The 54,980-nt window shown below is 64.7% G+C and carries 51 protein-coding genes (1 of these 51 only partly in view); 18 read left to right on the top strand and 33 right to left on the bottom strand.

Features of this window, described 5'->3' with window-relative positions; genetic code table 11:
- The coding region (locus NCG91_RS22500) for a carbohydrate porin (protein WP_251351272.1) at positions 1-972 on the bottom strand (972 nt) is incomplete at its 3' end.
- A 346-nt stretch (positions 973-1,318) separates the two neighbouring features.
- Between NCG91_RS22500 and NCG91_RS22495 the strand changes: the two genes are divergently transcribed.
- Positions 1,319-3,232, top strand: a complete 1,914-nt coding sequence (locus tag NCG91_RS22495; protein ID WP_099380657.1) for a glucokinase — start codon at positions 1,319-1,321, stop codon at positions 3,230-3,232.
- Positions 3,216-4,310: a LacI family DNA-binding transcriptional regulator gene (locus NCG91_RS22490; RefSeq protein WP_251351271.1), complete on the top strand. Its 1,095-nt coding sequence runs from the start codon at positions 3,216-3,218 to the stop codon at positions 4,308-4,310. Before NCG91_RS22495 ends, NCG91_RS22490 begins: the two co-directional genes overlap by 17 nt.
- A gap of 29 nt (positions 4,311-4,339) precedes the next feature.
- Here NCG91_RS22490 and NCG91_RS22485 read toward each other — a convergent pair whose 3' ends face one another.
- The 4 genes from NCG91_RS22485 to NCG91_RS22470 all read right to left on the bottom strand — a co-directional run bounded on the left by NCG91_RS22485 (position 4,340) and on the right by NCG91_RS22470 (position 8,383).
- On the bottom strand, positions 4,340-5,263 hold the full coding sequence (locus tag NCG91_RS22485) for a carbohydrate kinase family protein (RefSeq protein ID WP_251351270.1): 924 nt from the start codon (positions 5,261-5,263) through the stop codon (positions 4,340-4,342).
- Positions 5,260-6,474 carry an AGE family epimerase/isomerase gene (locus NCG91_RS22480; protein ID WP_251351269.1) on the bottom strand — a complete coding sequence of 405 codons (1,215 nt, stop codon included), beginning with the start codon at positions 6,472-6,474 and terminating at the stop codon, positions 5,260-5,262. The genes NCG91_RS22485 and NCG91_RS22480 overlap by 4 nt, the downstream gene beginning before the upstream one ends.
- 68 nt (positions 6,475-6,542) lie before the next feature.
- Entirely contained in the window at positions 6,543-7,544 is a 1,002-nt protein-coding gene (locus NCG91_RS22475) for a tetratricopeptide repeat protein (RefSeq protein ID WP_251351268.1), read from the bottom strand.
- A complete protein-coding gene (locus NCG91_RS22470; RefSeq protein ID WP_251351267.1) occupies positions 7,541-8,383 on the bottom strand; it encodes a tetratricopeptide repeat protein in 843 nt (280 codons plus the stop codon). Before NCG91_RS22470 ends, NCG91_RS22475 begins: the two co-directional genes overlap by 4 nt.
- 134 nt (positions 8,384-8,517) lie before the next feature.
- Between NCG91_RS22470 and NCG91_RS22465 the strand changes: the two genes are divergently transcribed.
- Complete coding sequence (locus tag NCG91_RS22465; protein ID WP_180278561.1) at positions 8,518-8,907, top strand: DUF1090 family protein; 390 nt, start codon at positions 8,518-8,520, stop codon at positions 8,905-8,907.
- On the opposite strand, the gene mmsB is transcribed toward NCG91_RS22465, so the two are convergent.
- Genes mmsB through NCG91_RS22450 form a run of 3 tightly spaced genes read right to left on the bottom strand, consistent with a single transcriptional unit; the run spans position 8,904 to position 12,578 of the window.
- The gene (mmsB, locus tag NCG91_RS22460; RefSeq protein WP_251351266.1) at positions 8,904-9,797 is read right to left on the bottom strand and encodes a 3-hydroxyisobutyrate dehydrogenase; all 894 of its coding nucleotides are present in this window, start codon (positions 9,795-9,797) and stop codon (positions 8,904-8,906) included. The genes NCG91_RS22465 and mmsB overlap by 4 nt on opposite strands.
- Positions 9,798-9,807: 10 nt before the next feature.
- Positions 9,808-11,334 (bottom strand): CoA-acylating methylmalonate-semialdehyde dehydrogenase, encoded by a 1,527-nt coding sequence (locus NCG91_RS22455; protein ID WP_251351265.1) that lies wholly within the window; start codon positions 11,332-11,334, stop codon positions 9,808-9,810.
- A gap of 26 nt (positions 11,335-11,360) precedes the next feature.
- Positions 11,361-12,578 (bottom strand): ABC transporter substrate-binding protein, encoded by a 1,218-nt coding sequence (locus tag NCG91_RS22450; protein ID WP_251351264.1) that lies wholly within the window; start codon positions 12,576-12,578, stop codon positions 11,361-11,363.
- A gap of 124 nt (positions 12,579-12,702) precedes the next feature.
- On the opposite strand from NCG91_RS22450, the gene NCG91_RS22445 reads away from it, so the two are divergent.
- The 3 genes from NCG91_RS22445 (at position 12,703) to NCG91_RS22435 (ending at position 16,173) form a co-directional block, all read left to right on the top strand.
- On the top strand, positions 12,703-13,620 hold the full coding sequence (locus NCG91_RS22445) for a LysR family transcriptional regulator (RefSeq protein WP_251351263.1): 918 nt from the start codon (positions 12,703-12,705) through the stop codon (positions 13,618-13,620).
- 43 nt (positions 13,621-13,663) lie between these two features.
- Positions 13,664-14,194, top strand: a complete 531-nt coding sequence (locus NCG91_RS22440; RefSeq protein ID WP_251351262.1) for an isochorismatase family protein — start codon at positions 13,664-13,666, stop codon at positions 14,192-14,194.
- A gap of 107 nt (positions 14,195-14,301) precedes the next feature.
- Positions 14,302-16,173 (top strand): transthyretin-like family protein, encoded by a 1,872-nt coding sequence (locus NCG91_RS22435; RefSeq protein WP_251351261.1) that lies wholly within the window; start codon positions 14,302-14,304, stop codon positions 16,171-16,173.
- Positions 16,174-16,180: 7 nt separating this feature from the next.
- On the opposite strand, the gene NCG91_RS22430 is transcribed toward NCG91_RS22435, so the two are convergent.
- Both NCG91_RS22430 and NCG91_RS22425 read right to left on the bottom strand, forming a co-directional pair.
- On the bottom strand, positions 16,181-17,338 hold the full coding sequence (locus NCG91_RS22430; RefSeq protein WP_251351260.1) for an acetyltransferase domain-containing protein: 1,158 nt from the start codon (positions 17,336-17,338) through the stop codon (positions 16,181-16,183).
- 9 nt (positions 17,339-17,347) lie between these two features.
- On the bottom strand, positions 17,348-19,450 hold the full coding sequence (locus NCG91_RS22425; RefSeq protein WP_251351259.1) for a TonB-dependent siderophore receptor: 2,103 nt from the start codon (positions 19,448-19,450) through the stop codon (positions 17,348-17,350).
- Between the two features lie 271 nt (positions 19,451-19,721).
- Here NCG91_RS22425 and NCG91_RS22420 point away from each other — a divergent pair, with 271 nt between their 5' ends.
- On the top strand, positions 19,722-20,042 hold the full coding sequence (locus NCG91_RS22420; RefSeq protein WP_251351258.1) for a tetratricopeptide repeat protein: 321 nt from the start codon (positions 19,722-19,724) through the stop codon (positions 20,040-20,042).
- A gap of 6 nt (positions 20,043-20,048) precedes the next feature.
- Here the strand turns inward: NCG91_RS22420 and bla are convergent, their stop codons facing one another.
- The 12 genes from bla to NCG91_RS22360 all read right to left on the bottom strand — a co-directional run bounded on the left by bla (position 20,049) and on the right by NCG91_RS22360 (position 31,269).
- On the bottom strand, positions 20,049-21,011 hold the full coding sequence (gene bla / locus NCG91_RS22415; protein WP_251351257.1) for a subclass B3 metallo-beta-lactamase: 963 nt from the start codon (positions 21,009-21,011) through the stop codon (positions 20,049-20,051).
- A gap of 58 nt (positions 21,012-21,069) precedes the next feature.
- Entirely contained in the window at positions 21,070-22,833 is a 1,764-nt protein-coding gene (locus NCG91_RS22410) for a M56 family metallopeptidase (protein WP_251351256.1), read from the bottom strand.
- Entirely contained in the window at positions 22,830-23,222 is a 393-nt protein-coding gene (locus NCG91_RS22405) for a BlaI/MecI/CopY family transcriptional regulator (protein WP_099664459.1), read from the bottom strand. Before NCG91_RS22405 ends, NCG91_RS22410 begins: the two co-directional genes overlap by 4 nt.
- A 63-nt stretch (positions 23,223-23,285) precedes the next feature.
- Entirely contained in the window at positions 23,286-24,785 is a 1,500-nt protein-coding gene (locus NCG91_RS22400; protein WP_251351255.1) for a hypothetical protein, read from the bottom strand.
- Positions 24,786-24,889: 104 nt separating this feature from the next.
- Positions 24,890-26,236, bottom strand: coding sequence for a DUF3422 family protein (locus NCG91_RS22395; protein ID WP_251351254.1), 1,347 nt, complete (start codon positions 26,234-26,236; stop codon positions 24,890-24,892).
- A gap of 99 nt (positions 26,237-26,335) precedes the next feature.
- Positions 26,336-27,544, bottom strand: a complete 1,209-nt coding sequence (locus NCG91_RS22390) for a multidrug effflux MFS transporter (protein WP_251351253.1) — start codon at positions 27,542-27,544, stop codon at positions 26,336-26,338.
- Positions 27,541-28,215 (bottom strand): TetR/AcrR family transcriptional regulator, encoded by a 675-nt coding sequence (locus tag NCG91_RS22385; RefSeq protein WP_251351252.1) that lies wholly within the window; start codon positions 28,213-28,215, stop codon positions 27,541-27,543. Before NCG91_RS22385 ends, NCG91_RS22390 begins: the two co-directional genes overlap by 4 nt.
- 123 nt (positions 28,216-28,338) lie before the next feature.
- A complete protein-coding gene (locus NCG91_RS22380) occupies positions 28,339-28,809 on the bottom strand; it encodes a copper chaperone PCu(A)C (protein WP_251351251.1) in 471 nt (156 codons plus the stop codon).
- Between the two features lie 20 nt (positions 28,810-28,829).
- Complete coding sequence (locus NCG91_RS22375) at positions 28,830-29,426, bottom strand: SCO family protein (RefSeq protein ID WP_251351250.1); 597 nt, start codon at positions 29,424-29,426, stop codon at positions 28,830-28,832.
- Positions 29,427-29,488: 62 nt separating this feature from the next.
- On the bottom strand, positions 29,489-29,887 hold the full coding sequence (locus tag NCG91_RS22370) for a DUF2946 domain-containing protein (protein WP_251351249.1): 399 nt from the start codon (positions 29,885-29,887) through the stop codon (positions 29,489-29,491).
- A 24-nt stretch (positions 29,888-29,911) separates the two neighbouring features.
- Positions 29,912-30,505 carry a helix-turn-helix domain-containing protein gene (locus NCG91_RS22365; protein ID WP_251351248.1) on the bottom strand — a complete coding sequence of 198 codons (594 nt, stop codon included), beginning with the start codon at positions 30,503-30,505 and terminating at the stop codon, positions 29,912-29,914.
- Between the two features lie 62 nt (positions 30,506-30,567).
- Positions 30,568-31,269 (bottom strand): Crp/Fnr family transcriptional regulator, encoded by a 702-nt coding sequence (locus NCG91_RS22360; RefSeq protein ID WP_251351247.1) that lies wholly within the window; start codon positions 31,267-31,269, stop codon positions 30,568-30,570.
- A 113-nt stretch (positions 31,270-31,382) separates the two neighbouring features.
- Between NCG91_RS22360 and NCG91_RS22355 the strand changes: the two genes are divergently transcribed.
- Complete coding sequence (locus NCG91_RS22355; protein WP_251351246.1) at positions 31,383-33,017, top strand: acyl-CoA synthetase; 1,635 nt, start codon at positions 31,383-31,385, stop codon at positions 33,015-33,017.
- Between the two features lie 2 nt (positions 33,018-33,019).
- Here NCG91_RS22355 and NCG91_RS22350 read toward each other — a convergent pair whose 3' ends face one another.
- The 8 genes from NCG91_RS22350 to NCG91_RS22315 form a co-directional block, all read right to left on the bottom strand.
- Complete coding sequence (locus NCG91_RS22350; protein ID WP_099664469.1) at positions 33,020-34,435, bottom strand: MFS transporter; 1,416 nt, start codon at positions 34,433-34,435, stop codon at positions 33,020-33,022.
- A 73-nt stretch (positions 34,436-34,508) separates the two neighbouring features.
- A complete protein-coding gene (locus NCG91_RS22345) occupies positions 34,509-35,225 on the bottom strand; it encodes a ribonuclease T2 family protein (RefSeq protein ID WP_251351245.1) in 717 nt (238 codons plus the stop codon).
- A gap of 68 nt (positions 35,226-35,293) precedes the next feature.
- Complete coding sequence (locus NCG91_RS22340; RefSeq protein ID WP_099664470.1) at positions 35,294-36,394, bottom strand: branched-chain amino acid aminotransferase; 1,101 nt, start codon at positions 36,392-36,394, stop codon at positions 35,294-35,296.
- Positions 36,395-36,511: 117 nt separating this feature from the next.
- A complete protein-coding gene (locus NCG91_RS22335; protein ID WP_180278566.1) occupies positions 36,512-37,009 on the bottom strand; it encodes a Fur family transcriptional regulator in 498 nt (165 codons plus the stop codon).
- Between the two features lie 133 nt (positions 37,010-37,142).
- Positions 37,143-39,491, bottom strand: coding sequence for a TonB-dependent receptor (locus tag NCG91_RS22330; protein WP_251351244.1), 2,349 nt, complete (start codon positions 39,489-39,491; stop codon positions 37,143-37,145).
- A gap of 93 nt (positions 39,492-39,584) precedes the next feature.
- Complete coding sequence (locus tag NCG91_RS22325; RefSeq protein WP_251351243.1) at positions 39,585-41,990, bottom strand: TonB-dependent siderophore receptor; 2,406 nt, start codon at positions 41,988-41,990, stop codon at positions 39,585-39,587.
- 91 nt (positions 41,991-42,081) lie between these two features.
- Positions 42,082-43,095 (bottom strand): FecR domain-containing protein, encoded by a 1,014-nt coding sequence (locus NCG91_RS22320; protein WP_251351242.1) that lies wholly within the window; start codon positions 43,093-43,095, stop codon positions 42,082-42,084.
- A complete protein-coding gene (locus tag NCG91_RS22315) occupies positions 43,085-43,597 on the bottom strand; it encodes a sigma-70 family RNA polymerase sigma factor (RefSeq protein ID WP_435526510.1) in 513 nt (170 codons plus the stop codon). Before NCG91_RS22315 ends, NCG91_RS22320 begins: the two co-directional genes overlap by 11 nt.
- Positions 43,598-43,859: 262 nt before the next feature.
- Between NCG91_RS22315 and NCG91_RS22310 the strand changes: the two genes are divergently transcribed.
- The 4 genes from NCG91_RS22310 to NCG91_RS22295 all read left to right on the top strand — a co-directional run bounded on the left by NCG91_RS22310 (position 43,860) and on the right by NCG91_RS22295 (position 47,730).
- The gene (locus tag NCG91_RS22310; RefSeq protein ID WP_251351240.1) at positions 43,860-46,406 is read left to right on the top strand and encodes a PepSY domain-containing protein; all 2,547 of its coding nucleotides are present in this window, start codon (positions 43,860-43,862) and stop codon (positions 46,404-46,406) included.
- A gap of 137 nt (positions 46,407-46,543) precedes the next feature.
- Positions 46,544-46,726: a hypothetical protein gene (locus tag NCG91_RS22305; protein ID WP_251351239.1), complete on the top strand. Its 183-nt coding sequence runs from the start codon at positions 46,544-46,546 to the stop codon at positions 46,724-46,726.
- 151 nt (positions 46,727-46,877) lie between these two features.
- Entirely contained in the window at positions 46,878-47,033 is a 156-nt protein-coding gene (locus NCG91_RS22300; RefSeq protein ID WP_180278567.1) for a hypothetical protein, read from the top strand.
- A gap of 298 nt (positions 47,034-47,331) precedes the next feature.
- Positions 47,332-47,730, top strand: coding sequence for a bacteriohemerythrin (locus NCG91_RS22295; protein WP_251351238.1), 399 nt, complete (start codon positions 47,332-47,334; stop codon positions 47,728-47,730).
- Between the two features lie 3 nt (positions 47,731-47,733).
- On the opposite strand, the gene NCG91_RS22290 is transcribed toward NCG91_RS22295, so the two are convergent.
- Positions 47,734-48,597, bottom strand: coding sequence for a hypothetical protein (locus tag NCG91_RS22290; RefSeq protein ID WP_251351237.1), 864 nt, complete (start codon positions 48,595-48,597; stop codon positions 47,734-47,736).
- Positions 48,598-48,933: 336 nt separating this feature from the next.
- Here NCG91_RS22290 and NCG91_RS22285 point away from each other — a divergent pair, with 336 nt between their 5' ends.
- Entirely contained in the window at positions 48,934-51,168 is a 2,235-nt protein-coding gene (locus NCG91_RS22285) for a TonB-dependent siderophore receptor (RefSeq protein ID WP_251351236.1), read from the top strand.
- 15 nt (positions 51,169-51,183) lie between these two features.
- On the opposite strand, the gene NCG91_RS22280 is transcribed toward NCG91_RS22285, so the two are convergent.
- Entirely contained in the window at positions 51,184-51,945 is a 762-nt protein-coding gene (locus NCG91_RS22280; protein ID WP_251351235.1) for a nucleotidyltransferase domain-containing protein, read from the bottom strand.
- Between the two features lie 94 nt (positions 51,946-52,039).
- Here NCG91_RS22280 and NCG91_RS22275 point away from each other — a divergent pair, with 94 nt between their 5' ends.
- From NCG91_RS22275 to NCG91_RS22265, 3 genes are all read left to right on the top strand, one after another.
- Positions 52,040-52,606 (top strand): methylated-DNA--[protein]-cysteine S-methyltransferase, encoded by a 567-nt coding sequence (locus tag NCG91_RS22275; RefSeq protein ID WP_251351234.1) that lies wholly within the window; start codon positions 52,040-52,042, stop codon positions 52,604-52,606.
- A gap of 58 nt (positions 52,607-52,664) precedes the next feature.
- The gene (locus NCG91_RS22270; protein ID WP_099664481.1) at positions 52,665-53,039 is read left to right on the top strand and encodes a DUF1294 domain-containing protein; all 375 of its coding nucleotides are present in this window, start codon (positions 52,665-52,667) and stop codon (positions 53,037-53,039) included.
- A gap of 124 nt (positions 53,040-53,163) precedes the next feature.
- Positions 53,164-53,553, top strand: coding sequence for a hypothetical protein (locus NCG91_RS22265; protein WP_251351233.1), 390 nt, complete (start codon positions 53,164-53,166; stop codon positions 53,551-53,553).
- 81 nt (positions 53,554-53,634) lie between these two features.
- Here NCG91_RS22265 and NCG91_RS22260 read toward each other — a convergent pair whose 3' ends face one another.
- Positions 53,635-54,354 (bottom strand): hypothetical protein, encoded by a 720-nt coding sequence (locus NCG91_RS22260; RefSeq protein WP_251351232.1) that lies wholly within the window; start codon positions 54,352-54,354, stop codon positions 53,635-53,637.
- 158 nt (positions 54,355-54,512) lie between these two features.
- On the opposite strand from NCG91_RS22260, the gene NCG91_RS22255 reads away from it, so the two are divergent.
- Positions 54,513-54,692 carry a hypothetical protein gene (locus tag NCG91_RS22255; RefSeq protein WP_251351231.1) on the top strand — a complete coding sequence of 60 codons (180 nt, stop codon included), beginning with the start codon at positions 54,513-54,515 and terminating at the stop codon, positions 54,690-54,692.
- Positions 54,693-54,816: 124 nt separating this feature from the next.
- Positions 54,817-54,980, top strand: partial view of a hypothetical protein gene (locus NCG91_RS22250; protein WP_099664484.1) — the 5' portion only. It continues 49 nt past the right edge of the window; 164 of the gene's 213 nt are visible here — the first part of the coding sequence; it begins with the start codon at positions 54,817-54,819; the stop codon falls past the right edge of the window.

Raw genomic sequence — 54,980 nt, 5'->3', positions numbered from 1 at the left:
GGAACCGTTGGCGTTCGACTCGTCTTTTTGCCACAGGGCAACGAATTCCATGCCGAAGTTGGCCATCGGCTGGATCGCCATGTCATTGAAGATACGCGTGCGCTTGACGTCCGAACCGAAACTGGTGTCGCCCGAAGCGCCGAACTGCGCGCCCTTGCCCGTGCCGGGACCGACGCCGTACTGCACGCCGAAGGTATTGCCACCGCCAAACACTTTACCTTGGCGGTGGAAGGCCGACAGCTGCCAGCCATTGTGTTTCTTGCCGTACAAGTCGTTGTCCTTGCCTTCACCGATGATGTAGGTCGCGGCCAGGTCCAGCGTGCCGTTTTCATTGACGGGAATCTCGCCGTAGATGAAGTTCTGGCGCACGGCCGACTTGGTGCCACGAATGGTGCCGTCGTCATTGCGTTCGTTGAAGTCGTTGTCCTTGAAGAAGGCATACGAGAATTTACCAGGACCAGCAGGAATGCGGTCCAGGCCGGCGCCCGTGCCGTTCATATTGATGTATTGCAAGTCCAGCATGTGGATGTCAGGACGGTAGTAGAAACGTTTACCGATCCAGGCCGTGCCGCCGTTCAGGAAGTCGAGTCCCTGCGCTTCGACGTAGGCCTTGACGATGCCCAGCTTGTTGTCGCCGAAATCCGAGTTTGGCGCATAAGCGTTGACCCAGATGGTGGCCAGGTAGTTCACGCCGCCGGACTTGGCGATGGACTTGGTGTAGCCGAATTCCGTGTAGGCGTCGCACTCATTGCCCAGACGGTATTTCATGGTGTTGCCACCCAGGCCGAAGCAGCCTTGCGAACCGCCGTCGCCCGACGTATTGCTGCCGGCGCCTGCGCGCAGGTAGCCGTGGAAGCCTTCGGAGTCGGATGGGTACATCGGGTCGGCGGCAGCGGAACCGCTGGCGATGGCTAAGACGATGGCAGCTGGCAGCGTTTTCAACACGGCCTTCAACATGGTGCGATGCAGCATGGTAAGTCTCCTCAGTAATTTATTTTTTATCTAGTCATTCGTGGCCGAATGTACTGGCCAGAATTCTTTCCAGCAGGGACATAGTAACTATACTACGAACAAATATCAACATATTATGTTGTAATCCTACGACTACTCTGCGACACTTTATTTGCGTACCGACAGGCGCGTTGACTGCCCTGTTTTTTCCGCTAGCGCCGCCCGTTTCCGGCACGGCGGACAAGCATTTACGCAGGCGTCCCGCATTTTTCGGCACGCGGCACGTATACGAATTAAAATCCTTGGTTTTTGCCATAACGACAGTGCGCCGCCAAGACAGCGCACGCAGACGAGACTAGGCACCGCCATGAAAATAGATGAAAAAATGGAAGTAGCAGGCAGCGATCCGGCGGAGCGTTTCAGTGAAGGGCCGCGCTTGCTGGCCGACATTGGCGGCACCAACGCCCGCTTCGTGCTCGAAACGCGCCAGGGCCACCTGGAAGCGGTCGCCGTGCTGCCCTGCGACGACTACGCTTCGCTGCTCGACGCCATCACCGCCTATATGGATAGCAGCGAGGCGCGCGCCGCCGGTTCGGCGCGCGTGCGCCATGCGGCCATCGCCATCGCCAATCCCATCGACGACGACAATATCCGCATGATGAACCATCACTGGTTCTTCTCGATCGAGGCCATGCGCGCCACGCTGGGCCTCGACACCCTGCTGGTGGTGAATGACTTCACGGCGCTGGCCATGGCCCTGCCCTATCTGCGGCCCGACCAGCGCCTGCAGATCGGCGGTGGCATGGCGCGCGCCGACAGCGTCATCGGCCTGCTCGGTTCGGGCACAGGCCTGGGCGTGTCGGGCATGATCCCCGCCGAAGACCGCTGGATCGCGCTGGGCAGCGAAGGGGGCCACGTCAGCTTCGCGCCCTGCGACCAGCGCGAGATGGACGTGCTGTCCTTCGCCTGGCGCGAGCTGTCGCACGTCTCGGCCGAACGCCTCGCTTCCGGGCGCGGCCTGGAACTGATCTACCGCGCCCTGTCCGAGCGCGCCGGCAAGCCCGATGCGCTGCCGCTGTTGGCAGCCGAAATCACCAGCCGCGCCCTGAACAATGAATGCGACGTGTGCCTCGAAGCGGTGGACTGCTTCTGCGCCATCCTCGGCTCCATCGCCGGCAACGTGGCCATGACCCTGGGCGCGCTGGGCGGCATCTATATAGGCGGGGGCATTGTGCCGCGCCTGGGCCCCCTGTTCGAACAGTCGCAGTTCCGCGCCCGCTTCGAGCAAAAAGGCCGCCTGAACGAGTACCTCGCGCAGATTCCCACCTTTCTGATCACGGCCGAACTGCCGACTTTCCTCGGCATCGCCGCCATCCTGGCGCAAAAGCTCAAGCGCGCCCATTCCGGCGCGCCCGTGCTCGAATCCGTGCGCCAGGCGCGCGGCAGGATGAGCCCCTCGGAGTGCAAGGTGGCCGACTGGGTCTTGAAGGAGCCGAACGCCATGCTGACCCTGCCGATTGCCGAAATCGCCCAGCGCGTCGGCGTGAGCCAGCCGACCGTGATGCGCTTTTGCCGCTCGATCGGCGTGCAGGGCCTGGCCGACTTCAAATTGAAGCTGGCGTCCGGCCTGACGGGCGGCGCCATCACGGTGGCCCACTGCCACGTGGAGATATCGGATTCCGACGCCGAACTGGCGCGCAAGGTGCTGGGCAATAACGCCTCGGCCGCGCTGGCCCTGCGCGACATGCTCGACGTCAAAGCGCTGACGGCCGCCATCGAACTGCTGCGCGGCGCGCAGCGCGTGGAATTGCTGGCCGTGGGCAGCGCCCGCGTGGTGGCCGACGACATGCAGCACAAATTGCTCAACCTGGGCATCGTCAGCAGCTTCTTTGCCGACCCGCAGGCGCAGGAAATGAGCGCCGCCATGCTCAAGCCAGGCGACGTGGCGCTGGTCATTTCCCGTTCCGGCGCCCTGCCCGACCTGCTGCGTACCGTCAAGGTGGCGCAGGGCTGCGGCGCGCGCGTGCTGGCGATCACGGCCAGCGGTTCGCCGCTGGCCAAGCTGGCCGACGTGCTGCTGACCTTGAACCACCCGGAAGGCAACCTCAATTTCGTGCCCATGATCGTGCGCCTGCTGCAGCTGATGATGCTCGATATCCTGTCGGTGGGACTGGCGCGGCGCGACACGGCGCAGCGCACCAGCGCCGCCGAACTGGAAGAGGGGCAATTGCATGGCATGCGCATCAGCGGCAAGCTGAAATTCGGTGGCCACCTCGAATAAGGCGGCGCACGCCGCCCCCACCTCCTCCGACGCCGCCAGCGGCGCCACCGTGCACGACGTGGCGCGCGTGGCCGGCGTGTCGGCCATGACGGTGTCGCGCGTGATCAACGGGCGCGCCAGCGTCAGCGCGGCCACGCGCGACAAGGTCGAGGCGGCGATCGCCAGCCTGCACTACCAGCCCAACCTCGCGGCCAGGGCAGCCCGCACGGGCACCCTGCGCATCGGCCTGTTGTACAGCAATCCGAGCGCGGCCTTCCTCAGCGAATTTTTAGTTGGCGCCATGGATCAATGCCGCCAGGGCGGCGGCCAGTTGCTGCTGGAATGCTGCGAAGACCTGGACAGCCAGCGCGCCGGCATCGATTGCCTGGTGGCGGCCGGCGTGGACGGCATCCTCGTGCCGCCGCCCCTGTGCGATTCGCCGGAAGTGCTGGCGCAGCTGAACCGGATGGGCATCCCGGCCATCGCCGTGGCCACGGCGCGCCCCTCGCCCGGCGTTTCGGCCGTGCGCATCGACGATTACGAGGGCGCGCTGGCCATGACGCGCCATTTGCTCGCGCTGGGCCACCGCGACATCGGCTTCATCGAGGGCGATCCGGCGCACACGCCGGCCCTGCTGCGCCGCCAGGCTTTCGAGGACGCCATGCGGGAAGCGGGTTTGCGGGTAGCGCCGCACAGGGTGGCGCAAGGTTACTTTACGTATCGTTCGGGTCTCGACGCGGCGCGCCAGCTGCTGGCGCAAGCGCCGCATCCCAGCGCCATCTTCGCCAGCAACGACGACATGGCCGCCGCCACCCTGGCCGTGGCGCACGGCATGGGCTTGCAGGTACCGACGGAATTGAGCGTGTGCGGCTTCGACGACACGCCCGTCGCCACCACGGTCTGGCCCGAGCTGACCACCATCCACCAGCCCATCGCCGACATGGCCCGCGCCGCCGTCAATCTCGTCATCGACGAAATCCGCCAGCGCCGTGCCGGAGAAACGGCGCCCGCCACGCATCATTTGATGGCGTTTACCTTGATGGCGCGGGCTTCGACGGGGGAATGTACTCCAGTGGGGCACATTCCGGGCGCGAAGTGACTGCCCCCCACCAACCCGTCGAGCGCCACTTAGCGCACCACCGTGCGCTGCACCAGCGACTCCACCAGTTCCACCGAAGGGGGCGCGCCACCGGCCGCCAGGCAGGCGCCCGCGCCCGCCGCGACGGCAAAGCGCAAATGCTGGCCGCCATCGGCCTCGGGCCGGTACATCAGGCTGTACAGCAAGCCGCCAATGCTGGCGTCGCCCGCCCCCACCGAATCGACCACCTCGATGACGGGCGGCGCCGCCTGCCATGTCTGCTCGCCCTGGTACAGCGCCGCGCCTTGCGCGCCGCGCGTATACAAATACGTGGCTTGCGGATTCCAGCTGCGCAGGGTGGCAAACGCGCCATCGATGTCGTCATGGCGGAACAGGCCCGCCAGGTCTTCGTCCGACACCTTGATCACGTCGGCCAGCTGCGTCATGCGGCGCAAGGTGGCGTCGTAGCGTTCATCCATCATGATGCGGAAATTCGGGTCGTAGCTGATCTTCACGCCAGCCGCCTTCAGTTCCTGCGCCAGCGCCACCAGCTTGCCCGCCAGCGGTTCGCGCGCCAGGCTGATGCCGCCGAAATGCACCCATTGCGCCCCCTGCATCCAGCCGGCCGGCAAGAGCGACGCGTCGAAATGCAGGTCGGCGCTGTCGTCGCCGATGAAGTAATACGTAGGCGGATGCAGTTCATGCACGATGGCCAGCAGCGGCGACTTCGCATGGCGCTGCAGGAAGCGCATGTCCAGGCCCGCCGCCTCGGTGGCTACGGCCAGCGCGTCGCCGAAAACGTCCAGGCTGACGCCGCCCGCAAAGGCGCTGGGCACGCCCAGGCGCGCCATCACGCGCGCCACGTTCCACGTCGAACCGCCCACCTGGCTGTTCCAGGAGTCCGCGCCCGTACGCAGCATGTCCGTCAGCGCTTCTCCGGCCGACACAAAGCGTGGGAAATTGGCGGCGCTCATGCGGCACCGCCGATCACGTTCAGCACTTCATAGCAGGCGCCCATGGTGTGGTAATCGGTCTTGCCGGCCGGGCTTTTCTCGTTGCTGATTTTTTGATTTTCAGGCGTCAGGATGCGGTACCAGGCGCCGTGTTCATGGTCGACGAAGTGCGTCCAGCTGTAGTCCCATATCTTGTCGTAGCTATGCCAGTAAGCCTCGTCGCCCGTGCGCACGACCAGCACGGCGGCGGCCGCGAAGCTTTCCGCCTGCACCCAGAAGTATTTGTCGCCGTCGCAGATCTCGTCCTGCGGGCCGAAACCGTAGTGGATGCCGCCATGAGCGCCATCCCAGGCCTTGGCCAGCGCCGTGTCGTACAGGGCGCGCGCGCGCGGCAGCAGCCAGTCCGACGGGCCGGCCATGAACCGGCTGTGGCGCTCCATGATCAGCAGCAGCTTGGCCCATTCCGTGAAATGGCCGGGCTGGTAGCCCCACGGACGGAAGATATTGCTCTTGTCGTGCAGGTTGTAATCCCAGTCGATCGACCAGTCGGGCTTGTAGTGCTCCCAGATCATGCCGTTCGCCAGACCCGCCTGACGGACCGTGATGTTGTGCGCCAGGGTTTCGGCGCGGTGCAGATATCTCGCTTCGCCCGTCGCCTCGAACGCGGCCAGCATGGCTTCGCAAGCGTGCATGTTGGCGTTCTGACCCCGGTAGCCGTCCAGGGTGGACCAGTCGGCGCTGGCCACGTCCGCATACAGGCCGTGTTCGGGCAGCCAGAAGCGCTGCTCCATCAATTCGAAGGTCTCGTCCAGATACGCGCGCGCTTCCGTCACGCCAGCTTGCAAGGCGTGCGCATAGGCCAGCAGCACGAAAGCCAGGCCGTAGCAGTGATTGGCGCCGTCTTCCACCGTTTTGACGCCGTCTTTCCAAGACAGTTGCCAGGCATAGCCGCCCGTGGCCAGGTCGCGGTGCACGTCGCGCAGGAAGGCCACGCCGTGGCGCAGGGCCGCCTGGTAACCGTCATCGCCGAAGTGGCGGTACGCCATGGCGTAATTGAAGATGAAGCGCGTGCTGCTGACCAGGTGACGCGTGCTGGCGTCGTACACCGTGCCGTCATCGAGGAAGAAGTGATAAAAGCCGCCGCTGGGATCAATCGCGCGCGGGTGATAAAAATGCATCGTGTGCTGGATATGCTTTTCGAGCATGTCCCTGGAGCGGAAATCGGGATTCATGGGTCTCTCATGATATTGTTATCGATAACAATGATGATAGCATGCCGTCCCCGCGCCGTCATGCCCGCTCAGGGAGTCTTGGCCAGCCTGAGTTTTTCGCGCCACAGGGCCGCTTGCGCGGGGTCGGCCGCCTGTTCCAGCTCGCCCCTATCGTACACCTTGACCAGCCGTTCGATGGCTTCCAGGGCGCCCTGCTTCGCCGCCAGCAGGTACAACGCGAAGGGCTTGGGCGCCGGCCCTTGCCGGGTCGGGCCGCCACGGCCCTGCTCCAGCAGCCGCGCAAAGCCCGTCTGGCCGGGCGGACTTTTGGCGATGGCGGCCATTTCATACCAGCCCAGGGCCGCCTCGTCGCTCTGCGGCGCGCCCTGCCCCACTTCATACGAGTACGCCACATTGTTCAAACCGGAGGGATCGAGCGCCTTGGCCGCCCGCATGTACCAGGTGAATGCCTGCTTGCGCTGCGCCTCGTCCTGCGCCGTCATCATCAGCCGGTAGCCGATTTCATTGTAGGCGGGGATGAAGCCGTTTTCCGCATAGAACTTCAGCCAGTGCAGCGCGTGCGCCTGTTCTTCCGGGCTGCTGCGGATATTTTCATAATGCATGGCCACCGTGAAGTTGGCCAGCTCCACGCCTTGCGCGGCGCCCTTGCGCGACCAGTATTCGCCCAGCTTGCGGTCGACGGCCATGCCCTGCCCCAGCGTGTAGGCCACGCCCAGGAAAGCCTGCGCCGGGCCATAGCCGCCTGCGGCCGATTTCCGCATCCACGCCAGGCCGGCGTCGACGTCGCGCGGCGTGCCTTCGCCGCCGTGCAGCATCTGCGCCAACTCCAGCTGGGCGGCCGCATCTCCCCCTTCCGCAGCCAGGCGCGCCCTCCCGAAGGCGGCGACCTTGTCCGGCGACAGGTCGGCAGGACGGTCGACCACGGCCCGCACCCTTGCGCGCATGTCATCGAGGCCGGACATATCGAATTCGACCAGCGCCGGATGCTGGCGCGGTGCGTTGGTGGACGCTGGCTGCGCCAGCACGCTCTGCGCCAGGGCCAGGCTCAATACCAACAGGATGGTCTTCATTTGTTTTCCTTCTCTGCCAGCTTGCCGCGCCATTCGGCCGCGTCTTCGGCATTCGCCTGTTCTCCCAGTTCGCCTTTGACGTACACCTCGATCATGCGCCGCATGGCGGGCACGTCGCCGCTCCATCCGGCCCGCTCGTACCAGACCAGGGCCCACTTGTCCGACTGCGCCACGCCCAGGCCCAGTTCATATGCGCGGGCCAGGTTGCGCATGCCGGCCGGCTCCTTTTCACGCGCCGATCTGTAATACCAGTGGAAAGCCTCGCCGCGATCCTGTTCATCGACGGCTGCGCGCATCAGGTGCTCGCCCAGCGCATTGTAGGCGGGCACAAAGTGCTGTTCGTTCGCCGCCGCCTTCAGCCAGGTGATGGCCAGCGCCTGCTCTTCGGCACTGCTGTCGCCATCGATGTATTCCATCGCCAGGATGGTTTGCGCCTCTGCATCGCCCTGCGCCACGCCCCGGCGCAGCCAGTATTCGCCCTGCACGCGGTCGATGGGCACCTTGCCGCCCAAGGTGTAGGCCACCCCCATGGCCGCCTGCGCCGGCGCATAGCCGCCTTCGGCCGACTTGCGTATCCAGGCCATCGACTGCGCCGTATCTTGCGGCGTGCCGACGCCCAGCTGCAGCATGCGCGCCAGGTCCAGCTGCGCCTCCACGTCGCCCGTTTCCGCCACGCGCCGTGCCTGCTCAAATTCGGCGATGCTTTCCGGGCTATGACTAGCCGCATCCGCCCTGACCTTGATGGCGAGCAGCTGCAGGTCGAGCAAGGTGGGCGGGGTCTGGGCCAGGAGCGGCAACGGCAGCAGGAAAGGAATCAGCAAGAGGAGTTTCTTGGGCATGCGAAGGTGTCGGGAAGAAGAAAACACGCATGGTAGCCGATGCCATGCCAGACAGGCGCGCACTGCACAAGAAGTTTGACAGGGCAAGCCGGCAGGCTTACATTGCACGAGCCCACCACTTACACAGGAATGCCATGAACCGCCTCGCCACAACCGCCTTGACCCTGCTGCTGGCCGCAGCCTCCGTGGGCGCCAGCGCCGCCGACACCCAGCTGGCCGGCTGCGCCGCCAAGCGCGAAAGCATCCGCAGCGAATTGCACCAGGCGCAGGAACAGGGCCTGTCCGACAAGGTCGCGGGCCTGACGCGCGCGCTCGACGAAGTCAACGCCCACTGCCGCGACAGTACCCTGATCGAGCGCCACAACAAGAAAATCGTCAAGGCGCAAGCGAAGGTGAACCAGACGGAGCGTTCGCTGCGCCTGGCCCAGGAAGCGAACAAGGAGCCGAAGAAGATCGCCAAGCTGGAAGGCAAGCTGGAAAAAGCCAGGGCCGAGTTGGCGGCCCTGCAGGCGCAACAGCCTTAAGCCTTCTCGCCCAGCAGTTGATAAATGCTGGAAAAATCCAGCGCGCCCGCCCCTGCCTTGCTGTGCAAACTATATAGGTTGCGCGACAAGGCGCCCAGCGGCACGCTCGCTCCGCTGGCCAGCGCGCTTTCCACGGCCAGCCCCAGGTCTTTCAGCATCAAATCGACGCCAAAGCCGCCCGTGTAGCCGCGCGACGCGGGCACGTTCTCGGCCACGCCAGGACATGGGTTGTACACGTCCAGGGTCCAGTTGCGGCCCGAGCTTTTCGCCATCACGTCGGACACCACCTTGGGATCGAGGCCATTGGCCACGCCCAGGCGTATGGCTTCGCTGGTGCCGATCATGAGTATCCCCAGCAGCATGTTGTTGCAGATCTTGACCGTCTGGCCGCAACCGGAGCCGCCCGCGTGGAAAATCGCCTTGCCCATGACGTCCAGGTAGGGCCGCGCCGCCGCCAGCGCGGATTCTTCGCCGCCCACCATGAAGGTCAGCGTGCCGTTGGTGGCGCCCGCCGTGCCGCCCGAGACGGGCGCGTCCAGCATCGGCATGCCCTTGTCCTGCGCCGCGCGGCCCACCTGGCGCGCCGCCTCGGTGGAAATCGTCGAACAGTCGATCAGCAGGGTGCCGGGCCGCGCCTGCGCCAAAATACCCGCGTCCCCAAGGTAGGCTCCCAGCACGTGGCGGCTGGCCGGCAGCATCGTGATGACGATGTCGGCCTGGCCTATCGCCGCCGCCTGGTCATCGGAGACCAGGCCGCCGCCGTCGGCGAATTGCCGCACGCTGGCCGGCAGCAAGTCGAAACCCGTCACCGCATGGCCGGCCCGCACGAGGTTCTGCGCCATGGGCAAGCCCATGTTGCCCAGGCCGATGAAAACGATATTGGTGCTCATCGCCGCCTCCTTACTTCATCGAAATGGTGGTATTGACGCCGCTGCCGCCGTCGTCCGGGGCGAACCAGCGCGCCGTGACGGTCTTGGTCTGCGTCCAGAAGTACAAGGCTTGCTTGCCGTTCGGGCCCAGATCGCCCAGCTTCGACGCGCGCGACCCCGTGAAGCTGAAGTAGGCGACGGGCACGGGAATGGCCACGTTGATGCCCACCTGCCCTACGTCGATTTCGCTCTGGAACTTGCGCCCCGCCCAGCCGGACGAAGTGAAGATCGAGGTGCCGTTGCCGTTCGGGTTGGCGTTGATGAAGGCGATGGCCTGGTCCAGGGTGTCCGTCTCCACCACGCACATGGCGGGGCCGAAGATTTCCTGCGTGTAGACGGAATTCGACGCTGCCACCTTCGAGAAAATCGTCGGTCCCATGAAATTGCCGCCTTCGTAGCCGGCCACCTTGTGGCCGCGGCCGTCGAGCAGCAATTGCGCGCCTTCGTCCACGCCCGCCTGGATCAGCTTTTCCGCGCGCTGCATGGCTGCTTTCGACACCATCGGCCCCAGGTCGGCATCACGGTCGCTGCCCGGCCCCACTTTCAGGGCCTGCGAGCGGGCGACGATTTCCGGCAGCCAGGAACGGGCCTCGCCCACCAGCACGACGACAGAATTGGCCATGCAGCGCTGGCCGGCCGCGCCGAAGGCGGCGCCGATCAGGTTATTGATCGCCTGTTCCTTGTTGGCGTCGGCCAGCACGACGCAATGGTTTTTCGCGCCCATCATCGATTGCGCGCGCTTGCCCGATTCGCTGGCGCGGCGGTACACATGCGTGCCCACGTGGGTGGAACCGATGAAGGAGACGGCCTTGATGTCGGGATGGTCGCACAGCATGTTGACGACGTCGGCGCCGCCATGCACGACGTTCAGCACACCGGCCGGCAAGCCCGCCTGGTACATCAGTTCGACCAGGTACATGGTCGAAGACGGGTCCTGTTCCGACGGTTTCAAGACAAACGTATTGCCGCAGGCGATGGCAATCGGGAACATGAAGCACGGCAGCATGACGGGGAAGTTGAAGGCCGTGATGCCGGCGCCCACGCCCAGCGGCTGGTAGATATTGTAGACATCGACACCCGTGGCCGCGTTTTCCGCGATTTCGCCCAGTTGCAGGGTGGCGATCGAGCACGCGTGCTCCACCACTTCCAGGCCGCGCATGACCTCCCCTTCCGCGTCGGGCAAGGTCTTGCCATGTTCGCGCGTGATCAGTTCGGCCAGGGCGACTATGTTTTCGCGGATCAGGTGCTGGTACTTGAGCATGATGCGCATGCGCGCCGCCAGGGGGGTATTGCGCCAGGTTTTAAAGGCTTCCTTGGCCGTGGCGACGGCCAGATTGACTTCGTCGGGCGTGGAAAACGGCACCCTGGCGACGATTTCCTGCGTGGCCGGGTTGACGACGTCGCGCCATTCGCTGCTGCTCGAGGCGTGGTGCTTGCCGCCGATGTGCAGGGGGACGGCGGGGACCGGGGTGACTGCGTGAGTGAGGGCTTGGTTCATGTGAGGCTCCGTAAGGTATTCGATGGTTATTTCTTGACCAGGTTGCACGCCGCCGCATCCATCGGCTTGAAGGCCTGGTCGGCGGGGATGGTCGACAGCACCTTCAGGTAATCCCACGCGCCTTTGGATTCGGCCGGGGTTTTGACCTGCACCAGGTACATGTCGTGGATCACGCGGCCGTCGGGGCGGATCGAGGCGTTGTTCATGACGGCATCCTTGATGGGCAGCTCGCGCATCTTCTGGGCGACGATCTTCGAATCGTCGCTTTTGGCCGCCGCCACCGATTTCAGGTAGTGGTAGACGCTGGAATACACGCCCGCCTGCACCATGGTCGGCTTGGCGCCCTTGTTGAGCGCTTCAAAGCGTTTCGCAAACGCGCGGCTGCGGTCATCGTAATCCCAGTAAAAGCCGTCCGCGTAGACGAGGCCCTGGGCCGTTTCCAGCCCCAGTGCATGCACGTCGGAGAGGAACACCAGCAAGGCGGCCAGGCGCTGGTCCTTGCCGCTGCCGATGCGGAATTCGCGCGCCTGCTTGATGGCCGATACCGTGTCGGCGCCGCCATTGGCCAGGCCGATCACCTGCGCTTTCGAGCCTTGCGCCTGCACCAGGAAGGACGAAAAATCGGACGCGTTCAGCGGATGGCGCACGGCGCCCAGCACCGTGCCGCCGTTGCGCTTGACGACATCGCTGGCGTCCTTTTCCAGCGAATGGCCGAACGCGTAATCGACGGTGACGAAGTACCACGACTTTTGCCCCAGCTTGGTCAGCGCCGCCGCCGTGCCGGCTGCCTGCGAATACGTGTCGAACATCCAGTGGAAGCCGTTCGGCGAGCAGTCTTCATTGGTCAGGCGCCCCGTGGCCGGGCCGCTGAACATGGCGATGCCGCCCTTCTCTTTCATCAGCTTTTGCACGGACAGGGCCACCGAGGAATTGGTCAGGTCGGCGATGGCGTCGACCTTGTCGCGGTCTATCCATTCGCGCGCCTTGGAGGCGGCGATGTCGGCCTTGTTCAAGTGGTCGGCCGAGAGGATTTCAATCTTCATACCCTTGCATTCGGCCTTCAGGCAATCCTCGACGGCCATCTGGCTGGCGACGACGGAGCCGCGCCCGCCCATGGCCGAATACGGCCCGGACATGTCGGTCAGGATGCCCACCTTGACGACGCCATCGGAAATTTGCGCGTGCGCGCCGGTGAAAGACAGGGAAAGCGCCAGCGCGCCCATGGCCAGAACGGTTTTTTTCATGCGTGTCTCCTGAGGGGTGAGGGTTTTTCTTATATGTATAGATGCATTCTGCATGTGTAAAAATATGCACTCAAGTGAAATTAATGCATAATTCCTTTGCAAAAATGCACAGTGAGGGTTTGCCATGCTCGATTGGGACAATGTACGGGTCTTCCTGGAACTGACGCGCAGCGCCGGCCTCGTCGATGCGGCGAAAAAGCTGGGCATCGACCATTCCACCGTGTCGCGACGCATGCGCAAGTTCGAGGAGCAAGTGGGCACGCAACTGTTCGACCGCAACTACGTGGGCTACCAACTGACGCCCGAGGGCCACCGCCTGATGGAATACGCGGAAACGATGGAAAGCACGGTGTTTGCCGCCACCGAGGAACTGGGCGAACATAATCGCCTGCTGTCGGGCCAGGTGCGCCTGGGCGCTACCGAGGGCTTCGGCGCCATCGTGCTGGCGCCCCACCTGGCGCAGTTTTGCGGCAGATACCCGCACATCAGCGTGGACCTGATCGCCGTGCCCCGTTTCGTCAGCCTGTCCAAGCGCGAAGCGGACGTGGCCATCTCCATCGAGCGCCCCCTGTCCGGGCCGTATGTCGTGACCAAGCTGTCCGACTACCGCCTGAAACTGTACGCCACGCCAGGCTACCTGGCGCGCCACGCGCCGATCGCCAGCGTGGCGCAGCTGGCGCAGCACCCCATCATCGGCTACGTGGACGACCTGGTTTTCAGCGCGGAGCTGCGCTACATGGACAACGTGGCGCCCGATTCCCTGCGCGCGTTTCGCAGCACCAGCGTCATCGCCCAGTACCACGCGGCGCGCGCGGGCCAGGCGCTGGCGATCCTGCCCTGCTTCGTGGCGCAGCAATCGAACGAACTGGTGCCCGTGCTCGATGGCGAGATCGACCTGCTGCGCGCCTTCTGGATGATCTCGCCGAGCGAGCGGCGCAATATCGCCCGGGTCAGTGCCCTGTGGAACTACCTGCGCACAGCCATCGACCTCAATCACGCCTACCTGATGGGCGAAACGGCCACGCCCAGCTGGCCAAGCTGACTGCGCGCTACACTGTCGCCACAAATGAATAAGGGAGAACGCCATGCTGATGGATGCAAACCAGGCCGTTTTGGTCATTGTCGACCTGCAAGGCCGCTTGATGCCGGCCATCCACGATGCCGGCCTGGTGCTGGCACAGAACCTGCGCCTGGCGAAGATCGCCCGCCTGCTCGACGTGCCCGTGCTGGGCACGGAACAGAACCGCCAGGGGCTGGGACCGAACGTGGAAGAGATCGCCGCCCTGTGCGAACGGACCTTGCACAAGACGCATTTCGGCGCCTGTTTTGATGGCTTGCAGGACATGCTACCCGCCGGGCGCAGACAGATCGTCGTCACCGGTTGCGAAGCCCATGTGTGCATGCTGCAGACGGCCATCGGCCTGCTGGAACGCGGCTATGACGTGAGCATCGCCATCGACGCCGTCGGTTCGCGCCAGGCCGCCAGCCGCGACGCGGCGCTGGCCCGCCTGGGCAAGCTGGGCGCTCATCTGGTGACGGTCGAGATGCTGGCCTTCGAATGGTTGCGCGATTGCAAGCATCCGCGTTTCCGCGAAGTATTGGCGCTGATTAAATAATACGCGAGGTTTAAGCCAGATCAAGCCCTTCGGCGGCCCATTTGCTAGCTTGGTAACAGCGCCGCCATTGCGAGCGGCGCACCGTCCATCTCAGCAAGGGAACCATCATGGCCTATATCCTGCGAGGCAAGCTGTGCGGCTTGATCTGCGCCGAGTGTCCTGAAGCCTTATCCCACGTCATCGTGCGCCTGTACCGGCCGCGCGCGTCGCAAAACGTCACGGCCCTGGCCGTGGCCAGCGCCAAGGAAACCTTCGCCATCCTCACCGATGACGAAGTGCAGGCCAAGGCCCCCTTCCTGCTGGCCGAAACGCGCACGGACGACGATGGCAACTACAGTTTTACCCTGGCAGGCGATTACCAGGGCGAGGCCGTCGAAGTCGACATCCTGTGCCCTACCGTGCCGCATCTGAAACCGGGGCCGAAAGACCCCGTGCCGCTGCAGTTTTCCATCACCACGCTCCAGCCACGCTGGCGCCAGGCCGACAATGATTTCCTCGCCGTCTGGGACTATTGCCTGCCGCAACGCTTCTGGTGCCTGGTGCGCGCCCGCTTCGGCGCCTGGACCATCTGCGGCCGGCTGCGCACCTGCGATGCGCCGCATGCGCCGATCGCCGGCGCCACCGTGCGGGCGTTCGACGCCGACTGGCTGCAGGACGACGCGCTGGGCCAGGCGATCACCGATGCCGGCGGACGCTTCCGCATCGATTACCTGGCGTCCGACTTCACCTTGACGCCCTTCTCGCCCTTCATCAACGTGGAGTTCGCCAGCGGACCCGACGTGTATTTCACGGCGCAGCTGGGCAGCGTGACCATCCTGTCGGAAACGCAGGCCAACGGGCGCCAGCCGGGCCGGGAAAACGTGGGCCACTGTTTCTGCGTGGAATTGTGCTCGAAAGAAGTCTTGCCGCCCGACGTGGAAGGCGTGCCGCACTGGCAACAGGTGGAAATCTTCGACATCCACCCGTTTCCCTCGCTGGCGGGCTTTTCCCCGCAAGGCTATGCAGGCGGCGCGGGCGCCTCGTATGTCTTCGCCGGCGGCGTCACCCTGAAGGGTAATTGTCCGCTGCGCAACAGCGCCATCCCCGCCAACCCGCTCGAATACCGCTTCCTGACCGGCGAATGGTCCTGGCCCGGCGGCACGGACGATCCCACGGCGCTGCCCACGGTGGCGCCGGCCAGCCTGGCGCCGTTGACGCAAGTGCTGGGCACGCATGTCGGTTATGTGTTTTATACGAATGGACTGGGCCTCGCCGATTCGGCGCCCGTCATCATCAATGCGGGCGATCTGCAAGCGGGCGGCTGGATACGGGTGGATGGCAAGCCCGTCACGGTGGACATGCGCGATGGCACGACGGCCATCGTCAACGTGGCGCCCAATATCTTCCTGCGCACGTTTGATCTACTGACGGTGAACACGCCGGCCATCACCAGCCTGCATCCGGCCAAGTTGCCGGGCGGCTTGCCCATCCTCGACGCGGGCCGCAGCCTGACGGCGGCCGAAAGCGAACCGATACGCCGCTACCGCCTGGGCTTCGAGGTGCGCGACGGCATCAGCCTGGCGCAGGTGGCCACGGACGGACTCGACTCCATCGTCTTCGACAATTCGCCCGTCATCGTGGCGCTGGATCTGGAAGAGCTGCGCAGCAATGCCTGCAACCCCATCGCGGGCGGCCTCGTGCATATCCTGTACACGATCGACCATCCGCATTTGCGCTTTTTCAATATCACGATTTCCAACAACAACGGCATCCAGCATCCGCCGCCACCGCTGCCGGCCGCCAGCTTTACCCCACCGCCGCCACCGAGCAACTATCTGTTCCGCGGCGGCGCGGGCGGACCGCATTTATCGGGCAACAATGGCGGCTTCCCCGTCAACGTGGCGCTCGATCCGCCGTGCGCCTACCGCGTGGCGATTTCGTGGCAGACACGGCATTACCTGGCGTCCAGCCACAGCATCGACAGGCTGTACTGCAAGTAGGCATGCTTCAGAAATAGCGCACCCACGCCCGTTGCGAAGTGCGCTTGTAGTTGGCGAACGCGCGGCAGGGAAAGTACAGCACGGGCATCAGGGCCAGCGCGATCAGCCACACTTGCCAGACATGCTCGACGCCATACCGGGCACCGTGGTTGGCGCCCAGCACGACCGTCAAGGCGAGGCCGATGGCCAGCAGCAGGTATAAATGCAGCAGATAGTAAAACATGGGCGCGCCGCCAAAGGTGGCGCACGCCCGCGTGAACCAGTTGTCGACGCTTTCCAGCCAGGCCAGGCCCAGCAAGCCCAGGCCCAGAGTGAACAGCAGGAAATCCAGCGACGGCGGATACTTGGTGAAGTTCAGTACGCTCATGACCGTGCGCAAGGCCGTGTCGCCCGCCACCCACGGCAAGGTTTCGCCATACATATTCAAACCGCGCAGCACGGCCAGCAGCAGCAAACTGCCGCCGCCCAGCGCCAGCAACAGGCGGCGCCGTCCTTCGACAGAGCGGCCGCGCGCATACAGGGGGCCGGCCGCATAGCCGAGCACGATCACGCCTATCCATGGCAGCAGCGGATAGCTGACCTTGATCTTCATGGCGCCGTCCGCCACTAGGTAACCCCGTTGCAGCAGCACCGTCAGCGCGTAATAGGCAAAGCTGCCCTCTTCCGCGCGCAAGCCGGTCAACAGATGCTGTCCCGCGATGATCGCCACGCCCAGCAGCGCCAGCACTTTCAATGGCAGCCGGTGCAGCACGGCCAGCGCCATCATGGCCAGGCCGATGACCCAGATCACCTGCAAATACAGCACGGCCGGCGGAAACGCCCCGCTCCAGGCGAAGTTGACGAAGACCAGTTCCAGCAGCACCAGCAGCAAGCCCCGCTTGAACAGAAAACCGCTGGCGCTGCGGGGCCCGGCCGCCGGATGCGCGTACAGCCAGGCGGACAGACCCGTCAGGAAGACGAACATGGGTGCGCACACGTGGGCCGCCAGGCGGGTAAAGAACAGGGCCGGATCGACGCTGGCCGCATCCATCGGGTCGCTCACCTGGTGGTGCAGGAAGACCGTTTCGCGCACATGGTCGAACAGCATGATCAGCATGACGAGGCCGCGCAATACGTCGATGACGGCGATGCGGGCGCGCAAGGTAGCAGTAGAAGTCAAGGTCATGGCGATAGCTTAAAAACGGTAATACGCGTTCAGGGTCAGCGTGCGTTCGGCCCCCGGCGCCACCCACAGCTGACTATAGGAACTCGCATAGTAGCTGCGGTTGAACAGGTTTTCCACGTTCAAGGCCAGGCGCAGTTTGGCGTTCGGCGAATACGAGGCCAGCAATTTGGCCGTCGTGTAGGCCGGCAGGGTAAAACTGCTGCTGACGGCGACGTCGCCCAGGCGCTCGCCCACGTACTGCACGCCGCCGCCCACGCTGGCCGTGCCCGTACCCAGCGCGAACTGCTGCGTGGCAAGGACATTGGCGCTGTGGCGCGGCACGTTGGCGAAGCGGCTGCCCGTCACGATCGTATTGTCGCCGCGCGTGACGGTGGCGTCCGTATAAGCATAGGCGCCCGAGACGCGCAAGCCGCGCGCCACTTCGCCCGACACGTCGAGCTCCAGGCCACGGCTGCGCACCTCGCCCGCCGCGATGGCGAAGTCCGTGTTGGCGGGATTCGTCGTCAGTACATTGCGCTTGCGGATGTCGTACACGGCCACGGTGCCCGTCAGCTTGCCCGTTTCCAGCTTCGCGCCCAGCTCATACGAGCGGCTGCGCTCGGCCGGGAAAGCCTGGTTGGCGATGCTGATGCCGCTGTTGGGCCGGAAGCCCTTCGCCGCGCTCGCATACAGCGACCATGCCTTCGATGGCTGGTAGACGAGGCCCGCGCGGGGGCTGGTGGCCGACAGCGACTGGCGGTTGCTCACGTTCAAGCGATTATTCCTCACATCCTGCGTGTAGCTATCGTGGCGCACGCCGACCAGCGCCTTCCATTGGGCACCCAGGTCCAGTTGATCCTGCGCATACAGGCCGCGCGCCCGTTGCCCTTCCTGCGTATCGATGGACAGAGCCAGCGGATCGGCCTTGCCGCCATACGCGGGATGGAAGATATCGATGGCATAGGCATTTGCTGCCGAGGGATTGCGCCGCAGCTGCACCCGGTGGTCGTCGAAATGATAGGCGTCGACACCGGCCAGCACTTCGTGCGCCAGGCCCCCCGTCCTGAACTTGCCCAGCAACTCGACGCGGGCCGACGCGTCGGTGGCCGAAAAATCGCGGTGGCGGCGCTGGCGGTTCAGGGTGCGGCCATCGGCCAGCAGCTTGTTCGCCTCGGTCGAATAGCCGGTCAGTTCGCTGTCGCGGTAAGAAACGCCCGCCTGCACCGTCCAGTCGTCGGACAGCGCGTGGTGGAGGAACAGCTGCTGCCCCAGCGACTTGACGGTCATGGGACCGTCGCCCGGTTCGCCCAGGAAGCGCGAGACGGGGACAAGTCCCAGCTGGCCATGCACGGCCACCACGCCCCGGTCGAACGGCGCGCGCTGCCGCACCGCTTCGATTTCATACGACACGGTCGTGTGTTCGCCCAGCAGCCAGAGGAAGGAAGGCGAAAACAGGCTGCGTTCGACCTTCAAGGTATCGCGGAAGCTGTGCCCCTCTTCATGCGCCGCGTTGAGGCGGTAGGCGATAGTGCCGCTCAACGGCCCCGTCAAGTCGGCGGCGGCGCGGCGCGTCTGGAAACTGCCCAGTGAAAAATCCACGCCATATTCGGGCGTGAACTTCGGCTTTTTCGTCGTGATGTTCACCGTGCCGCCCGGCTCGCCCCGGCCGTACAGGGCCGAAGCGGGGCCTTTCAACACTTCCACCGCCTGCGTATTACCGCCGTCGCGCATGCCGTTGTAGCCGCGGCTGGAACTGAAACCGTTGACCATGTAGTCGGAACCGAAATTCGGGTCGCCCGTGAAGCCGCGCATGGCATAACTGTCCCACAGGCCGCCCAGCGGGCTTTGCTTCGCAATGCCGCTGGCCAGGTCCAGCGCGCCAGCCAGGGTCGTCACGCCCGCGTCGCGCAGCAAGTCGCCGGTCAGCACGCGCACGCTTTGCGGCAAGTCCATCAGCAAGGCATCCGTCTTGGTGGCGCCCGTGGCCGACAGGCTGCGGTAGTGCTGGCGCTCGGCCTTGACGGTGACGACATCCTGCCCAGCGGGCTTGTCGGCGGCAGGGTCAGCCGCCAGCACCAGGGGAGAGGCGGCGGCAAGCAAAAGCGCCACGGGGCGGCGGTAAAACACGGACATGGGATTCCTGACAATGGGCAATTCAATGCAATAGGCTTGCATTATAATTGATAATCAATTCTCATTAAAGATTTCATGGAAAATCTGCGCCAAGAACTCCACGGACACTGGCACCTTGGCCGTGGGCGTGACGACCGTTCACGTCGGCGTAACGGTGTCTGGCAGCGCGCGGCAAGCTGGTGGTGGATATGGCCGGCTGAACGCCGGCTTGTTACTGGCAGGTGGAAGCGTTAATATGCAAGGATAAACTTGCATATTAATGAGGCCGGGCATGCGTGAAAAACTGGAAAAACTGCTGGCGCAGGGGCGCGACAACGCGCTGCTGCGCTTTGGCCTGGGAGATGCTTACCTGAAAGAGCATGACGCGCAGCAAGCGGCCCTGCATTTGGCGCAAGCCACCGCGCAGCAACCGGGCTATTCCGCCGCCTGGAAGCTGCTGGGCAAGGCCTTGCACCAGCTGGGCCGGCTGGATGACGCGCAAGCCGCCTGGACCACCGGTATGACGGTGGCCCAACAGCAAGGCGACTTGCAAGCCGTCAAGGAAATGACGGTGTTCCTGAAACGCCTGCAAAAACAGCAGGCGGCACAGTAAAACGGCTTAGTGCGCGTGCGCCGCACCCTTCGCGTCAAGAGGCAGCACCTCGCCCCGTTCCTTCGCCAGGCGCTTGGCCAGCAAGCCGCCCGCTTCGGCCGCATAGGCGCGGCAGGCGCTGGCGTCGATCAGGGGATTGTCCGTACCGCTGCGTCTGGCGGCCTTGCCCAGCACGTCCGTCGTGCCCGGATGCACGGGGATGATGATGTCGCATGGCAAGGCCGCCACCTTGGCGATGCTCGCTTCGAACGAGGCTGAGATGTCAGGCGTGCCACCCTTGCCCGCGCCCTTGCCCGTATAGCGGAAATCGCCGCTCGCATACGGGTTCAGGCTATCCGCATACACGACGTCCAGGCAGCGGTCGCCTTCGCACGAGGTCCACGTCCACGTCGTGCCGCCTGGCGTATGGCCCGGCGTCATGTGGGCCGTCAAGGTCAACGGTCCGACCTTGACGGTATCACCCTCGCCCACCAGGCTGACCTTGCGCACCTTGGCGACGTGCACGACGGGATTGGCCTGGTACTGCGGATCGTCCTTGCCGTTCGTGCCGCTTTGCAGGCCAAGGGCGCCCGAGGCGCTGGCCATCACGGTGGCGCCGCTGGCCCTTTGCAACGCGGCAATGCCGCCCGCATGGTCCCAATGGGCATGCGAATTGAGGATGACTTTCACATCCTCGATGCGAAAGCCCAGCGCCTGGATATTCGCGATGATCAGGGGCGCCGATTGCGGCAGCGCGCCGTCGAGCAGGATATGGCCCTGCGGACTCGTCACCAGCACGGCGGACAGGCCGGCCGTGCCCACGTACCAGGTATTGCCAAAGACATTGAACGGCTTGACGGGCGCGTTCCATTCCTTGCAACTATCACAATTAACAGGTTTATCCTGCACCGGTGCGGGCGTCTTCGCCTGCACCGCGCCAGCCGCCATGGTCGCAACCGTAGCCAGCATCAACTTCGCCAATAGTGTCATCTTCATCTCCAGAGTGTCAAAAAGAAGGGCGCCCGCACTGGCGCGCCCGGGGGGGGTATCAATGCATGCGGCCGGTCCTGTCGGCCAGGGTGTCGCGGATGTGTCCGGCGTCGAGCGAGCGCCGCTGCGCGCCGGCGGCGTCCAGCAGCACCACGGTGACGTGCTTGCCGCCGCTGCGCATGCGCATCGTCAGGCAGCTGCCCGCCGCATTGCTGCTGCCCGTCTTGGACAGCAAAATGTCCCAGCCCTTGCCGCCCACCAGCGGATTCGTGTTGTGCAAGGTGCGCGTCCTGCCATTGACGGCCACGCTCGCCTGCGGGTGGCTGGTGATGCGCGCGATGTCCGGATAGCGCGCGGCCGCCGCGACGATCTTCGCCACTTCGCTGGCCGTGGACGTATTCGCGGGCGAACTGCCGACCGGATCCGTCAGGGTGGTGCGCGTCAAACCCAGCTGGCGGATCTTCGCTTGCAAGGCTTGATGAAACGCCGCGCTGCCACCGGGATAAGTGCGCGCCAGCGCGGCGGCGGCGCGGTTTTCGGATGGCAGCAGCGCCAGTTGCAACAGCGCGCCGCGCGACACGGCCACGCCCTCGGCCAGCAGGCTGTGGCGCTGCATCGAGGTATCGCCATCGGCGCGCACGATGCGCAGCTGTTCCTCCGGGTCGAGGCCCGCATCGAGCACCACCATGGCCGTCATCAGCTTGGTGATCGAGGCGATGGGCACGACGGTGTCCGCATCTTTCGCCATCAGCACCTTGCCGCTGGCGTCATCGAACACCAGCATGTGTTTCGCGCTGACGGGCAAGGCCAGCATGCCGGAGGCGGCCTCGGCCAGGGTCGCCCCGTTGACGGCGGGCTTGCCCTGCACCTGCAGCAGCAAGGTGGCGCAAGCCAGCAACAAGGCGGGCACGGCCAGTTTCCAGCCGGCCGTGTCGGGACCGGGCGCCATCAGGCGTTCTATGCGCGTCAGCAAGGCCCCGCCACGTGCCGACATCAGCAAGCCGGAATGTTGCGGCACGGCAGCGTGCAGGGACAGCGCATGCAGCGCCGTGGCCAGCTGCTGCGGGTCTTGCAGCGCTTGCGCCGCCAGGGCGTCTGCCACCTGCTCCCGTTCGGCCCGCATGCGCGCCGACAGCCACCAGACGACGGGGTGAAAAAACAGCAGTGCCTCGGCCACGCTTTGCAACAGATTGACCAGGTAATCCCAGCGCCGCACGTGGGCCAGTTCATGCGCCAGCAGCGCTTCCAGCAAGGCGACGGGCATGCCGCTCAGCAAGGCGGCCGGCAGCAGGATGACGGGGCGCCAGAAGCCCACGGTGACGGGACTGGCCAGGCCCGCATGCAGCTTCAGCGGCACCTGGCAGCTGCGGCGCAAGCCCATGCGCTGCGCCAGCGCATCGAGGCGGGCCTGCCAGATGGCTGGCGCGGCCACTGCCTGGCGGCGCAACTTGCCGACCCAGGCCAGGCCCAGGCACAGGCGCAAGCTCATCAGGCCAACGCCCGCGCTCCAGGCCAGCACCAGGGCCGGCATCCAGGCTTGCAGCGCGGCGCGCCAGGCGGGCGGCGCATCCACCGGCAGCCGGGCCGGCGAGACGCCCGACAGCAGAGACAGCAGGTGCACAAAGGGAATGCACAGGCACAACAGCAACGCCAGCGCGCAGACGGCATAGCGCCAGCGCGCGCTGGCGTGGCGCAGCAGCCGGAGCACTACGGCAGATACGGCGCCGACGATCAAGCCCTGCCAGACGAAATACAGCAAGACCCAGCCCAGCGCGGGGACAAGGTTGCCCACATCGATGCCGAGGTGCATGTCCACGTTCATGGCGCCTTGCCATCCTTGCTGCTCAGAATTTTTTCAATTTCCAGGCGTTCCGCGTCGCTCACGTGCTCGCGCAGCGCCGTCAGTACGAGCGCCTTGCCGGAACCGGAAAACACCTTGCCGATCAAGTCCTTGAGCAGGCTGGTCTGCAGCTTTTCCTGCGCTTCGACGGCGGCATACAGCTGCGGCCGCTGGCTTTCGTCGCGGCTCAGCAAGCCCTTGCCATGCATCAATTGCAACTGGCGCAGCACGGTGGCGTAACTGGCGTCGGCACGCTCCGCGGCCAGGGCGTCATACACGGCGCGGGCGTCGGACGGACCGCGCTGCCACAGGATGCGCAGCAGGTCCAGTTCGGCGGCCGTGGGATGGGGAGTGGAGGTATTTTTTAGCATGACGCTAGAATACCCAATCTAGAACGCTCTGTCTAGAACTTTTTTTCTAGATTGCCAGCAAGCCTAGAATTCGCGCAAGCGGTCGAACAGCTCCAGCAAGGCCGCCTCGTCGACGAGTGCAGCCCCCTGCCCGCCCGCTTGCTGCAATTGCTGCCGCAGCTGGGCCAGCAGCTCCGCCAGCACCGTGTAGATTTCCTCGCGCTCGACCGTCTCGATGATGCTTGCGCGCCGGTCGATCTTGTTGAATGCCTCCACATAGGCGGCGACCATCGCTTCCAGCGCGGCGGCGGCCGCCGTCGCCGCCATGGCCGCATCGATGCTGCGCGTCACGGCCAGCATGTTCTTGTAGGCCAGCGCAGCCTTTTTCGCATACGCAGGGGGAATTTGCTCGCGGCCATCCCAGTCGCGGAACGGGTTGAGCAGGTTTTCAGCCAGCCATTCCGGCTTGCGCGCCTTGGTGACCGATAAGTCCAGTCCCTGCGCCGCCGCTTTCTTGTAGCCGGCCTTGATGGCCTTGGCGACATCGGCGGGCAAGCTGGTCAGCCACAAGGCCGACAGCTGCGGCAATTGCGCGGCCGATGGAAACTCCCCCGCCGTGAATCCGAACAAGTCATAGGCGGTGAACGTCCGCAGCTGGCTCAGCTGCGCAAGGCTGGCCATCTGCGATGCCATTCCCGGTTTGCCCCAGATGCGCAAGGAGGTCAGATGGGGAAAACGCCGCGCCACTTGCGCCAGATCAACTTCCTTCATGCCGATCAGCGACAGGCCGCCCAGCTGGCCGAGGCCGTGGAACGGCGGCAGCGCGTGCTTGCACTGCAGTGTCAGGTGGCGGCCATCGGCGCCATCTTCGATGCGCAGCGCCGGCGATGGCGCGCTGCCCAGCGCGAGAAGGTTCAAGCCTTCGTTCAAGACGAGGCTGGTGGCGCCATCGGGCTGCAGGATCAGGCGTTCCAGGCCGCTGCCGCTGAAATCGAGCGCATGCACCGTCGATGATTGCCAGTCCAGCTCATTGATGAAGGGATTGCCCTGGATAAACTCCATCAAGGCTTGCGTGCCGTTGCCAGTCTCGATCGACATCAGGCAAGGCAGTTGTTCCAGCTCGGACACGTCGCCCAGCGCCTGCAAGACGCTGTCATTGATTTTCGTCGCGTCTTGCCGGAAGACCTGGCCGCCCAAGGTCACTTCACGCTTGTCCGACGCGGCCTTGAACTGCTGGCGCCGCAGCGGATCGATGCGCTCCCAGTTGCGCTGGCGCAGCACGCTGTCGCCCACGTACCAGGCGCTGCGGTAGCTGTTCACTTCCACATCCACCAGCGGCGCGATATTGCCAACGAGCGTATAGCCAGGCGGCACGTTCGCCGTGGCATAGCAGTGATCGTGGCGTTTGTTCCAGAAGAAATAATCGCACAGCAGCGGCCGCATGGCTTGCACGGCCGCCGCATCGGGCAAGGCGTCACCGGTCCAGTCCAGCTCCAGCACGGCAGCTACCGGCCTGGACGAGGATGCATCCTTGATGCGGGTGACCTGACAAGCCACATACTGCTGCAGCTCGGACGAAAACACACTGTAAACATCTCCAACATTCGCTAGCACGCAACTTCCTTTTCAAAACACCTGACGGTCGAATGTTGAAAGATAGCAAAAATGACAGCGCGGTGTCGTCCTGTTCAGTCCACGTGCAGCTTGTGGTGCATGCGGCGCAGCCCCAGCCACACGGCGGCCGCCACGAACGGCACCAGCGCGCCGACGAGGATTTCCGGATTCACGGGCAAGCCCAGCACCTTGGCCGCCTTGCCCGTGTAGCTGAACAGGCCGATCACGTAATACGAAATGGCGGCAACGGACAAGCCTTCCACCGCTTGCTGCAGGCGCAGCTGCTGCGCGGCGCGGGCGTTCATCGATTGCAGGATTTGCCGGTTCTGCAACTCCTGCACGATGCCCACGCGCGTGCGCAGCAAGTCATTCGTGTTGGCGATGCGCTGCGCCATCGCTTCCTGGCGGCTGGCCATCGCTGCGCACGTATTCATGGCGGGCGTCAAACGGCGGTCCATGAATTCCTCGACCGTGGGGATGCCTTCGATGCGTACTTCGCGCAACTCGTCGATGCGGGCCTTGACGAGGCCCATGTAGGCTTTCGAAGCGGAAAAGCGGTAGCTATTGTCGAGCGACAGCTTTTCAATGCGGGCGGCCAGGCGCGTGATGCGGTCGAGCAAGGCTTGTTCGGCCACGCCTTCGTCGGCCTTGACCAGGCCCGGCGCATCGTCCGTGTCCACCATGGCGGCCGCCAGGGTCGCCAGTTCATTCTCGATGGCATTCAAGGATGGTGCCGCCTGCATGGCGTAAGGCAGGCCCAACAAGGCCATCATGCGGTAGGTTTCGATTTCCAGCACGCGCTGCACCAAGCGGCCCGACTGCTGCGAGCGCATGCCTGCGTCGCGGATGACGAAACGGCTGAAGCCGTCGGACTGGATGGTGAAATCCGTCCACAATTCGCCGCCCTGCAATACCTTGCTGCCGGCCAGGGTATTGCCTTCGAACACGCGCGACAAGCCTTGCATGAAGATCTCGGCCGGCTCGGTCGCTTGCTCCAGCACCACGTGCGCCGCCACCATCAGCTTGCCCTTCAAGCCCGCCAGCCATTGCTGCGGCAATTGCGCCAGCGGCATGCGCTCGAACGCCTGCTCCAGGGGCACGGCGGTACCAGGATGCTCGGCGAAGGTGAACGTGGCAAATTCCGTGTGGCATTCCCATTTCAGGCGGAAGCGGCCGAAATCGTAGTAAAAATACTTGGCTTCGGCGGCGGGCGGCGTGACGCCGAAATGCGTGCACAGGGCCGCCAGGGTGGCGTGCTGGGCCGCCATATTCGACGCACCGGGCGCCGCGCTGTCATCTTTATATACGGCCAGATGGGTGATCAGCTCGGGGGCGTCGAGCTGCAAGAATGGCCGCGAGTGGATTTCCGCGGCCAGCGGCACGCGCAAGGCGTGGTTCAAACTGGAGTTAATCAAGTGCATGATAGCCAAAGGTAAAGTTGCAAAACTGCTTAGACCCGCGTGGGTCTGATTGTCACAGTGTAACAAAGCAGAAAGCATGCCATCCTTTTCAAACTCCGCTCATGCTGTTTTGGCAACTCCCATCGCGCCCTGCGCCGCGTCCTGGCGCGTGCCCAGCCACCAGAAAAACGCGGCCAGCGCCACGGCCGAAGCCTGTCCCAGGGCCAATTCCAATGCGCTGTCGAACAGCAGCGGTGCGACAAAACCGGACACCAGCGCAAACACCAGCATTTGCACGAAGTTTTGCAACGAGGCGGCCAGGCCCCGCATCTGCGGGAAGATGTCGAGCGTCGACATGGTCATGCCCGGCAAGGCCAGCGACATGCCGAACGCGTACAGCATCACGGGCACGACGGCGAACGGGATGCTGGCCGCGAACCAGTGGTTATATGCAATATTGAGCGCGCCCGTGGCGGCCATGGCCAGCAAGCCCCAGCGCACCAGCACGGTGCTTTTCACCGCATGGGCCAGTTTGCCCGACAGCGCCGAGCCGCCCACCAGGCCCGCCACCATGGGGATGAACATCCAGCCGAACGCCGTTTCCGGCAAACGCAGCAATTCCAGGATGAAATGCGGCGCGGACGCGATGTACAGGGCGAAGCCGCCAAACGCGAAGGCCACGGCCAGCGAACGCAGCAGGAATGCCCGGTGGCGCAAGGCCAGCCAGTAATTGCGCGCGATGTTGCCTGGGTGGAAGGATTGGCGTTGCTCGACGGCTAAACTTTCCGGCAAGCCTTTCAGGCAGGCGAGCGCCAGCAGCACGGTGACGGAAAACGTGAACACGAACGTCGATTGCCAGCCGTAGGCCACGTGCAGCCAGCCGCCGATGATGGGGGCGATGGCGGGCGCGATGCCGAACACCATCATGATATTGGCCAGCATCTTTTGCGCGGCCGCGCCCGACAAACTGTCGCGCACGATGGCTTGTCCGATCACCCTGCCCGCCCCCGCCGAAGCGCCCTGCATGCCGCGGAAGAACAACAGCCAGCCAAAGCTGGGCGCGAAGGCGGCGCCGATGGAACCCACGGCAAAGATCAGCAGCGAAGCGAGGATCACGGGACGGCGGCCGAAGGAGTCGGACAAGGTGCCGTAGAACAAGGTCATGAAGGCATAGGCGGCCAGGTAGACGCTCAGGGTCTGCTGCACCAGCACGCTGCTGACGTCGAAATGCGTGCCGATCGCGGGAAACGACGGCAGGAAGGTATCCGTGGCGAACGGGCCCAGCATGGCCAGCCCCGCCAGCACCAGGGTCAGGTTGCGCGCCTTCATGCGGCCGCCTGCGCGGCATGCTGGCGGCGCAAGCCATCGAGGGCGGCCAGCGAAAACGCGGCGACATGCTGCGCAATGCTGGCGGTGCCCGCCTCGTCATAGGTGATTTCCGGCGCCACCAATTCATGCACGATGCGCGAACGGGCGTAGAACACGGCCTGGCCGATCACGCTGAACACGCATTTCTGCACCACGTCCGCCGGCATGGCTGGCCCCACCACGCCACGGATCAAGCCCGTAAACAGCGCATGGTGCGCGCGCACATCGCGGTCTGCCAGCATGTGGATGGCGGCCGTCGGCTCGATCAGTTCGCGCGCCACCAGGCGGCTGAACAGCGAAGCCGGTCCCGGACGCAGCATGTCGAATACCATCGATTGTATCGCCAGGCGCAACTGTTCCACGGGCGCCACGGCCGCCGCCGGGCTGGCTTCCGGCGCCGCAGCGGCCGAGGCACGCGCCAGCGCGCGCGCATGGTCGAAGGCGGCCAGGTACAGCTCTTCCTTGCCATGAAAGTAATAATTGACCATCGCCACGTTGACGTGGGCCGCTTCGCAAATCCGGCGCACGGACGCGAGCCGGTAACCTTCGTCGGCAAACAGCTGGACCGCCACTTGCAGGATGCGCGCGCGGGCCGGTTCCGTTTCCTGCTCGCTTCTCTTTTCTTCCGTCATGCCATTCCCATCGTTTAAACAGCTGTTTAATATTGGATGGAATTATATCAAACAGCCGTTTAACTTTCAAATGGGCGCAAAAAAGCCCGGCGGACCGGGCTTTTCAAGGGCCTGGCGGCAGGCTTAGTGTTTCATCGCCGGCATCGGTGCCGAGGCGGCGCCCAGCGGACGGGCCACGGCATTGACTTCGATCGTTTCGCGGCGCTTGTCCTCGCCTTCGACGACGAGGGTCAGCGGAATCTTGTCGCCCGCCTTCACCTGTCCCTTGAGTTCCAGCAGCATGACGTGGTAGCCGCCCGGCTTCAGTTCGACGGCTTTGCCGGCTGGCAAGGCGATTTCCTTGACCTGGCGCATGCGCATCATATTGTCCGTCATGCTCATTTCGTGGATTTCCGCCACGCCCGCCACGGGCGAGCGCACTTCCAGCAGGCGCATGGCTTTCGGCGCCGTGATCTGCATGAAGGCGCCCGTGGCTTTTTGCTGCGGCACGGTGGCGCGCACCCACGGGTCGGTGATTTGCACGGAAGTCTGGGCAATGGCGGAGAAGGACAGCACGGTCAGGGCCGCGGCCAGCAGGGTTTTGACATGGGTCATGATTATTCCTTTCGTGATAGTTACAAGGTGTATTTCGATTTCATCAAGGTCTTGATGTCCTGCACGCACTCGTCGCCCGTCAACTGGTGCTTCAAGCCCAGGCGCATGCGCCCCTCGTTATCGAGCACATAGCTGATGGCCGTGTGATCCATCGTGTACGAGCTGCCGCTGGGCACGCGGCGGTAGAAGACCTTGTAATTGAAGGCCGTCTGCGCCGTCGCCTGCGGGTCCGTGCGCAAGCCGAGGAAGCTGGGGTCAAAGGCGCGCATGTATTCGCCCAGCAACTCGGGCGTATCGCGCTCGGGGTCGATGCTGATGAAGATCACTTGCAGCTTGTCGGCATCGGCGCCCAGCTTCTGGCGGATTTCCAGCGCGCGCGACAACGCTGTCGGGCAGACGTCCGGACATTGCGTGAAGCCAAAGAAGACCATCACATACTTGCCCTTGAAGTCGGCCAGGGTGTAGACCTTGCCGTCGGGGCCGCTCAATTTGAAGTCGGGCTTGTAATCGCCTCCCGTCAAGTCGAGACCGTTGTAATGGGGTTTGGGCGCTTGTTCGCAAGCGGCAAGCGTGAGCAATCCCGCCGTGCCGGCGAGAAGGAAAAGACGACGTTTCATGGCATTCTGGCCCGATGGGCGTAGTGGATACAGTTAAGACGTGGAAAGCGTGACGGCTGCGTTCAGGCAGACGCAGGGGGGCCGCGCGGGCTGGCGGCCAGCCACGCGAACGGGGCCCGCGGCGCCTGGTAAAACAGGGGCGGATACAGGTCGTGGCCCGTGATGACGGGCAGCGTCGATGACGACGGCGGCGGCAAGCCCACGCTGCCCGCATGGCTCATGCAGAACGGGCAATGTTCGATGTGGTGCAGCACGGAATCGGTGGTGGACTTGGCGGCCGGCGCCAGGTCCGCTTGCGTGTAGACGGCGCCGCTGGCCGAGCAGATCTCGACGGCGGCATTGTTCGCGTTGGCGTGCAGCGAGGCAAACGCATACGACAGGGATGGCGACAGCGCATTGAGCAGTATCGCCAGGCAGGCGAACCACATATGCCACTGTTTGCGCTTCAATAATGATCCCATGGCCCCGATTATAACGGAGTCTGGCTATCCGGGCGCCTGGCCGCGCAGGAACAGGCTGGGACGCACGCCCGCCACGTCCACGCAGGCGTCGCAAAACGCGGGGATCGAGGCAAAGCCGGAACCGGCCGCCACTTGCGCCAGGTCGCGCCCGCCGTGCCCGTCGTCGGCATCCGCCTGCGCCGCCGTGTGCAGCGCGTGCGCCAGGCGCTGTTCGCGCACCAGACTGAGCAGTGCCTCGCCCTCGGCAAACAGGCGCGCCCTGGCCTTGTGCGGCGTCACTTGCCACAGGGCCGCCAGGCGGGCCGCCGTCCACTTGCCTTGCGGCGTATCAAAGATGTGCTGCGCCAGCGCCTGGCTCCAGCGCTTGCCGCCGCCGTGGCCGCCCTCCGCCTCGTCGCCTTCCAGCGCCAGGGTGAACACGGCCGGCTTGCCCCGCCCCGGCATCACGTCGCAGGCGAAGCGCAAGAAGGCGGGCACGACGAAACTGTCGCCGCTGGCCAGTTTCTTGGTGGCGATTTCATTGTGCAAAGTCACAAAACCCTGGCGCACGGTAACGCGCAGCCGGAGCGGAAAGCGCAAGCCCAGCAAGTGCAAGGGATGATCGGAAACGAGGGCCATGCGTCAGGTCAAGGTGGTGAACGAGCCGCCAGCATGCCACACATCGCGCGCCGGGTCTGTCATCACAGCGACGCCACGCCGTAGCGGCGCAAGCCGTCGAGGTCGACGACGCGGATGGATTGGTAGGCGATGCTGATCAGGTTCAATTCTGCCAGATGGCCCAGCGCCTGGTTCACGCGCTGGCGCGAAATGCCCGTCAGCAAGCCGATTTCTTCCTGCGACAGCTCAAGCACGCTGGACGTGCGCGGGTATAACATGGGGTGGAACAGTTGCGCGATGGCTTGCGCCACTTGCGCGTCGACGGCCAGCAGGCGCTGGTTCTGGATGGTGGCGATGAATTGGCCCATGCGCTCGTTCAACTGGCGGATGACGAAGGCATTGAAGGAGAGGCTCTCGGCCAGCAACAGGTGAAACAGGTCCACCGGCACGAGGAGGATGCTCGATGCGCGCACGGCCACCACGTCGTAGCGGCGCAGTTCGCGCTTGAGCACGCTGCCCTCGCCGCACCAGCCGCCGGCCGGCACGCCGGAAAACGTGGCGCCGCGCCCATCGGCATTGTAGACGGCCAGCTTGATCAAGCCCGTGTGCACGCCGATCCAGTGCGCCGACGGTTCGCCGCGCCGCGTGATGAAGGCGCCCGCCTCGTAATGCCGCAGCACGCTGTCGGCGCGCAACAGGGTCTGATGCCGCGCGTCGAGGGCCGTGAACCAGTCATGGCTGTCGAGTTCTGGCACGGCAAGGCCTACACTATCATTGCTATCCATTCCACCCTTCAGTTGTCACTAAGATGACAGTGATTTTCCAGCACCGGTGCTATGCTAACCGGTATCAATCCCGAAACAGGGAGCTATAGAATTTTATTTAACAGGAGACAAGCATGACACCTGATTTCAATACCGGCCTCGGCAAAAACAGCGCCAACTACGCCGCCCTCACCCCGCTCGACTATATCGCCAGGGCAGCGGCAGTATATGGCAATCGCCTGGCAATTGCACATGGCGCCGTGCGCCAGACGTGGCGTGAAACGTATGCGCGCACGCGCCGCCTGGCATCCGGTCTCATCAAACTGGGCGTGGGCACGGGCGACACGGTCGCCGTGATGTTGCCGAACACGCCTGCCATGGTGGAAGCGAGCTTCGGCGTCCCGATGGCCGGCGCCGTCCTCAACGCCCTGAACATCCGCCTCGACCTGGCCTCGCTGACCTTCATGCTGCGCCACGGTCAGGCGAAAGTCTTGCTGGCCGACACGGAATTCGCCGAGCTGGCGCGCCAGATGGCGGCGCAGATTCCCGGCTTGCGCGTGATCCAGGTCAACGACGTGCTGGGACCGGAAGTGGACGCCTTTTCCGACCTCGACTACGAAAGCTTGCTGGCCAGCGGCGACCCCGATTACGACTGGCAGCCGCCCGCCGACGAGTGGGACGCCATCGCCCTGAACTACACGTCCGGCACCACGGGCGACCCGAAAGGCGTCGTCTACCACCACCGGGGCGCGGCCCTGAACGCCCTGTCGAACATATTAGAGTGGGACATGCCCAAGCATGCCGTGTATTTATGGACGTTACCGATGTTCCACTGCAACGGCTGGTGCTTCCCGTGGACGGTGGCCGCGCGCGCCGGCGTCAACGTGTGCCTGCGCAAGTTCGAGCCGAAACTCGTGTTCGACCTGATGCGCGAATTGCGCATCACCCACTATTGCGCCGCACCCATCGTGCACGCGGCGCTGGCCAACGCGCCCGCCAACTGGCGCGACGGCATAGCCTGGACCGTGCGCGGCATGGTGGCTGGCGCGCCGCCGCCGGCGGCCATGGTGGCGAAGATCGAAGCCATGGGTTTCGACTTGATCCACTCGTATGGCTTGACGGAAGTGTACGGCCCGGCCGCCATCTGCGCCGAGCAGGACGAGTGGGCGGCCCTGTCGCAGGAAGAACGCGCCGTACTCAAATCGCGCCAGGGCGTGCGCTACCACTTGCAAAGCGCCGTGGCCGTGATCGACCCGGAAACCATGCAGCACGTGGCGGCCGACGGCGAACAGATCGGCGAGATCATGTTCCGCGGCAACATCTGCATGAAGGGGTATTTAAAGAATGAAAAGGCGACGCAGGAAGCGTTTGCGGGCGGCTGGTTCCATACGGGCGACCTGGGCGTCATGTATCCGGACGGCTACATCAAGCTGAAGGACCGCAGCAAGGACATCATCATTTCCGGCGGAGAAAACATTTCCAGCGTGGAAGTGGAAGACGCGCTGTACCACCACCCGCAAGTGCTGGCCGCCGCCGTCATCGCCCAGCCGGACGAGAAATGGGGCGAGACGCCGTGCGCCTTCGTCGAACTGCGCGAGGGCGGCACGGTGACGGAAGCGGAATTGATCGCCTTCTGCAAGAACAACCTGGCCGGTTTCAAGGTGCCGAAAGCGATCTACTTCGGCCCCCTGCCCCGCACGTCGACGGGCAAGATCCAGAAGTTCGAATTGCGCAAGCGCATGCAGTCGGACAAGGCCATCGACGTCTAGGCTTAGCCGCCCTTGCCTGTCAGCCACGCCGGCTGCGCCACCACCAGGCGCGAGAAGCTGGCGATGCTGGCCACGGCGGCGAAGCCTGCCGCCAGGCACAGCGCATACGTCGTGCCCCGGCTGGCAGAAACCGTGAAGCAATACGCGACCAATGCCGCGCCCGTCGCTTGCCCGATCAGGCGCGACGTGGCCACCACGCCGCTGGCGCCGCCGGCCCGCTCGGGCGGCGCGCTGCCCATGATGGCTTTCAGATTGGGCGCCTGGAAGAAACCGAAACCGATGCCGCACAGGGCCATGCGCCAGCCGATGTCGAACACGCTGGGGTGGGCAGGTATCCACACGAGGGTCAGCAAGCCGCCGGCCAGCGCCGCCAAGCCGATGCCGCCCAGCACGCCCGGTGAATAGCGGTCGCTGAGGCGGCCGGCGACGGGCGCCATCACGGCCACCAGCACGGCCCACGGCGTCATCAAAAAGCCCGTCTCGACGGGTGAACGGCCCAGGGTGACTTCAAAATAAAACGGCAGCGAGACGAAGGCCAGCCCCTGCGCGGCAAACGTGCAGATGGCCGTCAGCGACGACAGCAAGAACAGGGGACGGCGGAACAGGTCGATCGGCAGCATCGGCGCCGCGTGCCCCGCCTGGCGGCGCAGCAACAAAATAAAGAACACCACCACCGCCACCAGTTCCGGCAGCAAGGTCGACAGCGCCGCGTGGTGGGCCGCGTCGCCAAACAACAGGATCAGCAAGCCGAAGGCGCCCACGTTGTACAGGGCCGTGCGCGCATCGAGGGTATGCCCGGAAAGTTTGGTCGCCGGCAGCATGCGGCTGGCGAGGAAAAAGCCGGCCACGCCCAGCGGCACGTTGATGGCGAACAGCCATGGCCACGACGCCGTCGCCAGGATCAAGGAGGCGGCTGTGGGCCCGATGGCGAACGCGACGGCCACCACCAACGCGTTGTTGCCGAACGCGCGGCCCAGCAAGTGTTTAGGGTACAGGGCGCGCAGCAGCGCCGTATTGACGCTCATCATGGCGCTGGCGCCGACGCCCTGGAACAGGCGCGCCACCACCAGCGACGGCAAGGACCAGGCCAGCGCGCACGCGAGCGAGGCCAGGGTAAACAGGAACATGCCGGAGATAAACACGCGCCGGTAGCCGGCGATTTCACCCAGCGCGGAAAACGGCAGCAGGGTCGCCACCATGGCCAGCTGATACACGTTGACGATCCAGACGGAAGCGGCCGGCGTCGTGTGCAGCTCGCCGGCGATGGCCGGCAAGGCCGTGTTGGCGATCGCCGTATCGAGCGAAGCCATGCCCACGCCGATGGCCAGCGCCAGCATGGCCCATACACGGGCGCCGGGCGGCAAGCCGTCCTCGCCCACCATCACGGCTTGCGTTTGCTGCCGCATAGACTGCTGCATACACTACCTGTTCATCTTGCTGATCCGGCCAATACACTAACATGTATGTAAGAAATCTGCAGGACAGGCCAGCTTACTTCTGGCAATCGATGACCTTGAAATCTTTCGAATAGCAGATGCGCAACTCGCCAGAGTGCTTTTCATAGCCGAGCCAGCGACCCTTCAATTGCGGATTATGCTGCTTCATCCACTGGAACAACTCATTCTTGGGCATGCTGGAGTCCGGCAACTTCAATGCCTGGAACAGTTCGCGTTCCTTCTCGAAATACTGCTTGGCCGTATCGAAATCGCACGCGCCATGCTTTTCCCATTCACCCTGCAGCAAGGCTTCGCCCGGCTGCATGCACATGTAGGGCAGGATCTCGGACGGCGCCAGCTTCGGCAAATTGCCCTTGCAGTAACGCGGATGCAGTTCCGTCTTGCGCGGCGGCGTCACGGAAATGTCTTCGCAGCTGGCCGGGTTGTTCGACTGCGCCCACAGGCCATGCACGATCCAGCCGAAGTGGTTGCTATCGGCGCACTGGAAGGCAGCCTTTTTCGACACGGCGCCACGGCGGCGCTGGCTGTCGCAAAAGCCTGGCGACCACGACAGCGCCAGCATGAAGTAATCGGTGGGCACGTTGGTGCTTTGCTTGTAGCACGTGTTTTTCTCGTCCGACGGCTTGACGTCGTAATCGTAGTAGCTGACGTTGCGGGGAATGGCGCAGCTGGCGTCGGCCGCGTGGACGGCGCTGGCAGACAGGCTGATGAACACGGCGGCCAGCGCGGGCAAGACAGAGCGGATTTTCATCGAGTTTCCTTCAAGATATAAAAACGCCGGCAACTGAGTGCCGGCGCGGTATCAATCAAACAAGTTGATCAGCAAACCTTGTGCATCCAGCCATGCGTGTCCGGTGCCGTGCCATGCTGCAAGCCCAGCAGCGCTTCGCGCAGGGCCAACGTAACGGCGCCGTTTTCATTGTTGTTGATGGTCATTTCAAAGCCATTGGCCTTGGCCACGCCCACCGGGGTGATGACGGCGGCCGTGCCGCAGGCGAACACTTCGGTCATGCGGCCCGAGGCGATATCGTCGCGCCATTGCTGGACGGACAATTTACGCTCTTCCGTCGCATAGCCGAGGTCTTTCGCCATTTCCAGCAGGCTGCGGCGGGTGATGCCTGGCAGCAAGGTGCCCGTCAATTCCGGCGTCACGACGGTGACTTTCTCGCCATCCTTGTAGACAAAGAACAAGTTCATGCCGCCCATTTCTTCGATGAATTCGCGGTGCACGGCGTCCAGCCAGACGACCTGGTCGCAGCCCTTCTCTTGCGCTTGCGACTGGGCCATCAGGCTGGCCGCGTAGTTGCCCGCGCACTTGGCTTCACCCGTGCCGCCCGGCGCGGCGCGCACGAAGTCTTCGCTGATCCACACGGTGACGGGTTTCACGCCTTTCGGGAAGTAGGCGCCGGCCGGCGAGGCGAACAGCACGAACAGGTATTCTTCCGAAGGACGCACGCCCAAGTAAGGATCGGTGGCGATCATCAGCGGACGCATGTACAGGCTCTCGCCCGTGTTCTTCGGCACCCAGTTGCGGTCTTGCGCAATCAGCGCATCGCCCGCTTCCAGGAACAGCTCGACAGGGATGGCCGGCATGGCCAGGCGCGCGGCGCTGCGGTTGAAGCGTTCCGCGTTTTGTTCTGGACGGAAAGTCTTGATGCTGCCATCGGGCTGCGCGAACGCCTTATAGCCTTCGAAGATGGCCTGGCCGTAGTGCAGCGACGACGCGGACGGATCCAGCATCAATGGGCCGTAAGCCTTCAGTTCGCCCTGCTGCCATTTGCCGTCGCGGTAAGGAATCACCACCATGTGGTCGGTGAAGATGCGGCCGAAGGCGGGATTGACCATGCGCGCGGCGCGTTCGGCGTCGGACAGGGGGTGGGCGGATGGGGTGACGACGAGATTCGGTGTGGAAGTGGTCATGGCAGCAGAAGACGAGTCAGGGAGAATAAAGAGATTCCCTATTGTAGCGCCTAATGCGCGCGGCGAGGCGGCGGATGGCCTTGCAGCAATGTTGCGCCGCATCAAAAGGCGGCGCCGTCAGGCGGCCCGCAAGGGCTTGCCCCGCCCCGCTTGCGCTTCCCCGGCGCACTGGCTGCAGCGCATCTGTACGGAAATCACGTTGGCGCCGATGTCCATGCCGTGCGCCAGCGCCGCCTGGCGCAGCTGCTCCACCAGCGGCGCATCCTGCACCAGCACGCTGCGTTCGCACACGCGGCACACGAGGTAGCAACTGTCCGTTTCCACCTGGTCGGGCTTGATCAAGTAGCGCGCCTTGTTGCCGCTGGCGCTAGCTTCGCGCTCGCGCAGCAGCAAGCCGGCCAGTTCCATTTCCTTGAGCACGCGGTAAATCGTGCCCAGGCTGACGGCAATGCCGATGTGCAGCAGTTGCTGATAAATGCTTTCCGCATTCATCGCTTGCCGCTGCGTGCCGGCCAGCACTTGCAAGATGCAGATGCGCGCGCTGGTCGGGCGCAGGCGCACGGCGCGCAAGCGCTCGAACACGCGGCCATCGCCCTGGTATTGAATGTCTTGCATGGGATTCTCCGCTTGTGCGTTCTGCTCTACTGACATTGCCAAGCGAGAAGCGCAAAAGGGAACCGGGAAATGAAAAAAAGCGCCGTTCCCGACTACTGGAACGGCGCCTTGCGCTACCTCAAACCGGCAACCATCAGAACTTCATGTTGGCCGTCAGGGTTGCCGAGCGGCCCGGTGCCACGCCAGCGTAATGCGGCGAGGAAACCTTGTCGAAGTACAGCTTGTTCGTCAGGTTCTGGATGTTCAGCTGCAGGGTCACGTTGCGGTTGACCACATAGCTGGCCATGGCGTCGAAGCGCGTGTAGGCCGGGGCAAACTTGTTGTTGGCCACGTTCGCATAGACCTTGTCGACGTAGTTCACGCCGCCGCCCACCGTGATGGCGGGCGTGACCAGGTAGGACGTCCACAACGAGGCGCTGTTTTTCGGCGTCGTCGGGAACTGGTTGCCGTTGTATGGCGACGGTGCATACACGGGTACCGCCGTCGTGCCCGTATTGACGTAGCCATTGTTTTCCACGATGGCGTTCAGGTGCGTGTAGCCGCCGAACACCGACCATTCCTTGGTGATATTGCCGCTCACGCCCAGCTCGATACCCTTGACTTGCTTGTCGCCCACGTTTTGCGTGCTGCCGTCCGGTGCCGTCACGCGCGCATTGCTCATGTCGCTCTGGAAATAGGCGCCGCTCACGGACAGGCGGCCACCCGGCAGCACTTCCCATTTCGTGCCCAGCTCGAAGCTCTTGCTCTCCTGCGGCTTCAGGTTCTGGATGGCGACCGTCAAGCCGTCGATGCCGTCGCCGCCGTCATTGCCCGGTGGCGTGGACGAGGTGCCGTAGGAAACATACACGCTGCTGTTGGTCGATGGCTTGTACACCAGGCCCGCCTGGTAGCTGGCGAAGGTGGCGTGCACCTTGGCGCTGGTGGCGGCGGTGGTCTTGCCGTCGAGCGTGTATTGCGGCGTGTTCAGCGAACTCTTGTAGTCATCCCAGCGGATGCCCACGTTGAGCAGCCATTGCGGCGTGAACTCGATGGTGTCGAAACCGTACACGGAACGCGTGTTGGTGACGATATTCGTGCGTGCCGGCGACACCGTGCGCGTGTAGACCCATGGGTCGTTGGCGTTCGGGTTGAGCAACGGTGCACAGTTGTACAGGGTGGCCGCGCCATAGGTCGGGCAGTTGGAACCGACTTTTTCCAGCGGGTTGTTCGTCCCCGGGCTGAACATATAGGAGCTGCGATCCGTTTCCTCGCGGCCGATTTCCAGGCCCACCGTGTAGGTGTGCTTCACGCCGCCGGCCAGGAATTCGCCGCCCAGGCTGGTCGCATTGGCCAGCGCGTCCGTATCGGTCGTGCGCGTGTTGGCGCGGCGCCAGACGGTGCCGTACAACATGGTGTTGCCCTTGGAATCGTCGGGCTGGGTCCACACGTAGTCGTTGCTGGTCTTGCCGTAACGGGTTACGTTGCGCAAAATCAACTTGTTGCCGAAGTCGTGGCGCACGTCGATGGTGCCGATATCGCTTTGCGTGTCGCGGAAATCGCGGTTGACCAAGCCATAGAAGGTGTCGCGCGGCACGTTGACGGGGGTGCCGTTGCCGTTTTTCGATACATTCGCGCCCGACGAGAACGGGTTGTTGAACGGCAAGCCGGTGTCCGGCAATTCGCTCGACTGCATGTGGTAGTAGCTGAGCGTCGCCTGCGTGGCCGATTTCAGGCCGAAGGTGATCGATGGCGCGATGCCCCAGCGGTCGCCATTGATGTAGTCGCGGCCGGCAACGTGGGCGTCATGCGCCATCACGTTCAGGCGCACGGCCACGTCGTCGCTGATGACGCGGTTCACGTCGGCCGTGGCGCGGCGGTACTTGGCGCTGCCCAGGCCCACGGTGGCGTTGGTGAAATTGTCGACTTTCGGCGTCTTGCTGATCAGGTTGACGCCGCCGCCCGCGGACGAACGTCCACCGTAGGCCGAGTTCGGGCCCTTGACGACTTCGATTTGTTCCAGCGCAAAGATTTCACGCGATTGCGAACCCGTGTCGCGGATGCCGTCGATATACGTATCCGTTTGCGCGTTGTAGCCGCGGATGAACAGGTTGTCGCCCACAGGGTTGCCGCCTTCGCCGGCGCCGATGGTGATGCCCGGCACGGTGCGCAGCGCATCCGTCAGCGAGACGGCGCCCGTTTGCGAAATGATTTCGGCAGGAATCACGGTGACGGATTTCGGCGTGTCCAGCAGCGGCGCCGTCAGCTTGTCGTTGGCCGATTTGACGGGCGCCTGGATCAGGCGGTCAGCCGTGCCCACGACCTTGACTTCCTGCAACTGCTGCGGCTTGTCCACCGTTTGCGCGTGCAGCGCCAGCGGCATGGCCAGGGTGGCAAACGCGGCCAGGGCCGTGCCATGCATGCGTGGCGCGGAAGTGGTGTGGTGCTTGCGGCTGCGGATGAGGGCTGTCGGCTTGGCGGCGCCCGCTTGGTCTTTCAATGTCATCGCTATCTTTCACTCTATCGGATGGATTAAATTATGGCTGGCTACTGCGCCGTGGCGCCTGGCTGGCTCGTTGATTGCTTGGGTACGACAAAACTAGAACCGCCACAGCGCCGTCATGCGCAACGCCCGGGGCGAGCCGGGCGCGATGTTGTCGTTGCTGTGGGCGGAGGCAAAATATTTTCTGTTGAACAGGTTTTCCACATTCAGCTGCAGCTGAAAATTTCCTTGCGGCTTGAAGTAGACGGCGCCATCGACGCGGGCAAATCCCGGCAGCGCCACCGTATTCGACACGGACGCATACACGGCGCTGCGGGCAATGATGCCCAGCGCCGCGCCCCAGACAGGCGAAAAATCGTAGCGGTTCCACAGCGACAGGCTGTGCCGGGGCACATGGGCCACCGTGGCCCCCTCGAATGCCGTGGCCGATTGCGTGGCCGTCAGCACGGCCCGCTGCCAGGCATAGCCGCCAGCGATGCTCCACCCGGGTTGGACCTTGCCCTTGACCTCCAGTTCCAGCCCCTCGCTGCGCTGGCCATCGACCAGCATGGCCCGCGTGGCGTCATTCGGGTCGGTGACGGCGACCTTGCTGCGCGTCAAACGGTACAAGGCCGCGCTGGCCGACAGGTCCGCGGTGGCTTCCCATTTCACGCCCGCTTCCACATTGCGAAAACGTTCAGGTTCAAACACGGCGTTGCTGGGCGTCAATGACGCCAGCTGTTCGCCCGCGCGCGGCAAGAACGATTGGCTGACGCTGGCATACAGCGACAGCGCCGGCACGGGCTGATAGATCAGGGCCGCGCGCGGCGACCACGGCGCATCCGTGCGGGCGATGCGCGCGCCATTGCGGCGGTTGACGAAATCGACGGCGAAGCGCTCGTAGCGCAGGCCGGCAATCGCCTGCCATTGCGGGCTGAAGCGGACCTGGTCCTGCAGGTACAGGGCGGCCGTGTCGGCCACGCCGTGGTTGTCGGCATCCGTGGCGCTGGGACGGAAGGTCACGGGCAAGTCCGTCACGGGGTGCGAAGTGGGCAGGCTGATGTGCGTGACGCCCTCGCCCAGGGTCGTGAAATAGCCGGTGTTGCGCAGATTGTCCGTCGTCTGGCGACCCAGTTCCCCGCCCGCCGTCAGGCGGTGCCGCACGGCGCCGCTGCTGACCGTCCACTCCACGTCCGTCTGGTTGAACAGGTTGCGCCGCAAGGTGGCGCTGTTGTACGCCAGCACCGTCACGCTGGCCCCATCCGCGCTGACGGGGCCGGGAAAGGCATTCTGGTACAGCTTGTCGTAATCGGCCAGGCGCGTGCGGTTGCGCAAGACCGCACCGCCGGCGAACGCATGCTCGATGGTCACGCCCAGCGCGTCGATGTAAGCCCACGACGGGCTGCTGCCGGCGATGCCGAAAAACGTGGACGGGTCCGTGTCGAACGGCCGGCCCCGGTACGACGGCACGCCTCGGTCCGTCACGCGGTCGTCGCGAAAATGTTCATAGCTGGCTTGCACGGTGGTGCGCGGCGACAAACGCCAGGCCACGACGGGGTTGACGGCGCTGCGGCGCACCTTCACGCCCTGGCGAAACGAGCCGCTGTTTTCCGCCATGGCGTTGACGCGCACGGCCACGTCGCCTTTCACGACCTGTTGCAGATCGATGGCGGCGCGCCCGTTGCGCCAGGCGCCCAGGCTCAGCGTTGCTTCGCCGTCATCGACCCACTGCGGCTGCTTGGTGGCCCGGTTGATCACGCCACCGCCACCGCCATGGCCGAAGACCAGGGCGTTCGGCCCCTTGATGGCCTCGACCGCTTCGATATTGTAGAAATCGCGGTAGTACTGCACGTCGTCGCGCATGCCGTCCAGATAGAAATCCGAGGTCGAGCTGTTGCCGCGCAGCACGGCCGTATCGCGGTTGCCCTCGCCTGCGGCCGTGCCCACGCCCGGCATGTAGCGCATGGCGTCGGCCAGGGTGCGCATGTCCTGGTCGCGTATCAATTCACGGCTCACCACGCTGACGGCCTGCGGCGTGTCATGCAGGGCCGTGTCGTTGCGGCTGGCGGCGGAAGAACTGGTACGGCGGTAGCCATCGTCGCCGCTGCCCTGCACGGTGACGGGCGCCAGCACTTGCAAGCCGGCGCCCTCCCCGTCCAGGTCGGCGCTCAGGGGCGTGGGCGCCAGGCGCACGATGTAACTTCCGTCCGGCAACTGCACGGCCACGAGGCCCGTGCCTGCCAGCAATTGCTGCAAGCCCTGGCCCGTGGCCACGGTGGCGTTCAAGCCGGCGCTGCGTTTGCCCTGCGTCAAGCCGCCTTCGGCCGACAGCAAGATTCCCGCCTGGCCCGCGAACTGGCGCAGGGCCTGGCCCAGGGGCGCGGCGGCGATGCGGAAGCTGTGCACGGTCTCTTCCGCCGCCGCTGCCATCGCATGCATGACAGGCACGGCCAGCAACGCCGCGGCCAGGGACAGCGGCAGCAGACGGCGGGCAAACGGCAGGGAGACAGGGTACGGCGGCACGGCATTCCTTATTGATGTTGAGCAGCTTACTTCTACCTTGCCAAACAACTTTTCAAAAAGGGAACCACTTTTTGAGAAATATTCTCATTTACTATTTTGACTGCGGCAGCTGGGCTTCCACCGTCACCCACCAGTCATGCAGGCGATGTATTCTCACGGGCAAGGTCGCTTCCAGCGCCGCCAGGATGCGGTCCGTATCGGCCAGCGGGTAGCTGCCCACCAGGCGCAGGTGGGCCACTTCGGGCGCGCAGCCCAGGTGGCCGCGCCGGTAGCGCGACAGTTGCGCGAGGAAATCATCGAGCCGCATCTGTTCCGGCTGCAGGCGGTACTCGATCCAGGCGGCCCCGTTCGGGTCGGCGGCGTATGGCTCGCCGATGAGACCGTCGCCGAAGCGCACTTGCCGGCCGGCCGGCACGATGCGCGGCACGCCGCCATCGCGGGGCGCCACCTCGACGCTGCCCTCGTAGACGGCCAGCAAGGTGGCATCGCCCTGCGGCTGCACGCTGAAACGCGTGCCCAGCGCGCGCAGGCGGCCGTGCACGGTGTCGACCACGAGCGGGCGCGCCGGCTGGCGGCTGTCGCGGGACGTGGCGAGATAGATTTCGCCGCCATGCAGGGCGATGCGGCGCAGCGTGTCGCTGTAATCGATGTCGAGGGCAGTTGCCGTGTTCAGCCACAGTTGCGAACCGTCGGCCAGCGCCAGCTGGCGGATGGTGCCGACCGGCGTTTTTTCGCCCGCATGCAGGCTGGCAACCCAGCTGCGCGTATCGCGCCGCAGCAGCGCGGCGCCACCCGTGCCGGCCGTCAGGCACAGCGCCAGCAAGCCCTTGACCAGGCTGCGGCGCGCGGCGTCGCTCTGGCGCGGGCCTGCGGCGTCGAGCGCCTGGCGCGCCGGTTCCGCCGGCACCTGGCGAAATTCGGCGCTGACGGCTTCCACCCTGCGCCAGGCGGCGCGGTGGGCGGGCGAGCTGGCATGCCAGCGCTCCCAGGCTTGCTGGTCGGCAGGACCGGCATCGTCCCCGCGCAGCACGGCGAACCATTCGGCCGCTTCCTGCAGGATGGCGTAGTCGGCCGGCGGCATGGCGGCGCCTGGCTTAGGCGACATCATCCATGCACAGCATGCATTGCAGCATGGCTTGTGCCATGTATTTTTTCACCATGCGTTCGGATACGTCCAGCTGGCCGGCGATCTGCGCATACGTCAGGCCGTCGAGCTGCGCCAGCAGGAAAGCCTGGCGCGCGCGCGGCGACAGGGTATCGAGCATGGCGTCGATGCGGCACAGGGCTTCGACCACGAGGGCCCGCTCTTCCGGCGACGGCGCCGTCATTTCGGGATGGCTAGCCAGGGCCGCCAGGAACGTGCGTTCCAGGGTCAGGCGGCGCCAGTGGTTGACCAGCAAGCCATTGGCCACCGTGCTCAGGTAGGCGCGCGGCTCGCGCAGGCTGTCCGCCGATTGCGTCGCCAGCATGCGCACGAAGGTGTCCTGCGCCAGGTCGGCCGCACCGTCGCGGCAACCGAGCTTGCGCCACAGCCAGTTATACAGCCAGCCATGGTGGCTGGCGTACAGGTCGCTAAAGGTATCGAGGGAGGGAGAAATGGTGGACACGGGCAAACAAACAAAGGGGCTGCCATACTTGCCGGTCAAGTGGGTCAGCACTGCATCACGAATGAGAATGATTTTCATTTTCACACAATTTCACGACGATGTAAATTATCAAAAGCATCATCCCGGCCTGCCGCGGGCATTTTGCGCAACAGTGCCAATGCTCCATCATTTGCGAATGATTCTCGTTTGCGTTAAAATGTCAGCCTTCCTTCTTCCCCGCCATGCCTGACGCCTCTGCATGGCGGCGCCATCGAAAGCCGCCATGACGACCTCCTCCCTTCCACAACCCCAGTTGCGCGCCAGCGCCGACGAGGCGCCGGAGACCCGCCAACAGCAACGCCTGCCTGCCGCCAACCCGCCGCAACGGCGCTGGCACTGGAGCTGGAAACAGGTGTGGTTTCAATTGCACTGGTTTATCGGCATCACGGCCGGCACAGTGCTGGTGATCATCGGCCTGAGCGGCGCCACCCTGGCGTTCAAGGATGAATTGCTCGATGTCATGAATCCCGGCGTGCGCCATGTCACTGTGGAAAGCCGCGCGCCGCTGACGCCTGGCCAGTTGAGCAACATTGCCGCTGCCGAACACGGCCAGCGCGTCGCCTCCATCACCATGTATGCCGAGGCGGGCGCGGCGCCACGCGTCTTCTTCGCGCCGAAGAACGGCCAGCGGCGCGGCGAGTCGATTTATGCCCACCCCTACACGGGTGCCACCCAGCCGGCGCTGACGGGCGCGGGCTTTTTCGAGTGGACGGAATCGCTGCACCGCTGGCTGCTGCTGCCGCGCGATCCGGGCCGGCAAGTGGCGGGCGCGCTGGCCCTGTGCCTGCTGGGACTTGCCGTGTCCGGCCTGTATCTGCGCTGGCCCCGCCGTCCGCTGGACTGGCGCACCTGGCTGACCTTCGACCCTGCATTAAAAGGCCGCTCCTTCCTGTGGAACCTGCACGCCGTGGCCGGCACCTGGTGCCTGGTGGTGTACGTGGCGCTGACCCTAACGGGCATTTACTGGAGCTATGACGTGGTGCGCGACAATATCGACGCCTGGGCCGGCAAGCCGCCCCGCGTGGCGCAGGCGCCGGCGAAAAAGGGACCGGCCGGGGAAAAGAAAGAAGCACCGGCCGTCGACCTCGGCCCGGCCTGGAGCAGCTTCCAGCAGCATGCCCCCGGCTGGACCCTGGCCAGCGTGCGCCTGCCGACACGCGCCGGCGAAGCCGTGCAATTCACGTGGCTGGCCAGCGACGCGCCGCACGAGCGGGCGCGCAGCCGCATGAGCATTGCAACGGCCGACGGCGCGGTGACGGAAAACGAACCGTACAGCCAGCAAGCGCTGGGCGCGCGCCTCGTCAACATCATTTATCCGTTGCACATGGGCACGTATTTTGGTTTGCCGGGCCGCATCATCGTCACCCTGGCCAGCCTGGGCCTGCCCCTGTTCGCCATCACGGGCTGGATGCTGTACCTGGGCCGCCGCAAGGCGAAACGCGCCGTGCAGGCGCAGCGCGCCATGCTGGGCGCCGGCGCGCCAGGCCAGGCGAACACGGGCTTGCCCACCTTGGTGGCCTACGCCAGCCAGTCGGGCCAGGCCGAGCGCCTGGCGCTGGAAAGCGCGCGCGCCCTGCAGCAGGCGGGCGTGGCCGTCGACGTGCAATCGCTGGACCGGTTCGATCCCGCACAATTGCGCCAGTACGAACGAGCCCTGATCGTCGCCAGCACCTTTGGCGAAGGCGAGGCGCCGGACGGCACGCGCCGCTTCGCGCGCCTGCTGCAAGCCACCTCCGGCACGCCGCTGGCGGGCCTGGAATTCGGCATGCTGGCCCTGGGCGACCGCCATTACAGCGCCTTCTGCGGCTTCGGCCATGCGCTGGCGCAACAATTGCAGGCACTGGGCGCCACGCCCCTGTTCCCCCTGATCGAAGTGGACAAGCACGACCCCGCCGCCCTGGCCGACTGGTCCACAGCGCTGGCCCGCTGCAGCGGCAGCGCCATCGACGCCATCGGCGTGCAGGAAGAAGCGTCATATGCCGAGTGGCGCCTGGCGCGCCGCGTGCTGCTCAACCCGGGCAGCCAGGGCGGCGAACTGCATGAAATCACCTTGACGGGCCCGGCCGGCGCCAGCTGGGAAGCGGGCGCGCTGGCGGAAATCATTCCCTGCAATGCAGACGGCAGCGATGGCGATGCCAGCAATGCTCATCACGCGCCGCGCAGCTACTCGATCGCCTCGCTGCCGTCCGATGGCGAACTGCAGTTGCTGGTGCGCCAGGAACGCCATGCGGGCGAGGAAAATCAAGGCCATGGCCTCGGCTCCGGCTGGCTGACGCGCTTCGCCCCGCTGGACGCCGCCATCCGCCTGCGCCTGCAAGCCAATCCGGCCTTCGCCCCCACCCTGGTCGACGTGCCCTGCATTTATATCGGCAACGGTTCCGGCCTGGCCGGCCTGCGCTCGCACTTGCGCGCGCGCCAGCGGGCGGGACTGGCCCGCAACTGGCTGCTGTTCGGCGAGCGCCAGCAAGCTTTTGACAGCGTCTGCGGCGCAGAGTTGCAAGGCTGGCTGGACGCTGGCCACCTGGCGCGCCTGGACCGCGTCTTTTCGCGCGATGGCGCCGATGCCGGCAAGCGTGAATACGTGCAAGACCGCCTGCGCGCCAACGCCGGGACGCTGCGCGACTGGCTGGCGCAGGGGGCCATCGTCTACGTGTGCGGCAGCCTGCAAGGCATGGCGGCAGGAATCGATGCTGTACTGCAAGAAATGCTGGGCCAGGAGGGACTCGACGCCCTGCAGGCGGCCGGACGCTACCGCCGCGACGTGTATTGACCTGGCTCAAGCCATCGCCGGCGCCACCCGGCTATGTGGGCCGGCGCACGGTCGGCGCCAGCCATCGGACTACAGTGGGGGCATGGCGGCCGGGCGACAAACTCGCGCCGCCCCACCCACTGTCTGCGAGGCTTCCCATGAAAAACCCCTGGATGAGCATGTACCTGAGCGCCGCCAACCGCATCGCCAACACGGCGCGCGGCCATGCGACGGCCGCCGTCAAGCGCGAAGCGGCGAAAAATACCGGCGTGACGCAAGTGTGGTTCGATTCCTTCCTGCCCCCGACAGGCAAGCCGCGGCGCAGCCGCAAGGCGAAATAAGCTCCTGGCAATGGGCGAACTGGTGCGGTGCATCACAGCAATAAATTGAAGTTTCAATCAGATGAACTAAACTGCAAGCATGGTAGTACATAAGGAAGTGACCGGCAGGCGCCGCATCCCCGCGCCGCCGCCGGGACACCGGGAGACGACCATGTTGACGCTCAAAGTGCTGGCTTGCCTTGCCCTGTCGGCCTTGCTGCTCGTACCCCTCGTGCTGCGCGACGCGATGCAGACGTCCGCCGGGCAGCAGTTGCAGGTGCCGAATGTTGATGCGCAAGGCATGTGGGCCCACTGGCCTAAGCAATAAGACGCGCGGCTGAGAAAACGTCGCTGACTGCGTTGCCGTGCCTCGTCGTACATTCGTACTGCCTTCGGCGCGGCGCCTTGCCAGCGGCGTTTTTCAGCGGCGCTCGGTAGTGGATTGCATCGTTAAAACCGCTTTGTTTTGCGGGTGGGGATTTGTTCTCTCCTCCCATTTATTTTTGCCTTGATTTGCTCCCCCTCTTCGCCGTACTTTTGATCCAGATCATGGATTTCCACCTTTGCTGCGCCCAAACTGGAACAGTCCGCTTCGCACCGTGACGGACTTAACCTGGAGCATCAGCATGGGTAAATCGGATTGGAAGGATGAGATGGCGCTGGGCGTTCCCGTCATCGACGAGGCGCATGAGGCGCTGTTTCAGGAACTGGCGCGGCTGCAGCAGTTGGGCGACCAGCATTTCAGCATGGCGTTTCGCGAGCTGATCGCGGCCGTCGAACGCGATTTCCGCGAGGAAGAGGATTTGATGGAGCAGATCGCCTTTCCCTCGCTGGCCAACCACCGCGAACAGCATGCGCGCGTGCTCAGCGGCCTGCACCATGCCTGGGCCGCCGTCGATGAAGGCGACCTGGAACATGGGCGCCACGCGCTGTCGCTGTTGCCGCAATGGCTGATCTTTCACCAGGCCACGATGGACCTGGCCCTGGCGGCGGCGCTGGAAATGGTGCAGCGCCAGCCTAGCTAGCTTCTACAGCAGCAGCACCGTGGCTTGCTCGGGCAAGACGACGCGGTAGTGTCCCGGGTATTTGTCTTCGCCATCGAAAATCTTGCAAAACACGGGCTGGTTGATGTCGTTGACGGCGGCCTCGTTCATGGGCAGGGTGGCGATCAGCTGCTCGCCTTCGACCAGTTGCAGCGCGCTGCCCCGCTCGGCAGCGCAAAACGCCAGCGATTGCACGTCGCTGGCGAACGGCCGCTTGTACCACGGCGTGATGGCCCGCACGGCGCGCCGGGCGTCCTGCAAGACCTGCCCCACGCGCTTGACGTTCCAGGCATCGCGCGCCACGGACGGCTGGAGCACGATATTCGCCGTCAACTCGCCCCTGCTCTTATTCACCAGGAAAGTACCGTCCTGCGCGGCGATGTCTTCGTTGAGCGGCACGACGAACACGCCGCCGTCGGACACCTTGATCGGCATGGGAGCGCCATTGCCTTGCAAGGCCACGCGCACGTCGTCGATGGTGGCGCTCAGCTTGGCAGGAATCAGGCGCAGGGCCATGACCACGCTGCCGCTCGACACTTGCCACACTTTCCTGGCCGTCAGATAACTGTCGCGGTAAGCCGTGAAGCGCACGCGCGGCGCCTTGGCGTCGCTGCTGGCGGTGACCGTCACCGTTTGCGATGGCAAGGTTTCCTCCGCGCCCGCCGACGCGGTTGGCGCCACGGGCGTGGCTGGCGCAGGGAGTGCCGGCACGAGCGGCGGTGGCGCGACGGCGGCGGGCGGCACGCTGGCGCTCTGCAGCGGCGCGGGGATAGCCGGCGGCGCGTGCTCCTGGGCCTGGCCCAGCGACACGACACACAACCATCCGGCACAAGCGATCCATGTACGCATGCATTTCTTTCAATGAGGAAAATATTTTATCAGCGCCTGCATTATCGCAGAAGGCCAGCCCATGCGCCGCTCCGGGTCTCCCTCCACTCCTGCCCGCACTCTTTTGGTGCGCACGCTTGATTATTTAACAAATACCACTTATATTGATAATGATTCTTATTCACATAAGTGAAGGGAATCGCGCGCCCTTCTTTTCCACTGCCCGCACGCGCCGGGCCTTGCGGTGGAACTGCTATCCAAGCCAGACCACGGGCCAGCGTCACGCCATCCCCCAGCTACTGCGCACCTCGCCAGACGAGATAGGAAAACACACAACTACAATATGCCAGGAAAATGATGCAATCGACGACAGTCTTCCCTCCTTCGCGCCAGCCCGCCTTGCGCCCCCTCCCCCGCCTGTTACACGTCGCCCTGCTGAGCCTAGCCGCCGGCACCGTCTTGCCGGCCCAGGCCGCCGACGCCGCTGCGGCCGACGTCACCATGCCGGCCGTCACCGTGCTGGGCCAGTCGATGGCCAGTACGGAAGGCACGCAGTCGTACACGACAGGCGAAGCGCGCAGCGCCACGCGCATGGACCTGTCCCTGCGCGAAACGCCGCAATCGGTCAGCGTCATCACGCGCCAGTTGCTCGACGACCTGGGCGCCGTGCGGCTGGACCAGGCGCTGGCGCAGACGACGGGCATCCAGGTTGGCCAGAATGACACGGAGCGCACGACCTTTTATGCGCGCGGCTTCGGCATCAACAATATCCAGATCGACGGCATGGCGCGCGGCGGCAATGCGCCATTGCAAGACACGATTTTGTACGACCGCATCGAGGTCGTGCGCGGCGCCACCGGCCTGATGGGCGGCAAGGGCGACCCGTCGGCCACCATCAACATGATACGCAAGCGGCCGACGAAGGAATTCCAGGCCAGCGCCGGCCTCATCATGGGCCGCTGGGATGACCAGCGCGTCGAGGCCGACCTGTCCACGCCGCTGAACCCGCAGGGCAGCGTGCGTGCGCGCACGGCCCTGGCGTGGCAAAAACGCGATTCCTACCTGGACATGTATCACGAACGCAAGACGGTCGGCATGCTCATCGTCGAGGCGGACCTGCGTCCCGGCACCCTGCTCACGGCCGGCGTCGACTTCCAGGACAACCAGCCCACGGGCGCCACCTGGGGCGCCGTGCCCTACTGGAACGCGGACGGCAGCCTGGCCAATTTGCCGCGCAACACCAGCTGGACGGCGCCATGGAGCACCTGGGCCAAAAAACAGCACACGGTGTTTACCTCGGTGGACCAGCGCCTGCCGGGCAACTGGAATCTGCACCTCGGCTATGCGCGCACGGAAAGCACGAACCGCACCACCGTTCTGTATGCGGGCAAAGGTTATCCCGATCCCGCCACGGGCAAAGGCATGGAACTGTGGACGGGCGCCTGGGGCGCGGGCAAAAATTACAGCGACAATTTCGACGTCTACGCCAGCGGGCCGTTTACCTTGCTGGGACGCAAGCACACGGCCATCATCGGCTGGAATGGCGACAACAGCCAGGATCGCTCCATCGGCGGCAAGGAAAAAATCGATTACTCGAAATTCATCCCAGATTACCGCAGCTGGACGGGCAACGTCCCCCGCCCCGTGTTCACCCCGGATGGCTCGCACACGGAAAGCGTGACGCGCCTGGCGGGCGGCTATGTGGCCACGCGTTTGAGCCTGGCCGACCCGCTGCACGTGATCATCGGCGCGCGCAGCAGCACCTATCGCACGGACACGCGCAGCTACAACACGCAAGGCGTGTACACGGGCAGCAGCGACTTTGTGGAAACGCGCAATGAAGTCACGCCGTACGTGGGCGCCGTGTTCGATATCAACAAGCAATATTCCGCCTACGCCAGCTTCACGCAGCTGTTCAACCCGCAAACGAGCAAGGACCGCAACAACCAGTTCCTGGCGCCGGAAACGGGCGACAATGCGGAACTGGGCGTCAAGGGGGAATTCTATGAAGGCAAGCTGAACGCGTCGGCCGCCCTGTTCCACACGAAGAAAAAGAATCTGGCGGAACTCGACCGTTCCGTGCCGCCCGGCTTTTTGCTGCCCGACGGCAGCCAGGCCATGGTGGCCAACGGCGCCGGCGTGACGGCCAAGGGCCTCGAATTCGACGTTTCCGGCCAGTTAACACCCGCCTGGGAAGCGAGCGGCGGCTATACCTATCTGCACGCGGCCGAGGCCGATGGCCGCCGCGCCGCCACCACCCAGCCGCGCCATTTGCTGCGCCTGGCCACCAGCTACCGTTTCGACGGCCGCCTGGCAGGGCTGAAAGCGGGCGCCAGCCTGACGGCGCAAAGCGCCACCTACAGCGAATCGTGGTACGGCCGTCCGCCGTCAAGCGAGATGACGAACATCCCGCAAGCCGGTTATGCGCTGGTCAACGCCATGGCCAGCTATGCCATCAACCGCCATGCCAGCGTGCAGCTGAACGTGAATAACTTGCTCGACAAAAAGTACTACCGCAACGTGGGCTTCTTCGATGGCGTGTTCTGGGGCGAACCGCGCAACGTCAGCCTGGCCGTGCGCACGGCGTTTTAAGCAGGGTGCAGTGCCTCAGGCTGCCGGCGCGCTGCGCCAGTGCGCGGGCGCGGGCAAAGTGAAGCCTTCGAGCAAGGGACCGCCCACGGGCGCCAGCACGGCGGCGGCCACCTGCCCGAACGCATGCTGGCCGGCCGGCAAGTCGCTGGCGACCAGGCGCAGCGCGCCGTCCAGCTGCCCGGCGACGGCGGCGTCGAACGCCTGCAGGCGGCGGAACAGATGCTTGCCGCCGCCGCTCCATACGCCCGCCGCGCGCAAGTGCAAGTCGGCCAGCGCTTCGTACAGCTGGCAAGCCACGGCCAGCGCCTCGCCCGGGTGCGCGCTGTCGACCAGGTCTTCCAGCGCGGTGGTGATGGCGTAGCGGCGCCGCTGCAGGCTTTCCACGTCGAGCAAGGGCGGCCCGGCTGCGGCGATGGCTTGCGCCAGCGCCAGCAGCTGCGCGTGCTGCGCTCCGGGCGCAAGGATGTTCCCCCCTTCCATCACCATCATCACCAGCGGCACCTTGCCGCCCGGCGCATCAATTTCCTTGCAAAAATACGTGAACGTGGCCATGTCGTGCGCGAACAGTTCCACCGTGCGCCCTTCGGCCACGAGGGTGTCGCGCCAGGCGCAATCGACGTGGTCGAACAGCAGCAGCAAGTCGATGTCGGAAGTGGGCGTCTGCCGGCCCGTGGCGAACGAACCGCCGATGATGGCCGCCACGGCCGTGGGATAGCGTTCACGCACCAGCCGCACGGCGATCGCGCGGATAGCGTCATAGGTGGAAATGTCTGTCACAGCCAGTGCTCCTTGCCGAAAAGCACTATCCTACACGCGATACGCGGCCTGCCGCCATCCTGCTACACTGGCGCTCTCTGATCAAGGAACCAACATGGAATACGATTGCATCGTGGTGCCCTCGCCCGTGGGCGAGCTGACGCTGGTGGCGCGCGGAACGGCCCTGGCCGCCATCCTGTGGGAAAACGACAAGCCCAACCGCGTGCGCCTGGGCGCGATGCGCGTCGATGACGGTTGCGCCGTGCTGCAGGAAACAGCGCGCCAGCTGGCGGAATATTTCGCCGGCACGCGCCAGCGTTTTGACGTGCCGCTCGATTTCGCCGGCACCGCCTTCCAGCAGGAAGTGTGGCGCGCACTGCTGACGATACCGTACGGCCAGACGCGCAGCTATGGCGAGATCGCGCGCCAGATCGGCCGTCCCGCCGCCGTGCGCGCCGTGGGCGCCGCCAACGGCAAGAATCCCATTTCCATCATCGCCCCCTGCCACAGGGTCATCGGCGCCACGGGCGAGTTGACGGGCTTTGCGGGCGGCCTGCATGCCAAGGAAACCCTGCTGGCGCTGGAAGGCATCGCCCTGTCCAGCGACCGCGAAGCGCTGAAAACGGGCCACGCCCGCCGCCGCGCCGTACCCATCGATACGGCGCAAGGCTGCTTGTTTTAGGCGCGGCATCGCTCCCCTTGTGGGATACTCACGCCCTCCGTTCAAGCAAACACATCCTATGCCCTACCTTGTCATCCTGTTTTTTGTCGTCCTGTATTTGCTGGCCACGTTCTTTTTCCACATCCCCGCCCTGGTCGCCCTCGTGTATGGCGTGCTGAGCCTGAGCTGTTTCGTTGCCTATGCGATCGACAAATCGGCCGCCAAAGGGGGCCGCTGGCGCACCTCGGAACGCACCTTGCTGCTGCTGGGGCTGCTGTGCGGCTGGCCGGGCGCCGTGCTGGCCCAGCAATGGCTGCGCCACAAGTCCAGCAAGCGCTCGTTCCGCATCCTGTTCTGGATCACGGTCGCCCTCAATATCGGCGCCTTCGTGTATTTCAGCATGCATTACGCGGCGCCCGATATCGGCACCGAGGTGGCGCCCATCGAACTGTAAAACCACTGCAAGCCAAGATGTAACAATTATTGCAGCCCGTTGTTCTTGAAATGATCGCCTGTCAGAATATCAATATTCACGATATTCAAGCCAATTCATTTACACGGGAAAGCCCTTTTCGACCATGCGTACCTTGCAATTCCACAATTCCTTCCTGTTCCGCCTTGCCGCCGCGATTTGTTTCGCCATCACCTTGGCGGGCTGCACGAGCTATCGCTTTATTCCCCCGGACTCCGATGCGGGGCGTCAATGCGTGACGAGTTGCGGGACCAATCGGCAAATATGCATTGCCGGCAAGGAACAAGTTGCCGCGGCCCAGGCGCAAGCTTGCGAGATGCGCAACGTCAGTACCGTTTCCCTCTGCCTGGCCGTGGCGAAAACAGATGCGGACCGGGAACTGTGCTCGAAGAAACGCCAATATTGCGCATCAAACAACTCTGCAACGTGGCAATGCGAGGCGGATTACCGAAGCTGCTATACGCAATGCGGCGGCAGGATCGAGGAAAGCGAATAAACGCTGACAGCCTGATGCCGTCGAACAGGATGCCGCGTGGCGAGCGCAAGGCGCGATGAACGACGCGCGGCAGACAGCTGCTTACTCGCCCAGCAGGCGCAGCGATTCCAGCCAGTCCGCCTTCCATTCGCGCAGCAACGGTTGCGTGGCGAACGCCTTCTTCAGGTGCGCCATCGGCACGCGGTGCACGTCGTGCAAGCCGAACGCCAACGTCACCGGATGCCACAGATGGCTGTTCTTGCCGCCGCGCGAATTCTTGCGCACGCGCGCGCCATCGTCGCCGAAGATGCCCACGCCGCTGGCCAGCCCCTTGTCCAGGTCGACCTTGCCCACGCCGGCAAAGGCCAGCAGAATCTGCTCGCGGGCCAGGCCCTTCAAGGCGCTGGGCAAGACCACGGGGCCCTTGTCCGCCTCTGCGACATCCGGCTGCGGATGCTGCAACTCCTTGAGCAAACGCAACAGATCGCGCTCCTGGAAGTGCAAGCCGTCCAGCGGCGCGCGCAATCCCGGCGCCTTCAGTTCGATGGCGATATTGCCCGAGTCGCGCGTAAAACGCAGCCACACGTCGTCCGCGCCCGAGGCCAGGTGCTGCTTGTCCCCGATAAACACGACGGGCGCCGCATAGCGCGTCACGCCGTCATGGAACAGCTCGGCCCATGCCTCGCTGTAATCGAGCCAGACGTAGGGCAAGCCGCCCTGCTCCAGCAAGCGCGCCAGGGTCCACGGCGTGCCCGTCTGTTCAGCCAGCCAGGCACAGGCGTCAAGGGCGGTGGCGCGGTATGGCAGGGATATGGCAGTCATGGCGGTTCCATCGATAAAAGTGGAGCGCAGTGTAGCAGACCTCGTCCTCATCCCCTTCGGCAGGCGCAGCGGGACGCTGCGCGATGTGCTAGGCTGGAAGCATCAGCACGCGCCATGCCCATTCCGGCCGCCTGGCGCACCACCGCGAGGGGATCACCATGCATTCGAGCACCAACGCCGCCACCGCACCTGCCCCGCCACCGGAACGCGATTCGCCCACGCCGGCCAGCGAAAGCCATGCCGAGGAAGCGCTCGATGAAGCGCTGAAGGAAAGCTTCCCGGCCAGCGACCCGATCGCCATTGCCACGCCAAAACCAGCCGGCAAGACGCCGTCCTGACGGCACGCCTTGCCAGCCACCGTTGCGGTGGCTTTTTTTTGCCTGAACTGAATCCGGACGCCCCGCCCCCGCGTAGATGGCTATGCCACGACCGAACGAAGTTACTACGCGGAAAGGAAACGCCATGCAGCACTACAGCAAAAAGACGGATCCCCTGGACCAGCGCCTGTACCTGGCCCAGCGCATCGACCGGGCCGATGCGCGCCTGCAACGCTTGCACGATGCGGCCGAGCGCGAACGCTGCGCGCAATGGATCACGGCCTGGGCCGTGGCGGCGGGCGCCGACGC

This window comes from Janthinobacterium kumbetense (assembly GCF_023703445.1).
GTDB classification, from domain to species: domain Bacteria; phylum Pseudomonadota; class Gammaproteobacteria; order Burkholderiales; family Burkholderiaceae_D; genus Janthinobacterium; species Janthinobacterium kumbetense.
This window is presented reverse-complemented; position numbering and strand designations above follow the sequence as displayed.

What these genes read in the sequence shown, in the direction of transcription:
- NCG91_RS22495 (WP_099380657.1), top strand. Translation starts at nt 1,319, where the DNA reads ATGAAAATAGATGAAAAAATGGAAGTAGCAGGCAGCGATCCGGCGGAG.
- NCG91_RS22485 (WP_251351270.1), bottom strand. Translation starts at nt 5,263, where the DNA reads ATGAGCGCCGCCAATTTCCCACGCTTTGTGTCGGCCGGAGAAGCGCTG.
- NCG91_RS22480 (WP_251351269.1), bottom strand. Translation starts at nt 6,474, where the DNA reads ATGAATCCCGATTTCCGCTCCAGGGACATGCTCGAAAAGCATATCCAG.
- NCG91_RS22475 (WP_251351268.1), bottom strand. Translation starts at nt 7,544, where the DNA reads ATGAAGACCATCCTGTTGGTATTGAGCCTGGCCCTGGCGCAGAGCGTG.
- NCG91_RS22470 (WP_251351267.1), bottom strand. Translation starts at nt 8,383, where the DNA reads ATGCCCAAGAAACTCCTCTTGCTGATTCCTTTCCTGCTGCCGTTGCCG.
- NCG91_RS22465 (WP_180278561.1), top strand. Translation starts at nt 8,518, where the DNA reads ATGAACCGCCTCGCCACAACCGCCTTGACCCTGCTGCTGGCCGCAGCC.
- mmsB (WP_251351266.1), bottom strand. Translation starts at nt 9,797, where the DNA reads ATGAGCACCAATATCGTTTTCATCGGCCTGGGCAACATGGGCTTGCCC.
- NCG91_RS22455 (WP_251351265.1), bottom strand. Translation starts at nt 11,334, where the DNA reads ATGAACCAAGCCCTCACTCACGCAGTCACCCCGGTCCCCGCCGTCCCC.
- NCG91_RS22450 (WP_251351264.1), bottom strand. Translation starts at nt 12,578, where the DNA reads ATGAAAAAAACCGTTCTGGCCATGGGCGCGCTGGCGCTTTCCCTGTCT.
- NCG91_RS22445 (WP_251351263.1), top strand. Translation starts at nt 12,703, where the DNA reads ATGCTCGATTGGGACAATGTACGGGTCTTCCTGGAACTGACGCGCAGC.
- NCG91_RS22440 (WP_251351262.1), top strand. Translation starts at nt 13,664, where the DNA reads ATGCTGATGGATGCAAACCAGGCCGTTTTGGTCATTGTCGACCTGCAA.
- NCG91_RS22435 (WP_251351261.1), top strand. Translation starts at nt 14,302, where the DNA reads ATGGCCTATATCCTGCGAGGCAAGCTGTGCGGCTTGATCTGCGCCGAG.
- NCG91_RS22430 (WP_251351260.1), bottom strand. Translation starts at nt 17,338, where the DNA reads ATGACCTTGACTTCTACTGCTACCTTGCGCGCCCGCATCGCCGTCATC.
- NCG91_RS22425 (WP_251351259.1), bottom strand. Translation starts at nt 19,450, where the DNA reads ATGTCCGTGTTTTACCGCCGCCCCGTGGCGCTTTTGCTTGCCGCCGCC.
- NCG91_RS22420 (WP_251351258.1), top strand. Translation starts at nt 19,722, where the DNA reads ATGCGTGAAAAACTGGAAAAACTGCTGGCGCAGGGGCGCGACAACGCG.
- bla (WP_251351257.1), bottom strand. Translation starts at nt 21,011, where the DNA reads ATGACACTATTGGCGAAGTTGATGCTGGCTACGGTTGCGACCATGGCG.
- NCG91_RS22410 (WP_251351256.1), bottom strand. Translation starts at nt 22,833, where the DNA reads ATGAACGTGGACATGCACCTCGGCATCGATGTGGGCAACCTTGTCCCC.
- NCG91_RS22405 (WP_099664459.1), bottom strand. Translation starts at nt 23,222, where the DNA reads ATGCTAAAAAATACCTCCACTCCCCATCCCACGGCCGCCGAACTGGAC.
- NCG91_RS22395 (WP_251351254.1), bottom strand. Translation starts at nt 26,236, where the DNA reads ATGCACTTGATTAACTCCAGTTTGAACCACGCCTTGCGCGTGCCGCTG.
- NCG91_RS22390 (WP_251351253.1), bottom strand. Translation starts at nt 27,544, where the DNA reads ATGAAGGCGCGCAACCTGACCCTGGTGCTGGCGGGGCTGGCCATGCTG.
- NCG91_RS22385 (WP_251351252.1), bottom strand. Translation starts at nt 28,215, where the DNA reads ATGACGGAAGAAAAGAGAAGCGAGCAGGAAACGGAACCGGCCCGCGCG.
- NCG91_RS22380 (WP_251351251.1), bottom strand. Translation starts at nt 28,809, where the DNA reads ATGACCCATGTCAAAACCCTGCTGGCCGCGGCCCTGACCGTGCTGTCC.
- NCG91_RS22375 (WP_251351250.1), bottom strand. Translation starts at nt 29,426, where the DNA reads ATGAAACGTCGTCTTTTCCTTCTCGCCGGCACGGCGGGATTGCTCACG.
- NCG91_RS22370 (WP_251351249.1), bottom strand. Translation starts at nt 29,887, where the DNA reads ATGGGATCATTATTGAAGCGCAAACAGTGGCATATGTGGTTCGCCTGC.
- NCG91_RS22365 (WP_251351248.1), bottom strand. Translation starts at nt 30,505, where the DNA reads ATGGCCCTCGTTTCCGATCATCCCTTGCACTTGCTGGGCTTGCGCTTT.
- NCG91_RS22360 (WP_251351247.1), bottom strand. Translation starts at nt 31,269, where the DNA reads ATGGATAGCAATGATAGTGTAGGCCTTGCCGTGCCAGAACTCGACAGC.
- NCG91_RS22355 (WP_251351246.1), top strand. Translation starts at nt 31,383, where the DNA reads ATGACACCTGATTTCAATACCGGCCTCGGCAAAAACAGCGCCAACTAC.
- NCG91_RS22350 (WP_099664469.1), bottom strand. Translation starts at nt 34,435, where the DNA reads ATGCAGCAGTCTATGCGGCAGCAAACGCAAGCCGTGATGGTGGGCGAG.
- NCG91_RS22345 (WP_251351245.1), bottom strand. Translation starts at nt 35,225, where the DNA reads ATGAAAATCCGCTCTGTCTTGCCCGCGCTGGCCGCCGTGTTCATCAGC.
- NCG91_RS22340 (WP_099664470.1), bottom strand. Translation starts at nt 36,394, where the DNA reads ATGACCACTTCCACACCGAATCTCGTCGTCACCCCATCCGCCCACCCC.
- NCG91_RS22335 (WP_180278566.1), bottom strand. Translation starts at nt 37,009, where the DNA reads ATGCAAGACATTCAATACCAGGGCGATGGCCGCGTGTTCGAGCGCTTG.
- NCG91_RS22330 (WP_251351244.1), bottom strand. Translation starts at nt 39,491, where the DNA reads ATGACATTGAAAGACCAAGCGGGCGCCGCCAAGCCGACAGCCCTCATC.
- NCG91_RS22320 (WP_251351242.1), bottom strand. Translation starts at nt 43,095, where the DNA reads ATGTCGCCTAAGCCAGGCGCCGCCATGCCGCCGGCCGACTACGCCATC.
- NCG91_RS22310 (WP_251351240.1), top strand. Translation starts at nt 43,860, where the DNA reads ATGACGACCTCCTCCCTTCCACAACCCCAGTTGCGCGCCAGCGCCGAC.
- NCG91_RS22305 (WP_251351239.1), top strand. Translation starts at nt 46,544, where the DNA reads ATGAAAAACCCCTGGATGAGCATGTACCTGAGCGCCGCCAACCGCATC.
- NCG91_RS22300 (WP_180278567.1), top strand. Translation starts at nt 46,878, where the DNA reads ATGTTGACGCTCAAAGTGCTGGCTTGCCTTGCCCTGTCGGCCTTGCTG.
- NCG91_RS22295 (WP_251351238.1), top strand. Translation starts at nt 47,332, where the DNA reads ATGGGTAAATCGGATTGGAAGGATGAGATGGCGCTGGGCGTTCCCGTC.
- NCG91_RS22290 (WP_251351237.1), bottom strand. Translation starts at nt 48,597, where the DNA reads ATGCGTACATGGATCGCTTGTGCCGGATGGTTGTGTGTCGTGTCGCTG.
- NCG91_RS22285 (WP_251351236.1), top strand. Translation starts at nt 48,934, where the DNA reads ATGCAATCGACGACAGTCTTCCCTCCTTCGCGCCAGCCCGCCTTGCGC.
- NCG91_RS22275 (WP_251351234.1), top strand. Translation starts at nt 52,040, where the DNA reads ATGGAATACGATTGCATCGTGGTGCCCTCGCCCGTGGGCGAGCTGACG.
- NCG91_RS22270 (WP_099664481.1), top strand. Translation starts at nt 52,665, where the DNA reads ATGCCCTACCTTGTCATCCTGTTTTTTGTCGTCCTGTATTTGCTGGCC.
- NCG91_RS22265 (WP_251351233.1), top strand. Translation starts at nt 53,164, where the DNA reads ATGCGTACCTTGCAATTCCACAATTCCTTCCTGTTCCGCCTTGCCGCC.
- NCG91_RS22260 (WP_251351232.1), bottom strand. Translation starts at nt 54,354, where the DNA reads ATGACTGCCATATCCCTGCCATACCGCGCCACCGCCCTTGACGCCTGT.
- NCG91_RS22255 (WP_251351231.1), top strand. Translation starts at nt 54,513, where the DNA reads ATGCATTCGAGCACCAACGCCGCCACCGCACCTGCCCCGCCACCGGAA.